At 71.6% G+C, this 57,671-nt stretch carries 49 protein-coding genes and 3 pseudogenes (2 of these 52 cut by a window edge); 34 read left to right on the forward strand and 18 right to left on the reverse strand.

The window, feature by feature from the left end:
* The 7 genes from asnB to IF37_RS40675 all read left to right on the forward strand — a co-directional run.
* Positions 1-677, forward strand: the end of a protein-coding gene (gene asnB, locus IF37_RS0102290) for an asparagine synthase (glutamine-hydrolyzing) (RefSeq protein WP_030735225.1). The gene continues 1,099 nt to the left of window position 1, outside the view; the window shows 677 of its 1,776 coding nt (coding positions 1,100-1,776); the start codon falls outside the window, past its left edge; the stop codon is at positions 675-677.
* Positions 674-2,095 carry an AMP-binding protein gene (locus tag IF37_RS0102295; RefSeq protein ID WP_030735228.1) on the forward strand — a complete coding sequence of 474 codons (1,422 nt, stop codon included), beginning with the start codon at positions 674-676 and terminating at the stop codon, positions 2,093-2,095. Before asnB ends, IF37_RS0102295 begins: the two co-directional genes overlap by 4 nt.
* The gene (locus tag IF37_RS0102300; protein ID WP_079165510.1) at positions 2,092-2,325 is read left to right on the forward strand and encodes an acyl carrier protein; all 234 of its coding nucleotides are present in this window, start codon (positions 2,092-2,094) and stop codon (positions 2,323-2,325) included. Before IF37_RS0102295 ends, IF37_RS0102300 begins: the two co-directional genes overlap by 4 nt.
* Positions 2,312-3,544: a cytochrome P450 gene (locus IF37_RS0102305; protein WP_052844929.1), complete on the forward strand. Its 1,233-nt coding sequence runs from the start codon at positions 2,312-2,314 to the stop codon at positions 3,542-3,544. The genes IF37_RS0102300 and IF37_RS0102305 overlap by 14 nt, the downstream gene beginning before the upstream one ends.
* Positions 3,541-4,272 (forward strand): thioesterase II family protein, encoded by a 732-nt coding sequence (locus tag IF37_RS40670; RefSeq protein ID WP_030735237.1) that lies wholly within the window; start codon positions 3,541-3,543, stop codon positions 4,270-4,272. The genes IF37_RS0102305 and IF37_RS40670 overlap by 4 nt, the downstream gene beginning before the upstream one ends.
* On the forward strand, positions 4,269-5,546 hold the full coding sequence (locus IF37_RS0102315) for an APC family permease (RefSeq protein ID WP_030735240.1): 1,278 nt from the start codon (positions 4,269-4,271) through the stop codon (positions 5,544-5,546). The genes IF37_RS40670 and IF37_RS0102315 overlap by 4 nt, the downstream gene beginning before the upstream one ends.
* 229 nt (positions 5,547-5,775) lie before the next feature.
* Positions 5,776-6,477, forward strand: coding sequence for a thioesterase II family protein (locus IF37_RS40675; protein WP_052844930.1), 702 nt, complete (start codon positions 5,776-5,778; stop codon positions 6,475-6,477).
* A gap of 85 nt (positions 6,478-6,562) precedes the next feature.
* Here IF37_RS40675 and lpdA read toward each other — a convergent pair whose 3' ends face one another.
* The 5 genes from lpdA to IF37_RS0102345 all read right to left on the reverse strand — a co-directional run bounded on the left by lpdA (position 6,563) and on the right by IF37_RS0102345 (position 14,988).
* Positions 6,563-7,963 (reverse strand): dihydrolipoyl dehydrogenase, encoded by a 1,401-nt coding sequence (gene lpdA, locus IF37_RS0102325; protein WP_030735246.1) that lies wholly within the window; start codon positions 7,961-7,963, stop codon positions 6,563-6,565.
* A 119-nt stretch (positions 7,964-8,082) separates the two neighbouring features.
* A complete protein-coding gene (meaB, locus tag IF37_RS0102330; RefSeq protein ID WP_030735249.1) occupies positions 8,083-9,078 on the reverse strand; it encodes a methylmalonyl Co-A mutase-associated GTPase MeaB in 996 nt (331 codons plus the stop codon).
* A gap of 5 nt (positions 9,079-9,083) precedes the next feature.
* The gene (gene scpA, locus IF37_RS0102335; protein ID WP_030735252.1) at positions 9,084-11,258 is read right to left on the reverse strand and encodes a methylmalonyl-CoA mutase; all 2,175 of its coding nucleotides are present in this window, start codon (positions 11,256-11,258) and stop codon (positions 9,084-9,086) included.
* Positions 11,258-13,066, reverse strand: coding sequence for a methylmalonyl-CoA mutase family protein (locus tag IF37_RS0102340; protein ID WP_030735255.1), 1,809 nt, complete (start codon positions 13,064-13,066; stop codon positions 11,258-11,260). The genes scpA and IF37_RS0102340 overlap by 1 nt, the downstream gene beginning before the upstream one ends.
* Before the next feature lie 203 nt (positions 13,067-13,269).
* A complete protein-coding gene (locus tag IF37_RS0102345) occupies positions 13,270-14,988 on the reverse strand; it encodes a hypothetical protein (protein ID WP_030735258.1) in 1,719 nt (572 codons plus the stop codon).
* Between the two features lie 288 nt (positions 14,989-15,276).
* Here IF37_RS0102345 and IF37_RS0102350 point away from each other — a divergent pair, with 288 nt between their 5' ends.
* The 5 genes from IF37_RS0102350 (at position 15,277) to IF37_RS0102370 (ending at position 19,334) form a co-directional block, all read left to right on the forward strand.
* The gene (locus tag IF37_RS0102350) at positions 15,277-15,669 is read left to right on the forward strand and encodes a cell division protein SepF (protein ID WP_030735261.1); all 393 of its coding nucleotides are present in this window, start codon (positions 15,277-15,279) and stop codon (positions 15,667-15,669) included.
* Between the two features lie 352 nt (positions 15,670-16,021).
* On the forward strand, positions 16,022-17,257 hold the full coding sequence (locus tag IF37_RS0102355; RefSeq protein ID WP_030735264.1) for an AAA family ATPase: 1,236 nt from the start codon (positions 16,022-16,024) through the stop codon (positions 17,255-17,257).
* A complete protein-coding gene (locus tag IF37_RS0102360) occupies positions 17,254-17,631 on the forward strand; it encodes a nucleotide pyrophosphohydrolase (protein ID WP_037855422.1) in 378 nt (125 codons plus the stop codon). The genes IF37_RS0102355 and IF37_RS0102360 overlap by 4 nt, the downstream gene beginning before the upstream one ends.
* A gap of 167 nt (positions 17,632-17,798) precedes the next feature.
* Entirely contained in the window at positions 17,799-18,284 is a 486-nt protein-coding gene (locus IF37_RS0102365; RefSeq protein WP_030735270.1) for a DUF6099 family protein, read from the forward strand.
* A gap of 126 nt (positions 18,285-18,410) precedes the next feature.
* Positions 18,411-19,334, forward strand: a complete 924-nt coding sequence (locus IF37_RS0102370; protein ID WP_030735273.1) for an LLM class F420-dependent oxidoreductase — start codon at positions 18,411-18,413, stop codon at positions 19,332-19,334.
* Positions 19,335-19,570: 236 nt separating this feature from the next.
* Here the strand turns inward: IF37_RS0102370 and IF37_RS0102375 are convergent, their stop codons facing one another.
* The 3 genes and pseudogenes from IF37_RS0102375 to IF37_RS43335 all read right to left on the reverse strand — a co-directional run.
* Positions 19,571-20,119, reverse strand: a complete 549-nt coding sequence (locus tag IF37_RS0102375) for a hypothetical protein (protein ID WP_030735276.1) — start codon at positions 20,117-20,119, stop codon at positions 19,571-19,573.
* Between the two features lie 82 nt (positions 20,120-20,201).
* A pseudogene (locus IF37_RS43330) lies at positions 20,202-20,420 on the reverse strand (IS630 family transposase); the annotation flags it as partial.
* A 41-nt stretch (positions 20,421-20,461) separates the two neighbouring features.
* Positions 20,462-20,566, reverse strand: a pseudogene (locus IF37_RS43335) (winged helix-turn-helix domain-containing protein); the annotation flags it as partial.
* A gap of 38 nt (positions 20,567-20,604) precedes the next feature.
* Between IF37_RS43335 and IF37_RS41425 the strand changes: the two are divergent.
* Positions 20,605-21,277: pseudogene (locus tag IF37_RS41425) on the forward strand (IS3 family transposase); the annotation flags it as partial.
* On the opposite strand, the gene IF37_RS46540 reads toward IF37_RS41425, so the two are convergent.
* The 5 genes from IF37_RS46540 to IF37_RS0102405 are packed head-to-tail and all read right to left on the reverse strand — an operon-like array spanning position 21,195 to position 25,473.
* Complete coding sequence (locus IF37_RS46540) at positions 21,195-21,932, reverse strand: IS5 family transposase (RefSeq protein WP_079165512.1); 738 nt, start codon at positions 21,930-21,932, stop codon at positions 21,195-21,197. The pseudogene IF37_RS41425 and the gene IF37_RS46540 overlap by 83 nt on opposite strands.
* Positions 21,929-23,197, reverse strand: a complete 1,269-nt coding sequence (locus IF37_RS0102390; protein ID WP_158727272.1) for an MFS transporter — start codon at positions 23,195-23,197, stop codon at positions 21,929-21,931. Before IF37_RS0102390 ends, IF37_RS46540 begins: the two co-directional genes overlap by 4 nt.
* A complete protein-coding gene (locus tag IF37_RS0102395; RefSeq protein WP_030735285.1) occupies positions 23,194-24,081 on the reverse strand; it encodes a hypothetical protein in 888 nt (295 codons plus the stop codon). The genes IF37_RS0102390 and IF37_RS0102395 overlap by 4 nt, the downstream gene beginning before the upstream one ends.
* Positions 24,068-24,400, reverse strand: coding sequence for a hypothetical protein (locus IF37_RS44265; RefSeq protein WP_158727273.1), 333 nt, complete (start codon positions 24,398-24,400; stop codon positions 24,068-24,070). Before IF37_RS44265 ends, IF37_RS0102395 begins: the two co-directional genes overlap by 14 nt.
* Before the next feature lie 38 nt (positions 24,401-24,438).
* Positions 24,439-25,473 (reverse strand): tetratricopeptide repeat protein, encoded by a 1,035-nt coding sequence (locus IF37_RS0102405; protein ID WP_030735288.1) that lies wholly within the window; start codon positions 25,471-25,473, stop codon positions 24,439-24,441.
* A 564-nt stretch (positions 25,474-26,037) separates the two neighbouring features.
* Between IF37_RS0102405 and IF37_RS0102415 the strand changes: the two genes are divergently transcribed.
* Positions 26,038-26,895 carry a GNAT family N-acetyltransferase gene (locus IF37_RS0102415; protein WP_030735291.1) on the forward strand — a complete coding sequence of 286 codons (858 nt, stop codon included), beginning with the start codon at positions 26,038-26,040 and terminating at the stop codon, positions 26,893-26,895.
* Between the two features lie 56 nt (positions 26,896-26,951).
* Complete coding sequence (locus tag IF37_RS0102420; RefSeq protein ID WP_037855465.1) at positions 26,952-27,935, forward strand: IS630 family transposase; 984 nt, start codon at positions 26,952-26,954, stop codon at positions 27,933-27,935.
* A 214-nt stretch (positions 27,936-28,149) separates the two neighbouring features.
* On the opposite strand, the gene IF37_RS0102425 is transcribed toward IF37_RS0102420, so the two are convergent.
* Complete coding sequence (locus tag IF37_RS0102425; protein ID WP_253915610.1) at positions 28,150-28,923, reverse strand: hypothetical protein; 774 nt, start codon at positions 28,921-28,923, stop codon at positions 28,150-28,152.
* A 31-nt stretch (positions 28,924-28,954) separates the two neighbouring features.
* On the opposite strand from IF37_RS0102425, the gene IF37_RS0102430 reads away from it, so the two are divergent.
* The 6 genes from IF37_RS0102430 to IF37_RS0102455 all read left to right on the forward strand — a co-directional run bounded on the left by IF37_RS0102430 (position 28,955) and on the right by IF37_RS0102455 (position 38,647).
* A complete protein-coding gene (locus IF37_RS0102430; protein WP_253915611.1) occupies positions 28,955-29,953 on the forward strand; it encodes a hypothetical protein in 999 nt (332 codons plus the stop codon).
* Between the two features lie 95 nt (positions 29,954-30,048).
* Entirely contained in the window at positions 30,049-31,698 is a 1,650-nt protein-coding gene (locus IF37_RS0102435; RefSeq protein WP_030735303.1) for a 3' terminal RNA ribose 2'-O-methyltransferase Hen1, read from the forward strand.
* Positions 31,695-34,241, forward strand: a complete 2,547-nt coding sequence (locus IF37_RS0102440; RefSeq protein ID WP_030735306.1) for a polynucleotide kinase-phosphatase — start codon at positions 31,695-31,697, stop codon at positions 34,239-34,241. Before IF37_RS0102435 ends, IF37_RS0102440 begins: the two co-directional genes overlap by 4 nt.
* Before the next feature lie 539 nt (positions 34,242-34,780).
* Positions 34,781-36,004, forward strand: coding sequence for an arginine deiminase (locus IF37_RS0102445; RefSeq protein WP_030735309.1), 1,224 nt, complete (start codon positions 34,781-34,783; stop codon positions 36,002-36,004).
* A gap of 61 nt (positions 36,005-36,065) precedes the next feature.
* Complete coding sequence (gene argF / locus IF37_RS0102450) at positions 36,066-37,076, forward strand: ornithine carbamoyltransferase (protein ID WP_030735311.1); 1,011 nt, start codon at positions 36,066-36,068, stop codon at positions 37,074-37,076.
* A 122-nt stretch (positions 37,077-37,198) separates the two neighbouring features.
* On the forward strand, positions 37,199-38,647 hold the full coding sequence (locus tag IF37_RS0102455; protein ID WP_030735312.1) for an amino acid permease: 1,449 nt from the start codon (positions 37,199-37,201) through the stop codon (positions 38,645-38,647).
* On the opposite strand, the gene IF37_RS0102460 is transcribed toward IF37_RS0102455, so the two are convergent.
* Positions 38,607-39,044 (reverse strand): ATP-binding protein, encoded by a 438-nt coding sequence (locus IF37_RS0102460; RefSeq protein ID WP_030735315.1) that lies wholly within the window; start codon positions 39,042-39,044, stop codon positions 38,607-38,609. The two genes, IF37_RS0102455 and IF37_RS0102460, sit on opposite strands and share 41 nt — an antisense overlap.
* Positions 39,045-39,228: 184 nt before the next feature.
* Here IF37_RS0102460 and IF37_RS0102465 point away from each other — a divergent pair, with 184 nt between their 5' ends.
* Together IF37_RS0102465 and IF37_RS0102470 are read left to right on the forward strand one after the other, a co-directional pair.
* Positions 39,229-40,056, forward strand: coding sequence for an enoyl-CoA hydratase family protein (locus tag IF37_RS0102465; protein ID WP_030735317.1), 828 nt, complete (start codon positions 39,229-39,231; stop codon positions 40,054-40,056).
* A 6-nt stretch (positions 40,057-40,062) separates the two neighbouring features.
* Positions 40,063-42,330, forward strand: coding sequence for a bifunctional salicylyl-CoA 5-hydroxylase/oxidoreductase (locus IF37_RS0102470; RefSeq protein WP_030735323.1), 2,268 nt, complete (start codon positions 40,063-40,065; stop codon positions 42,328-42,330).
* 15 nt (positions 42,331-42,345) lie between these two features.
* Here IF37_RS0102470 and IF37_RS0102475 read toward each other — a convergent pair whose 3' ends face one another.
* On the reverse strand, positions 42,346-43,158 hold the full coding sequence (locus IF37_RS0102475; RefSeq protein WP_030735326.1) for a PaaX family transcriptional regulator C-terminal domain-containing protein: 813 nt from the start codon (positions 43,156-43,158) through the stop codon (positions 42,346-42,348).
* Between the two features lie 15 nt (positions 43,159-43,173).
* Entirely contained in the window at positions 43,174-44,766 is a 1,593-nt protein-coding gene (locus tag IF37_RS0102480) for an AMP-binding protein (protein ID WP_030735328.1), read from the reverse strand.
* A gap of 283 nt (positions 44,767-45,049) precedes the next feature.
* On the opposite strand from IF37_RS0102480, the gene IF37_RS0102485 reads away from it, so the two are divergent.
* On the forward strand, positions 45,050-46,183 hold the full coding sequence (locus tag IF37_RS0102485) for an acyl-CoA dehydrogenase family protein (protein WP_030735330.1): 1,134 nt from the start codon (positions 45,050-45,052) through the stop codon (positions 46,181-46,183).
* Positions 46,180-46,578, forward strand: a complete 399-nt coding sequence (locus IF37_RS0102490; protein ID WP_030735333.1) for a RidA family protein — start codon at positions 46,180-46,182, stop codon at positions 46,576-46,578. The genes IF37_RS0102485 and IF37_RS0102490 overlap by 4 nt, the downstream gene beginning before the upstream one ends.
* A gap of 18 nt (positions 46,579-46,596) precedes the next feature.
* Here IF37_RS0102490 and IF37_RS0102495 read toward each other — a convergent pair whose 3' ends face one another.
* On the reverse strand, positions 46,597-47,412 hold the full coding sequence (locus tag IF37_RS0102495; protein WP_030735337.1) for a GntR family transcriptional regulator: 816 nt from the start codon (positions 47,410-47,412) through the stop codon (positions 46,597-46,599).
* A gap of 303 nt (positions 47,413-47,715) precedes the next feature.
* On the opposite strand from IF37_RS0102495, the gene IF37_RS0102500 reads away from it, so the two are divergent.
* From IF37_RS0102500 to IF37_RS0102540, 9 genes are all read left to right on the forward strand, one after another.
* On the forward strand, positions 47,716-48,993 hold the full coding sequence (locus tag IF37_RS0102500; RefSeq protein WP_030735339.1) for an extracellular solute-binding protein: 1,278 nt from the start codon (positions 47,716-47,718) through the stop codon (positions 48,991-48,993).
* Positions 48,994-49,093: 100 nt separating this feature from the next.
* Positions 49,094-50,092: a carbohydrate ABC transporter permease gene (locus IF37_RS0102505; RefSeq protein WP_030735342.1), complete on the forward strand. Its 999-nt coding sequence runs from the start codon at positions 49,094-49,096 to the stop codon at positions 50,090-50,092.
* The gene (locus IF37_RS0102510) at positions 50,089-50,919 is read left to right on the forward strand and encodes a carbohydrate ABC transporter permease (RefSeq protein ID WP_030735345.1); all 831 of its coding nucleotides are present in this window, start codon (positions 50,089-50,091) and stop codon (positions 50,917-50,919) included. The genes IF37_RS0102505 and IF37_RS0102510 overlap by 4 nt, the downstream gene beginning before the upstream one ends.
* Positions 50,920-50,927: 8 nt before the next feature.
* Complete coding sequence (locus tag IF37_RS0102515; RefSeq protein WP_030735348.1) at positions 50,928-52,439, forward strand: glycoside hydrolase family 3 protein; 1,512 nt, start codon at positions 50,928-50,930, stop codon at positions 52,437-52,439.
* Positions 52,440-52,625: 186 nt separating this feature from the next.
* Complete coding sequence (locus IF37_RS0102520) at positions 52,626-53,645, forward strand: phytanoyl-CoA dioxygenase family protein (protein ID WP_030735351.1); 1,020 nt, start codon at positions 52,626-52,628, stop codon at positions 53,643-53,645.
* Positions 53,630-54,949, forward strand: a complete 1,320-nt coding sequence (locus tag IF37_RS0102525) for a DUF6271 family protein (protein WP_253915612.1) — start codon at positions 53,630-53,632, stop codon at positions 54,947-54,949. The genes IF37_RS0102520 and IF37_RS0102525 overlap by 16 nt, the downstream gene beginning before the upstream one ends.
* Entirely contained in the window at positions 54,946-56,139 is a 1,194-nt protein-coding gene (locus IF37_RS0102530) for a type III PLP-dependent enzyme (RefSeq protein ID WP_030735357.1), read from the forward strand. Before IF37_RS0102525 ends, IF37_RS0102530 begins: the two co-directional genes overlap by 4 nt.
* 1 nt (position 56,140) lies before the next feature.
* The gene (locus IF37_RS0102535) at positions 56,141-56,665 is read left to right on the forward strand and encodes a GNAT family N-acetyltransferase (RefSeq protein WP_030735361.1); all 525 of its coding nucleotides are present in this window, start codon (positions 56,141-56,143) and stop codon (positions 56,663-56,665) included.
* On the forward strand, positions 56,665-57,671 hold the 5' portion of the coding sequence (locus IF37_RS0102540; protein WP_030735364.1) for an MFS transporter. It continues 181 nt past the right edge of the window; 1,007 of the gene's 1,188 nt are visible here — the first part of the coding sequence; the start codon lies at positions 56,665-56,667; its stop codon lies off the right edge, out of view. Before IF37_RS0102535 ends, IF37_RS0102540 begins: the two co-directional genes overlap by 1 nt.

Consider the following 57,671-nt stretch of genomic DNA (forward strand, 5'->3'; position numbering starts at 1 on the left):
ACGACTCCTACGCGTTCGACGGCGCCCGCAGAAAACCGCCCGAGCGGCACGCCGAGAACGAACAGGCGTGGGGTCGCGCCGACTTCGCCTGGGAGACCGACCGCGCCCGCACCGCGCGCCGACGGGAGCTGTGCCTCGCCCCGCGGGCACTCCAGGCGCTGCCCGGCCAGGAGTACTGGCGGGACCGGCTGATCCCGTTCGACGACCGGGAGACCGCCTCGCTGACCCGCATGCAACTGCGGTCGATCGCCGACGTGTACGTGCAGCTGAGCGGACATCTGCTCGGCGACCACGGCGACATGATGCTCATGGCGAACTCCGTCGAAGGACGCTACCCGTTCCTCGGCAACCCCGTCGTCGCGCTGGCGCTCGGCGTCCCCGACGAGCGGAAGGTGGCCCACTTCGAGGGCAAGGCGTGTCTGAAGGAGGCGTACGCCGGGATCGTGCCCGAACGGATCCTGCACCGCGCCAAGCAGGGCTTCACGGCGTACGGACTGGCCGACACGGCCGACGAACGGACCCTCGCGCGCTGGCGGGACCTGGTCGCGGCCACCGGCGTCTTCCGCCCCGACGCGCTGACCGCACTGGGCGCCGACCCCACCCCCGACAAGTGGGACGTCCGGCTGAGCCTGGTCAGCATCAGCGCGATCATCGACGAGTTGGGACTGCGCTCATGACGGACACCTGGCACGAGCTGCTGCACGGCCGGCAGTGGTCCGCCCCGGACACCGTGTGGGTCGAGGACGGCACCGAGTACAGCCGGGCGGACGTCGGCCGGCTCGCCACGGCGGTCGAGGCGGTGATCCGCGCGGGCGGCCCGGCCCGGGTGGTCGTCATCCGCTCCCGGCACAAGCTCGGCTGCTTCGCCGGACAGCTCGGCGCCTGGCGGGCCGGCTCCGTGGCCGTCGCCGACGACCACACCCTCACCGAGCACGACTTCGACCGCATCCGCCCCGACCTCACCCTCACCGTGTCGGCCGGCCCGCACCCGTCCGTCGAGCCCGCCGGACAACCGGCCGGCCGACTGCCCCCGGAGCGGCTCCCCGAGGAGATCGTCGCGGTCAACTACACCTCCGGCAGCACCGGCAGCCGCAAGGCCGTCGCGGTCACCCGCGGCAACCTGCTGGCCCTCTTCGGCTGCCGCGACCTGGACGTACCCGTCCCCGGCCGGCTCACCGCCGGCAGCTTCGCCACCCCCACCTACGACGGCTGGTGGTTCGACACCTGGCGCACCGTTGCGGCGGGCGGACGCGTGGTGTGCCTGCCCCACGTCAACGACGACGTCTTCGCCTGGCCCGGCCTCGCGCGGACGTACGGCATCGGACGCCTGCTGCTGCCGGCCGCGGTCCTCGCCACGGTCGTCGAGGTGCTGCCCGAGGCCGTCGCGGACATCCCCTGGCTGTTCAGCGGCGGGGAGCAGTTCCGGACGTCGACGTACCGGCAGGCCCGGCAGGCGGGCCTGCGCCGGCACTTCGTCAACCTGTACGGGCCGACCGAGGCCACCTTCGCCACCCACCACTACCGGCTGCCCGAGGACCTCGACGCACCCACCGTGCCCATCGGCCGGCCGCTGGACGGCTGCCGGCAACTCCTGCGCCCACCCCAGGACGGACCGCCCGACGCCCGCGAACTGGTCGTGTACGGCCCGTTCGTCTGCCTGGGCTACATCGACCGGGGCGTCCTGGCGCACCGGTTCCGCGACGCGGCGGGCGAGGCGTCGTACGACACCGGGGACCTGGTGCGCGCCGACGGCGACGGCGACCTCGTGTTCGCCGGGCGGCTGGACGGCGGAGTCAAGGTCAACGGGATGCGGGTCGACACCGCCGCCCTGGAACAGCGGGTCACCGCCCTGCCCCGGGTGCGGGACTGCCGGGTCGTCCAGCACGAACGGCACACCGTGGCCTTCGTCCGCACCGACCCGGCCACGCTCGGGGACCCGGCCACCCGGTCGCGGATCGAGACCGTCGTCCAGGGCTTCTCGCCCGCGATCGGGGTCCGCCTCGTGGACCGCTACCCGGTCCGGGCCGGCGGCAAGGTCGACGTCCCCACCTTGATGGACCACTACCGAACGACAGACAGGGCCGAGGAGACATGACGGACATCTCACCAGCTGCCATCACCGACTGCGTCCGCACGGTAATGGGCCGCGAACTCGCCGACGACACGGACATCTTCACCGCCGGCGTCGACTCGCTGGCCGTGCTGCGCTGCCGTGCCCTGCTGAAGGAGCGGACCGGGGTCAAGGTCCCCGGCCACGTCTTCTTCGAGGGCCGCACCCCGGCACGCATCGCCGATCTGATCGGAGGCCGGCATGCTGGTCGTTGAGGACAGCCCGCTGTACTCGCCGGAGTTCTTCGCCGACGACGACCCGTGGGCGTACCTGGCCGGCCTGCGCGCACACCACCCGGTGTCCGTGCACCGCCGGGACGACGGCTACGAGTTCTACGCACTGACCCGCTACGCCGACATCTACGCGGCCTACGTCGACCACCAGCGGCTCAGCTCGTCGTACGGGACCATGGTCGACGGCTCCTACCTGCCGCGGAAGGACTCGGCCTCCGGCCGCATGCTCATCGTCACCGACCAGCCGGCGCACACCGGCATCCGCAAGCCGATCAAGACGAGCGGGTTCAGCCGGGAGATGCTCGCCCGGGTCGGCCGCACGGTGCGCCGGAACATCCGCGACGCCCTCGGCAAGCTGTCGGTGGGCGACCGGCTCGACTTCGGCAGCGTCGTCGCACCTGAGCTGCCCAAGGGCGTCCTGGAGGTGCTGTTCGGCATCGGCCCCGGCGACGCCCACAAGCTGCTCGAAGACACCCGCACCATGATCGGCTACCGGGACGAGGTGTATGCCGGCACCTCCCCGCTGGACGCGCTCGTCGACGCCCAGCTGGACGTGCTGGAGTTCATCGACGAGCTGATCGGGCACCGGCTCGACTCCGGACAGGCCGACGACATGATCGGCTTCCTCGCCCGGTGCGTGGCCGACGGCACCATGCCCCGCGACGTCGCGGTGCTCAACGGCCTGAACGTCGCCGTCGGCGGCAACGAGACGACCCCGCACACCGCCAGCCTGACCGTCCACACCATCGACGGACACCGCGACCAGTGGCGCAAAGTCGCCGACGGCGACACAGGCTGCGACGTAGCCACCCAGGAGTTCCTGCGGTGGACCTCCACCAACAGCTACGTGCAGCGGCTGGCCGTGGAGGACTTCCCCGTCGGCGGGCACGTCATCCCCGCCGGCAGCTTCGTCACCCTGTGGAACATGTCGGCCAACCGGGACGCCGACGTCTTCGACCGCCCCGACGACTTCCTGATCGACCGCGCCGACAACAAGCAGCTCGCCTTCGGAGCCGGTGTCCACCGCTGCGTCGGAGCCCCCGCGGCCACCCTGGAGATCCAGACCTTCGTCGAGGAACTGGCCGCCTGGGACAAGGCGTTCGCGGTCCTGGAACCGCCCCGCAAGCTGCGTTCCAACTTCATGCTCGGACTGACCGAGCTCCAGGTGGAGGTGGTCGACGCCAAGGAGTTCGCCAGGTGAGCCGGACCTGGGCCGGCCGGGACCTGTGTGTCTGCTTCCCGGCCGCAGGGGGCGGCGGCGCCCCCCTCGACCTGGTGCGGGACGCCGCCGCCCGGCTCGGCCTGGCCACGCTGGCCCTGCCGAACGCCGAGTCCGTGGCCGACCTCGACTCGGGCCGGTGGGGGCGACGGACCGTCGAGGCGATCCGGCGCGCCGCCGACCGCGGTGCCGCCCGCCGCATCGTCCTCGCCGGGCACTCCATGGGCGGACTTTCCGCCATCCGTCTGCTCCCGGCCCTCGGCGTGCGGGGCGCGCGGCCGATCGGGGTACTGGTCATCAACACGCCCTGCCCCGACTCCTCAGGACGCATACCGACGATGTCACGACTGCCCGACCCCGAGATCGCCCGGATCCTCGCCCATGACGGCTTTCCCCAGGAGGTGCTCGACGACGAGGACATGCTCGCCGAGGTCGCGCACGGCCTGCGGAGCGACACCGTGGTGGCCGACCGCCTCGCCGAGCGCTTCGGCCCCGCCGGCCGCCTCACCGACCTGCACGTGCTGTGCGGACGCGACGACCGGTTCATCCCGCCCGAACGCTGCGCCGCCTGGGCCCGCCGGGTGTCCGGGGAGTTCCACCTGACGGTCGTCCCCGGCGGGCACAGCCCGGACACGACCTGGACCACCGCCCTCGACCGTGCCCTCGCCGGCGTGCTCGCCGCGACCCCGGCCGAGGAGGCGGCGGCGTGAGCGGACTGAAGAAGTCGCTGGGCGGTGCCGTCGGCACCTTCCTCGCGCTCTCCACCATCCTGGGCAGCGGGATGATGATCCTGCCCGGCACCAGCTACCAGGAACTGGGCCGCTCCGCCTGGCAGCCCTGGGCCGTCGCCGCCGTGTCCGTCGTCCCGCTGCTGTACTGCTACGCCTGGCTGGGCCGCCGCCACCCGTCGGCGTCCGGGGTCGCCCACTACTCCGAGGTCGCCTTCGGGCGGCCCGTCGGGCGCTCCGCCGGGCTGCTGGCCACCCTCGCGCTGGTCGCCGGCATCCCGGCGACCGCCATCACCGGCGGACGCTACGTCGCCCAGTTCTCCGGCCTGCCGAGCCTGGCCTGGCTCTTCCCGGTCGCCGTCCTGGCCGCCGCCACGCTGATCGGCTGCCTGGGCGCGAACGTCTCCGGGAAGGTCCAAGTCGCCCTGGTCCTCGGCCTGTTCGTGCTGGTCGCGTGCACCGCCCTGGTCGCGATCGGGGCGCACGGGGTACGCGCGCCGAGCACCGCGGTACCGCCCCTCGGGGAGCTGGGCGGCGTCCTCACCGCCGTCTACGTCGCCTTCACCGGCTGGGAGACCGTGGCCTTCACCTTCGAGGAGCACAAGCGCCCGGACGCCATCCCGCGCATCTTCGCCGCCTCCTACGTCATCGTGGTCGCCCTGTACGGGCTGGTGCTGCTGGGCCTGTTCAGCGCGGTGGACCCCGGCGACAAGGCCCTGGACGAGGCCCCGCTGCTGCGGCTGGCGGAGCGCTCGCTCGGGGAGCTGGGCCGGCCGGTGACGCTGGCGCTGGTCGTCGCCGCCATCACCGCGAACGTGTGCGCCTCCGTGCTGGCCCTGTCCCGGCTGGTGTACGGCATGGCCCGCAGCGGCTATCTGCCCGGCCCGCTGGCCCGGGTGCGGCCCCGGGACGGCAACCCGGTGACCTCCGTCCTGGCGGTCGGCGCCGTCCTGACCCTGATCGCGCTCCTGGGCTCGACGGGCGCCATGTCGTTCCAGTTGCTCTTCGTGCTGTCCGGCGGGATCTACTTCGTGCTCTACGGGCTGGGCGCGGCCTCGTACACCAAGCTGGCCGGGCCCGGTGCGCCCCGGGCGGTCGCCGTGCTCTGCGCGGTCACGGTGGTCGCGGTGACCGTGCTCGCCGGCCCGCCGATGTGGGCGTGCTGGGCGCTGTTCGCCGTCGTCTGGCTGGCGACCGCCGTCCTCGCCCGGCGCCCGTCGACGGCCGAACCCGAGTACGAGAGCGCGGACCGGTGAGCGCGGCGGGCCGTGGCCCCGACACACACAACCGACCCAGGCGAAGTCGACGCACACACAGCCGGCGCACACAGAGCCGACCCACACATAGCCGACCCACACATAGCCGACGCGCACACAGTCCGCGTACACACAGCTGACACCCACCTAGCTGACATTCACACAGCTGGCACCCACATAGCTGGCACCCACATAGCTGGCGGGCACACAGCTACGGAGGCCAACCACCATGGACGACGCGAGTACCGTGTTCTTTCCCGGTGCCGGCTCCTTCGGCGCCGAGTTCCGTCCGCTGACGCGGGCGCTGGGCCGGACGTCATGGCCGGTGCGCTATCCGGGCCGGCCCGGCCGGGACTTCGGGGTACCGGCCGGCTCCTTCGACGCGGTGGCGCGGGCCTGCGCCGAACAGATCCTCCGCCGTCCGGCGGCCCGCGTCCTGCTGTTCGGACACAGCTACGGGGCGTACGTCGCCTACGCCACCGCGGCCCGTCTGCGCGAGGCCGGTGCCGAGGTGGCCGCGCTGCTGGCGGTGGGCGCCGCCGGGCCCGGCCGGCTGCGGGTGCCGGAGCAGGCCGCGGCCGGTCCGGCGGGGGCGGCGGCCTTCCTGGACCGGGCGGACCCCGGCGCCCTGGCCGGGGCCCCCTCGGACGACTGGCGGACCGTGGTCGCCGAGACGGCGGCCCAGGACCTGGCCCTGCTGCGGGGCTTCGACCCCGCGACGGTTCCCGGCCTGGCCTGCCCGGTGCTGGCCGCCCGGGGCGCCGAGGACCCGCTGACCACGGACGACACGATCGCCGCGTGGCAGCACACCACGACCGGCCCGTTCAGCCGGCGCACCTTCCCGGGCGGTCACTCCGACCTGCTGTCCGCGCCCGAGTGCGCCTCCTGGCTCCTCGGCGTCCGGGAGACGGCGGGCGTCGGGCCGGGCTGAGCCGCCCGGTCCGCCCGCCGTCACACGGGTCCGTCCGCGCCGGACCCGCCGCATGCTCCGGACCCCCCTGCACGCTCCGGACCCGCTACATGTTGATCATGTGCCCGGCCAGCCCGTGGACGGCCTCCTTCACCGCCTCGCCGAGCGTGGGGTGCGCGTGGACGTTGCGGGCGACCTCGTGGACCGTCAGGTCCCACTGCTGGGCCAGCGTCAGCTCCGGGAGCAGCTCGGTGACCTCGGGACCGATGAGGTGGGCGCCGAGCAGTTCGCCGTGCGTGCCATCGCTGATGACCTTGACGAAGCCGACGGGGTGCCCGAGACCGTGCGCCTTGCCGTTGGCGGTGAACGGGAACTTCGCCACCCGGACGTCGAACCCGCGCTCGCGGGCCTGGGCCTCCGTCCAGCCGAAGCTGGCCACCTGGGGCTGGCAGTAGGTGGCCCGCGGAATCATGGTGTAGTCCAGCTCCATGGTTTCCGCGTCGCCAATGGTTTCGGCGGCCACGATGCCCATCGACTCGGCGGCGTGCGCCAGCATCAGCTTGGCGGTGACGTCACCGATCGCGAAGATGTGCGGCACGTTGGTGCGGCACCGTCCGTCGACGTCGATGGCGCCGCGTTCGGTGAGTCGGACACCGGTGTTCTCCAGGCCGTAGCCCTGGACGTTCGGGGCGAAGCCGATGGCCTGGAGCACCTTGTCGGTCTCCAGGGTCCGGCGCTCGCCGTTCTTGTCGACGGTGACGCGGACGCGCGGGCCCGAGTCGTCGATGGCCTGGACCGCGGTGCCCGTGAGGACCTCGATACCGAGCTTGCGGTAGTGCTTCGCCAGCTCCTTGGAGATCTCCTCGTCCTCCAGCGGGACCATGCGGTCGAGGAACTCGACGATGGTGACGTCCACGCCATAGCTGCGCAGCACATAGGCGAATTCCACACCGATGGCGCCGGCGCCGGCGATGACGATGCTGTCCGGCAGCGTCTCGCTGAGGATCTGGCTCTCGTAGGTGACCACGCGGTCCGACAGCGCCGTGCCGGGCAGCAGCCGGGGAGTGGCACCGGCCGCGATGATGCAGTGGCCGAAAGTCAGCGTCTCCGTACGGCCGTCCGGGGAGGTCACCGTCAGGGTGTGGTCGTCGGTGAAGAAGCCCCGCCCGTCGAACTGGGTGATGGCGTTCTTCTTCATCAGGTAGTGGACGCCCTTGACCCGGCCGTCGGCCACCTTGCGGCTGCGCTGGTAGGCGACCCCGTAGTCCGCGGCGACGTCATCACCCACGGAGATCCCGTACGCCTTGGCTTCGTTCGTGACGAACTGGACCATCTCGGCGTTGCGCAGCAGTGCCTTGGAGGGAATGCAGCCGACGTTGAGGCAGACACCTCCCCAGTACCGCTCCTCCACCACCGCGGTGGAGAGGCCGAGTTGCGCGCTGCGAACCGCCGCGGTGTAGCCGCCCGGGCCCGCTCCTAGAACAAGGACATCGAAATGTTGGCTCACAAGGAAATGATCCTTGTCCGGTCGCGGCCCTTCGCGCAACCCACTCGGACGAGCCTCGGACAGCGCGCGGCCCCCGGGGCGGCGCCCCCGGGACCGCGCGAGGGCGCGGAGCGGCGGCCTCAGGAGCGGGACGTGCCGCCCTCGAAGGCGGCCAGGATGCGCTCCGCCGCCAGGGTCGCCGTCAGCCGGCCCTCCCGGACCTGCCGTTCCAGGTCCGGGGCGGCCTCGCGCACCGCCGGATCGGCGTGCAGCCGGCCGAGCAGCTCGTCGCGCACCATCGCCCAGGTCCAGCCGACCTGCTGGTCCCGGCGCTTGGCGGCCAGTCTGCCGGTGGAGTTCAGCAGCGCGCGGTGCCGCTCCAGCCGCTCCCAGACGGTGTCCAGGCCCGCCGGCTCCCGGGCGGAGCAGTGCAGCACCGGCGGGGTCCAGAAAGCGTCCGCGCCGTGCATCAGCCGCAGCGCGCCCGCCAGTTCACGGGCCGCGGCTCGGGCGTCCCGCTCGTGCGGGCCGTCCGCCTTGTTGACGGCGATCACGTCCGCCAGCTCCAGGACGCCCTTCTTGATGCCCTGCAACTGGTCGCCGGTGCGGGCCAGGGTGAGCAGCAGGAAGGAGTCGACCATGTCGGCGACCGCCGTCTCCGACTGGCCGACGCCGACGGTCTCCACCAGGATCACGTCGTAGCCGGCCGCCTCCATCACCACCATCGACTCCCGGGTGGCCTTGGCGACCCCGCCCAGCGTGCCCGCGCTGGGGGAGGGGCGCACGAAGGCGTCCGGGTCCACCGCCAGCCGCTCCATCCGGGTCTTGTCGCCCAGGATGGAACCGCCCGTGCGGGTCGAGGAAGGGTCGACGGCGAGCACCGCCACCCGGTGGCCCAGCGAGGTCAGCATCGTGCCGAACGCGTCGATGAACGTCGACTTGCCGACACCCGGCACCCCGCTCACCCCGATCCGCCGCGCCCGACCGCTGTGCGGCAGCAGCTCGGTGAGCAACCGCTGGGCCAGCGCCCGGTGTTGTGGCCGGGTGGACTCGACGAGCGTGATGGCGCGGGCCACCAGGGCCCGCCGCCCGTCAAGCACACCCTTCACATACGTGTCCAGATCGATCGCTGCCATCGGCGCTACAGCTCGTGGCCGAGGTCGGCCGACAGCCGCTTGACCAGGTCGTGGGCCGCGTCCGGGATCACCGTCCCGGGCAGGAACACCTCCGCCGCGCCCATCTCCCGCAGCGTCGGCACGTCCTGCGGCGGGATCACCCCGCCGACCACGATCACGATGTCCTCGCGGCCCTCCTCGGCGAGCTTCTCGCGCAACGCCGGGACCAGCGTGAGGTGTCCGGCCGCCAGCGACGACACCCCGACCACGTGCACGTCCGCCTCGACCGCCTGCCGGGCGACCTCCTCCGGCGTCTGGAACAGCGGGCCGACGTCGACGTCGAAGCCGAGGTCGGCGAAGGCCGTCGCGATCACCTTCTGGCCGCGGTCATGGCCGTCCTGGCCCATCTTGGCGACCAGGATGCGCGGCCGGCGCCCCTCGGCCTCCTCGAACGCGTCCACCAGGGCCCGGGTGCGGTCCACGGACGGGGACTGCCCTGCTTCGTTGCGGTACACACCGGAGATCGTACGGATCTGGCTCGCGTGCCGCCCGTACACCTTCTCCAGGGCGTCGGAGATCTCACCGACCGTCGCCTTGGCGCGGGCCGCGCGCACCGCCAGCTCCAGCAGGTTGCCACCGCCGTCGGCCGCCCGGGTCAGCGCGTCCAGCGCGTCCCGGCAGGCGGTCTCGTCCCGCTCCGCGCGCAGCCGCCGCAGCTTCTCGATCTGCTGGGCGCGCACCGAGGAGTTGTCGACCTTGAGGACCTCGATCTGCTCGTCGCTGTCCACCCGGTACTTGTTCACACCGATCACCGGCTGCCGCCCGGAGTCGATGCGGGCCTGGGTGCGCGCCGCCGCCTCCTCCACCCGCAGCTTCGGGATGCCGGCGTCGATGGCCTGCGCCATCCCGCCCGCCTGCTCCACCTCCTGGATGTGCGCCCACGCCTTGCGCGCCAGGTCGTACGTCAGCCGCTCCACGTAGGCGCTGCCGCCCCACGGGTCGATGACCCGGGTGGTGCCCGACTCCTGCTGGATGAGCAGCTGGGTGTTGCGGGCGATGCGCGCCGAGAAGTCGGTCGGCAGCGCGAGCGCCTCGTCGAGCGCGTTGGTGTGCAGCGACTGGGTGTGGCCCTGGGTCGCCGCCATCGCCTCGACACAGGTGCGCGTGACGTTGTTGAACACGTCCTGCGCGGTCAGCGACCAGCCCGAGGTCTGCGAATGGGTGCGCAGCGACAGGGACTTGCTGTTCGCCGGCTCGAACCGGGAGACCAGCTTGGCCCACAGCAGCCGGGCCGCGCGCAGCTTGGCGACCTCCATGAAGAAGTTCATGCCGATCGCCCAGAAGAACGACAGCCGCGGCGCGAACGCGTCCACGTCGAGCCCCGCCTCGCGGCCCGCGCGGATGTACTCCACACCGTCCGCGAGCGTGTACGCCAGCTCCAGGTCGGCCGTCGCGCCCGCCTCCTGGATGTGGTAGCCGGAGATGGAGATCGAGTTGTAGCGGGGCATCCGCTGCGAGGTGTACGCGAAGATGTCGGAGATGATCCGCATCGACGGCTTCGGCGGATAGATGTAGGTGTTGCGGACCATGAACTCCTTCAGAATGTCGTTCTGAATGGTCCCGGCCAGCTTCTCCGGCGGTACTCCCTGCTCCTCCGCCGCCACGATGTACAGCGCCAGCACCGGCAGCACGGCGCCGTTCATCGTCATCGACACGGTCATCCGGTCCAGCGGGATGCCGTCGAACAGCTGGCGCATGTCGTAGATGGAGTCGATCGCCACACCCGCCATGCCGACGTCACCCGTCACCCGCGGGTGGTCGCTGTCGTAGCCGCGGTGCGTGGGCAGGTCGAAGGCGACCGACAGGCCCTTCTGGCCGGCCGCGAGGTTGCGCCGGTAGAAGGCGTTGGACTCCTCGGCGGTGGAGAAGCCCGCGTACTGGCGGATCGTCCAGGGCTGGTTGACGTACATCGTCGGGTACGGGCCGCGCAGGTACGGCGCGATGCCCGGGTAGGTGCCCAGGAAGTCCAGGCCCTCCAGGTCCCGGCCGGTGTACAGCGGCTTGACCCCGATGCCCTCCGGGGTCTCCCACAGCGGCTGCGCGCCGCCGGCGGCCCGCTCGACGGCGGCCCGCCACTCGCCGTCGGTGCCGTCGGCGACCGGGGTCCCCAGCTCGATGCCGGAGAAGTCGGGGATTCCCATCAGGACACTCCCATGCGGTCGAGGGTCGCGGACAGCACATCCACGGCGTCGCAGCCCGCGAAGACGTACGAGTCGACGCCGGGGTACTCGCCCCGGCCCGCCAGGAACACGTGCCGGGCACCGGCCGCGCGCAGCGACTCGGCGGTCCGCCCGGCCTGTTCGGCGTAGAGCGCGTCGCTGGAACACAGCACGGCCTCGGTGGCGCCGCTGTCCGCGAAGCCGCCCTCGGTGACCGGTTCGACGCCGCCGGCCTGGAAGAGGTTGGCGGCGAAGGCCGCGCGGGCGGTGTACTCGGCCGGCGAGCCGATCGTGGCGAGGAAGACCCGGGGCCGCGCGCCGGTCTTCGCCAGGTGGGCGTCGGAGCGGGCGCGCAGCTCCTCGAACGCCTCGTCGCGGCGCACCCGCGGCAGCCCCCCGGAGGGCGGCTCGGGCGCGGGCTCCCGCCGCACCGGCTTCTCGGCCAGCAGCGGGAACTCGCTGACCCCGGTGACGGGTTCGCGCCGCTTGGCGAGCTTCTTCGAGCGCGCCGCCCAGGTCGTGGCCAGGTCGGTGCGCAGCCGGCCGGAGCGCAGCACCGCCGCCTGGCCGCCGTCACGCTCGATCGACCGGAAGAACTGCCAAGCGGCCTCGGCGAGTTCGTCCGTCAGCCGCTCCACGTACCAGGAGCCGCCCGCCGGGTCGATGACCCGGGCCAGGTGGGACTCCTCGATCAGGATGGAGGAGGTGTTGCGGGCGATCCGCCGGGAGAACGCGTCGGGCAGCCCCAGCTCGTGGTCGAACGGCAGCACGGTCACCGCGTCGGCGCCGCCCACCCCCGCGGCGAGCGTCGCGACCGTCGTGCGGAGCATGTTCACCCACGGGTCACGGCGGGTCATCATCACCGGCGAGGTCACCACGTGCTGCGTCTGGGCGCCGGGAGCCCCGCAGACCTCGGCGACCCGCGCCCACAGTCGGCGTGCCGCGCGCAGCTTGGCGATGGTCAGGAACTGGTCGGCGGTGGCCGCGTAGCGGAACTCCAGTTGCCCGGCGGCCTGTTCGACGCCCAGCCCGGCCTCGGTCAACTCCCGCAGGTAGGCCACGCCGGTGGCCAGCGAGGCGCCCAGCTCCTGCGCGGCCGACCCGCCCGCCTCGTGGTACGGCAGCACGTCCACGGTCAGCGCGCGCAGACCCGGGTACTCCGCGGCGCAGCGCGCGGCCAGCGCGGCGTACGGCGCGAAGCCCAGCGCGGTGCCGGTCCGCGCCTCGTACCCGAGCGGGTCGCCGCCCAGGTTGCCGCGTACGGCCCCGGCGTCGACGCCCTTGTCGGCGTACAGCCGCAGCAGCGCCTCGGCGGCCTGTCCGGTGTCACGGCCGGCGTCCAGGACGACCGGCGCCAGGTCGAGGTAGACACCGTCGAGGGCGCGGCCCAGCTCGGAGACCGGGATGCCGCCCTCGCCCAGCACCAGCCAGAGGGAGGTGCCGCCGTTCTCCAGATCGGTGAGCACGGCGTCCGCCGCGCCGCCGGCGAGGGAGGTGTGCCGCTGCCGCACGTCCCAGCCGCTCGGGCCGGTGCCTTCCGGACGGCTGCCCCGCACGAAGGGGGCGAAGCCGGGCAGGCCGGGGTCGGGCGCGCTGTCGCGCGCGGTGTACAGGGGCCGGGTGCGCAGCCCGTCCTCCAGCGTCGTGGACAGGGCGTCCTCAGCTGCCTCGCCGGAGAATTCCCTGCCTGACTTGCGCAGTACGCCCTCGACCAGGCGTTGCCACTGCTCGTGCGTCGCGTCAGGGAACTCGGCGGCCAGTGAGAGCCCGTCGTCAGGCAGGACCGTCATGGTGCGGATGCTAGGGCAGGCCGTCCAGCCGGGGGCGGAGCACGGGCTGTGAGGTTTCTCTTCTTGCGGTGGTGACCGGTGCCCCTCCGGGACCTCGGCCCGGATCCGGGACGCGTGCGGGCCGCTGCCCCGTTCCCCGCCCGGGCGGTGTCACGCCGGTGCCCCGCTCCTCCGCCCCGGCGGCGTCACGGCCGGGCTCCGCTTCACCCGGACGGCGGCCGGAGCGCCGGGTCGGTCCCCCGCAGGTCCCGCGTGGACAGCGTCTGCGGGTCCCCGGTGAAGGCGCGCAGCCGCAGCCGGGCGCCCGGCCGCGCCGGCAGCGGGAAACGGCCGTTCGGCGCCCGCAGTTCCACGGTGGCCGTGGAGTGCGCGGGAATCGTGGTGGCGCCCCGCGCCGGGGACCAGTACCGGCCCATGCCGTACCCGCTGGTCAGCATGTAGTGCGGGGTGAGCGCGGTGTCGCCGGTGTTGGCGACCCGCAGGGTCACCCCGGACAGGGCCCGCGCCGAGAGGTACCGCGCCGCCGTGACGTCCATCCGCAGCGGTGGGCGACCCGACGCCGCCACCACCGCGCACACCGGCGCGGGCGCCAGCAGTGCCGCGACGGTTCCCGCCAGGACGGCCCGGCGGCGCGGACCGGTCAGCGGACGGGGCCGCGGCTGCCAGGCGTGGGCGAACTCCGGCAGCGGCGCGGTGACCGCCGATGCCAGCCACAGCGGGGTCATCATCAGGTAGTAGCCGTCCTGCGACCGTGTCGCCAGGTAGAAGGCGCACCAGGGCAGCACGGTCGCGGCCGGGCCGAGCCGGCGGACGAACAGTGTGAACACCGCGAGCAGCCCGGCGGCGAGCAGCGCGCTCGCCCGGCCGTACCAGTCGAGCCGGTCGCCGCCGTGCGTGAAGTACAGCGAGACGCCCACCAGCCCCTGGCCGTGCGGCACCGCGCCCTGGGTCAGCGGCAGGACGATCCCGCGCAGCCAGGGGCCCGGTTCCCGCACGAGGAAGTACGCGCTGATCAGCAGCCAGGTCAGCGCGGCGGTCCCCACGATCCGCAGGACCACGCCGGCCGCCGCCCGGCCGCCCAGCTCGCCGCGCCGCACGGCGTGGATGCCGACCAGCAGGAACGGGGCGACGAACCAGGGGAGTTGCTGGGCGGCGCACGCGGCACCCAGGCAGGCGGCCCGTGCGATCCCGGCCGCGCCCAGCCGGCCGCGGGCACCGAGTCGGGGCCAGCGCACCACCACCGGCATCAGCAGGGCCAGCGCGATGATCGCCGGGTAGCCCTGCCGGGCGTACCCCGGGAGGAAGCCGAAGCCCAGGCAGACCATGGTCGCGGCCGAGCGCCAGGGCGGAGGCAGCAGCCGCCACAGCGCGACCGTGCCGAGGACCAGTGCCGCCGTCGCCGCCGCGGTCGCCGGGGCCCCGCCGCCGCCCAGCCACAGCAGGGGGGCGGTGAGCAGGGGGGCCAGCGGGGGATAGCCGTAGGTGAGGTCGTACCCGCCGTCCATGGTCGCGGTCAGCGCCACGCCCTTGGCGTGGAACAGCCAGGGCCACGGCCGTTCGTACACCGGGTGCCCGGCGCCGAGTTCCCGCGCGGCCTGGGCGGTGAGGACGGCCTCGTCGCCGCCGGTGTGGTTCAGCGCCCAGGCGCATCCGGCCAGGACGACAGCGGTCAGCAGTACGACCAGGTCCAGGCGGGCCAGGGAGCGGGTGCGGCGGACCGTGAGCGCGAGCACGCCCGTCACCAGGATCGAGGCGTAGCAGACCGAGATGACGCCCGCGAGGACCAGATGGTGCGCGGCCGCCTGCGACCAGGCCGCGCGGGTGCCGATGAACAGGCTGATGTCGGCGAGGAGCGTCAGGACGCGGTGCCACTGAGCGGGACCGTCCGGGGCCCGGGTACGGGCCCCCGGGACGGCGGACACCGCCGGCGATGTCCGCCGATCGGGTGTCACCTGCTGTGTTTCTGCCAAGTGCACGGCACCGGACGCTAGCGGTGACGGGTGAGCGGTGCACGGAGCGCGATGAAGAGTCGGGTATGAGCCCGGTAAGAAACGGACTGTTCGGGTTATTCGCCTCAAACTCCCGCTCGAGTATCGGACGGAGAGTGGACGCAACCGTCGCGGATCGTGTCGTTGTTGGGCCGGACGGGTGACTTGGCGTAAGAATTGGCTGGTGCAGGCATTGAAAGCGAGTCAGGTCGGGGGGAGCCGGTGAGCCGCCGCTACGACGTCACCGATGAACAGTGGGAAGGGCTCGCCCAGGTCGTGCCGCTGCGAGGCCGGGATTCCTGGCCGTCCGCGGTGAACCACCGCTCGCTGCCCGACGCCGCGACCGAGTCCCGGCGCCGGTTCGTGGTCCTGCGCGTCAACGTCTTCGCGGACGCCCGGGAGGTCGCCGAGACGCTGATGGCCGGGGTGCCGGTCCTGCTCGACCTGTCCGGCGCGGAGGGCGATGTCGCCAAACGCGTCCTGGACTTCAGTACGGGCGTCGTCTTCGGCCTCGGCAGCGGCATGCACCGCGTCGACCGCAACGTCTTCCTCCTCACGCCGCCGGGCACGCAGGTCAGCGGCCTGATGGAGGGCGCGGGTCTCTCCGGTGGCTGACCTGACCTGACCTGGTCTGGCCTGGGCCGGCCTGGTCTGGGCTGGCTTGGGCTGGCTCGGCCTGGGCTGGTCTCGCCCGGCCTGGGCCGGCTCGGCTCGTCCTCACCTGTCCGCTCCGTTCTGTCTCGGTCGCGCGGTCCGTGGGCCGGTGATCCGTGGCTTGGTCGGCGTCCGGCGGTCCGGCGGTCCGTGGCCCGGTGGCCGGGGTCCGGGGTCCGGTGGCTGAGGGTCCGGTGGTCGTCCCGCAGGGCCGGATCGGTGCGAGCGAGCCGGGTCGGGGTCGTCCCCCGATCGTAGGAACGCCCCGGCGGTGAAACGGTTCACCGTCCGGGCGGAGTCCTACCGTCCGCATATGGCCGTGCCCTCCCCGCCCTCCGTGCTCGCCCGCACGCCCGCCCCGCCCTCCGCGTGCGCCGGCCCGCCGACGGCCGACCCGTCCGCCGGGGCCGCTCCCACAGGGCCCCGCCCGGCCCTGGACGTCCGCTCCCGGATCACCGAGCTGCGGCTGTCGGCCTTCGCCGGGCACCGGGGCGCCGCCTTCCCGCTCGCGCCGGTCACGTTGTTCGCGGGGCCCAGCGGGGCGGGCAAGACGACCGCGCTCGCCGCGTACGAGGCGCTGGCCCGGCTCGGCGGCGGAGCCCCGCTCGCGGAGGCGTTCCCGGACCCGGCCGCCTGTGTGCCCGAGCGGGCGCGACCCGACGCCGGGGGACGCCGGGGTTTCCGGATCGGGTGCACGGCCGACGGCGCGGCCGGACCCGTCCGGCTCGACGTCGCCGTACAGGCCGAACCGGAACTGCGCGTCGTGGGGGAGCGGCTGACCGCGTGCGGGGTCGTACTGCTGGAGACGGCCCTGCGCGACCCCGGGCGCCGTACCGTACAGGCCGCCTGGCACACCGCGGGCTCCGCGCCGGTGACCCGCGCCCCGCTCCCCGACGACCTCCTGGGCACCGCCCTGCTGCCGCTGCGGGTGGCCGGCAAGACCGACGGGCAGCGCCATGTGCTCGCCGCCGCCGAGCAGATGGTCGTCGCCCTGCGCTCCGTCTTCCCCTGCGACCCCCGGCCCGAGCGCATGCGCGTCCCCGTCCCCGCCGGCTCCGGCCGGCTGCTGCCCGGCTGCGACAACCTCGCCGACGTGCTGTGGCGCACCCGCGCGGAGTGCGGTCGCCGGCACGGCCGGCTGGTCGAGGCGCTGCACGCCGGGTGCGCCGGCCGGGTGGCCGACCTGGTTGCCGAGCCGCTGGCGGACGGCACGGTGCGGGCGGTGCTCGACCGCGGCGACGGCCACCGCACCGACCTGGCCCGGCTCGGCGACGGCGAACTGCGCTACCTGGCGCTGACCCTGGTGCTGCTGACCGGGCCGGGCGTGCTGGACATGGACCCCCCGGGCGAGGTGCCGGACGCCCTGCGGACGCTCACCGTCCTCGCCGACGGCTTCGAGCGCGGCCTGGACCCCGTCCAGCGCCTGGAACTGCTGCGGACGGCGGCCGGGATGGGAGAGCGCGGGCACATCCGCTGCGTGGCCGCGGTGAGCGACGCCTCCTGGGCCGCCGGAACGCCGGGCGTCACGGTGGTACACCTGGGTCCGTGACGGAACACCCCGACCTGGCCCGGCTCCAGCGCAGACTGGCCGAGTTCGCCGCCGCGCGCAACTGGCAGCCCTACCACACGCCCAAGAACCTCGTCGCCGCCCTGTCGGTGGAGGCGTCCGAACTCGTCGAGATCTTCCAGTGGCTGACACCGGAGGAGTCCGCCCGGGTGATGGACGACCCCGGCTCGGCACACCGGGTCACGGACGAGGTCGCCGACGTGCTGGCCTACCTGCTCCAGCTCTGCGAAGTCCTCGGCATCGACCCGTTGGCCGCCCTGGCCGCCAAGATCGACCGCAACGAACACCGCTTCCCGGTCCCGGGCACCGAGGGGGGACGGTCGGCCGAAACCGGGTACCAACAACCGGAAGAGTAGATTCCATTATTACTCTCCGCAGTCAACTCCTGTGTCGAATCCGAATTGTTGTCCGTTAATTTCCGTCTTCCTCTGGCTTTTCGCCTCGACCTCCCTCACTCTGGGTAGTGGACAAGCGAGTTCGGGCGGCCGTGCGGCACGGTACGGCGGAGGAACGGGGGCACCACATGGATGCGGTACGGCTCATCCTCGCGAGCAGGCGGGCCCTGGCGGGCGGCGCCGACACGGCGGAGATGATGGCGGAGGTCTGGCAGGCGCAGGCCCTGGCGCAGGCGATAGGCAGCCGCCTCGCGGTCTCCGGCCCGCCGGAGCTGCGCGGCGAGGCGCTCGGACTGACGGAGCTGGCGGGCCGGGGCTGCGGAGTCCTGGACCCGCCCGAACTCGACCCCGGCGATCTGCGCGCCGCGCAGCTCACCGAGCTGGACGACCCCCGCGAGACCCTGCTCTGCCTCGGCGGCCTGCTCGGCGAGGTCGGCATGTCCCTGGTCGGCATGGCCAGCGCGGGCGCCGACGAGACGGCGTACTGGCAGTGCATGGAGGCGATCGACGCGGCCGACGAGTCCCGCGACCGGGTCCGGGAGATGCTGCGCAAGCTGGCGGCCCGCGAGGAGGTGCTGCGCCAGGACACCCACGACAGCCCGTCGGGAGTCTGACCGGCGGAGGACCACGGGACCGTCGGCCGCGAGGGTGCGCGGGGTGGACGTTTTTCACCCGACCGGGGACGGCCGCGCGACGGTACCGGCGCGGTGGGCGACACGGTCGCCGTGCAGGATAGGTGTATGGACCTTCGAATCTTCACCGAGCCCCAGCAAGGGGCCACGTACGACACCCTGCTCACCGTGGCCAAGGCCACCGAGGACCTCGGTTTCGACGCCTTCTTCCGCTCGGACCACTATCTGCGCATGGGCAGCGTGGACGGCATGCCCGGCCCCACGGACGCCTGGATCACCCTGGCCGGTCTCGCCCGCGAGACCAAGCGCATCCGGCTCGGCACGCTGATGACGGCCGGCACCTTCCGCCTGCCCGGCGTGCTCGCCATCCAGGTCGCCCAGGTCGACCAGATGTCCGGCGGCCGGGTGGAGCTCGGACTCGGCGCGGGCTGGTTCGAGGAGGAGCACAAGGCGTACGGCATCCCCTTCCCGAAGGAGAAGTTCGCACGGCTGGAGGAGCAGCTCGCGATCGTCACCGGGCTGTGGGCCACCGAGGTCGGCAAGACCTTCGACTTCCACGGCACGTACTACGACCTCACCGAGTCCCCGGCGCTGCCCAAGCCCGCCCAGCGGAAGGTGCCCGTGCTCATCGGCGGTCACGGCGCGACCCGCACGCCGCGGCTCGCCGCCCGGTACGCCGACGAGTTCAACATCCCGTTCGCCTCGGTCGAGGACAGCGAGCGGCAGTTCGGCCGGGTCCGGGCCGCCGCGGCGGAGGCGGGCCGCGACGCGGACGACCTCACCTACTCCAACGCGCTCGTCGTCTGTGTCGGCCGGGACGACCAGGAGGTGGCCCGGCGTGCCGCCGCGATCGGCCGTGAGGTGGACGAGCTGAAGGCCAACGGGCTGGCCGGCTCCCCGGCCGAGGTCGTCGACAAGATCGGCCGCTACGCCGAGATCGGCTCCCGGCGGATCTACCTCCAGCTGCTGGACCTCGGCGACCTGGACCACCTGGAGCTGATCTCCGCCCAGGTCCAGTCTCAGCTGTCGTAGCCCCCGAGACCGCCGGCCCACGAGCCCCGTGCCGGGCCCCACACACCCGGGCTCCGGCTCGTGGGCCGGGGTGTGCGCTTGAGCCCGCGGGATCGTCCGATCCGGGAGCAACGGCTCGCTCCGGGCCCACCGCGCACCAGCCAACGCCCCACCCGGCCCGACGACCGACCGGCCCGAACAAGACCGCCTGGTACTCCAGCCGTAGATCGTGGCTGGGGTGACTGGCTGGAGTCGGCTCATGCTCTCCGGGGCTTGCGGGGCTTGGTCCAGTTGCCGTGTGGGCGGTTTCGTTCCTTGGCCGGCTTTGCCGCGTCGAACTCGACCTTGGTGGTGACGGTTCGTCGTTTGGGTTCGAGCACGGCCGCGGTTGATCGCCACGGGACGGCCGAGGCCCAGCCGACGAGAGGCATGGTCTCGTTGTAGTGGGGGGCGAACCGCGCGCTGATGAGGGCCGGCATCTGGTAATTCAGGCGGCGCGCGTGCTCGATGAATGCCTCAGGAAGCAAGACGTGGTGCGACTCCACGTAGTGCGGGAAGTCCTGGCGCCAGAGCCAGGTGCCGTCGGTGATCAGCGATGAGCAGCCCAGGGAGTGGCGGTGCGCGCTTCCGGTGATAACGTCACGGCCCCCTTCCATGACGTCGATGACGGTGTGGCCGGCATCAAGGTAGGCCACCAGGTCCGCCTCGTCAGGTTCTCCGACGGGCTGGATGGCATCGCGTAGGGATCCGTTCGGCCGACCGGGGCAGTTGTCGATCTCGTCGTAGAAGCCCAGCAATCCCAGCACCGCATCTCCCTCCACGGCGAGCCTTCCACGCCGCTGGCACTCATGCGCGCGGCCCCCGGCTGATCATCAGTGTGTCAGCCAACGACGAATCCAGCAGGTCCCGGTAATCGCGCCAGGAGAAGCTCTTGCGTCCGTCCCGTCTGCCGTCGTCCCGGCGTGGCCGGTAGATCAGCCTTGAGCGGTGGCCAGGTTTGTAGCAGGTCAGCGCCGCGATGGAGATCCGTCTGCAGGAAAGGCCGCGGACCCGCACGACGGGGGTCCGGCCGCGCGGTGACCAGGTCTTCGCCTGCGGCGGCGTCATGGAGAATCCGGCCTCGTCCTCGAAGACGAGCCAGGCTCCACTCACCGCCGCGAGTCTTCCGCGTACGGTCATACCTCCTTGACCCACCCGGCCACCGCCTCGTCGTCCCGCTCGAGCGCACGTGGGGCTGGTACCTGGCACGACCAGGCCATTACGTACCAGGAGCTGGCGGGCCGGCCGGGAGGCCCGCGCCGGGCGTGAGCGAGTCGACGCCGCTCTCGCCGAGCGGATCAGGTCCGTGCACGCCGAGTGGGACGGCACCTACGGCCGCCCCCCGGATCACCGCCGAGCTGCGCGAGGACGGCGAGCACGTGAACCGCAAGCACGTCGGACGGGTCATGCGCAAGTACGGGCTCGCCGGGCTGCGGCTGCGCAAGCGCCAGGTCACCACCGTGCCCGAACCGTTCGCCACCCCCGTGCCGGACCTGCTGCGCCGCGACTTCACCGCGAGCGAGCCGAACACCAAGTACGTCGGCGACATCACATACTTGCCGGTGGGCGACGGCGAGTTTCTGTATCCGGCGACGGTGATCGACTGTTTCTCGCGCCGCCTGGTGGGCTGGTCGATCGCCGACCACACGCGCACCTCGCTGGTCACCGACGCCCTCAGAGCAGCCGGCGCGACCCGCGGCAGCCTGGCCGGAGCCGTATTCCACAGCGATCACGGAGCCCAGTACACCTCCCACCAGTTCGCCCAAATCTGCGCGGAGTCGGGGGTGCGGCAGTCCATGGGCGCGGTCGGCACGAGCGCGGACAACGCGCTCGCCGAGAGCTTCAACGCGGCACCCAAACGCGAGACGCTCCGCAACGCCCGCCGCTTCGACGGGGCTCGCGCCTGCCGCTTGGCCGTCTTCCGACACGAACAGGTGTCCACCCTTCGGGGACAAGGCCCGAGTACGCCTTGTCGGCCAGTACCGCGTCGGGTCTGGTGCGGGGCCGCCCCCGGCCTCGGGGAAAAGACAGACGGCCTATGACGTCCGTGAAGGCGGGCGCGTCGCCGGCCTGGCCGGCGGTGAGATGGAATGCCAGTGGCCGGCGCCGGCCGTCGGTCGCGAGGTGGATCTTCGTGGTGAGTCCGCCGCGCGGGGCCGGCCGATGGCGTGATCGTCCGGCGCTCCGGCCGGGCACCTTTTTGCGGGCCCCGGCCGCGTGGTGATGAGCGCGCACGTTGGCGGAGTTCACGGACACGGCCCAGCTGACGTCTTCGTCCGCGTCGGCATAGGCCACCAGGACGGTGAACACCCGCTCCCACGTGCCGTCCACCGCCCACATCCGCAACCGGTTGCAGACGCCCCGCCAGTTGCCGTACCTCTCCGGCAGATGCATCCACCGGGTCCCGGTCTGGAACTTGGGCCGGCGGCTGCGGTGTCGCGCGGGGCGGGGTCGTGGCATCCCCGTCGACTGCGCAGAAGGCCCGCGATGCCTCCATCCGGACCGGCTCCTGCCAGCACCCCGCGAACACCACCACTCCCCGTGTGTCGCAGGCGCCCGCAATGAATCACCGGAGGTCATACTGACGTTTCGATTTGGCCGCGATCGACGAACTTGAACGCCGGAACCGCTGCGGCACAGAGGATGAACAGCATCGCTGCAGCAGCCCAGCCGATTCCTCCGAATTGGATGACGACGAAAGAGGCAATGAGCGGTCCCACAGCACGTTCCGCCGTGGCACTGAGGCTGTAGACGGCGAGGAAGCGCGTCCTCTTGTCTTCCGGTGCCAATTCCACGGAGAGCCACCAACTGGCGGCAATGAATCGAGCCTCTCCGAGCGCCAAGATCGCGACACCGACTATCAAGCCTCCGCCCAGTGGCCAACCCGAGGACAGCCAAAAGATTCCGATGACTGCGGCCCCCGCAGCTAGCAGGAACCCGGCCTGCACCAGGGCGCGGGACGCGGCCTCTGTGGTCGTGATGTCGCGAGACAACCTCGGCTGGGCGAAAACCGTTATCGCCGTATTGACGAAAAGCACCACTCCGACGAGACCTGCGATGGCATCGTCCCGATCTGAAATTTGCAACGGTATGGCAACCGTCACCAGAGCGTCCGACAGCAGGAAGAAAACGGATAGGGCGACAAAAGAAAGATATCGGGGATTGGGCCACTCCCCGGCAAAAACGTTGCGCCGCTTCATTACTGCCGAGGTGCCAGCAGTTTCCACCGGCTTCATGAGGATTGCCGCGATGAAGAAGGAAAGTCCGTTCAGCAGCATGATCAGCGGATAGCCGAAACCTGGGTTGATGAAGATGGATACTGCGACGATGAGAGCGCCCAGAGCGACACCGGCGTTCTGGAGAGAATATCGCCAGGCCATAATCTCGACGCGTTTATCAGAAGGGAGGACTGCGGCCAGGAGAGCTTGGGAGGCGGGATTGGACAGGCGGTCCGCAATGGTGACGACGAGCGTCACCGCTATGAACAGGGGAACGGAGTCGGCCAAGAGGTACGAAGAGTAGAGCAGTCCGCGAAATATATGGAGGGTGATAATGATCCGCTTGAGGTCGAAGCGCTCCAGGAAGGCGCTGAGGGGCACCGTGGTCACCAGCGTGACAAGTGCACAGACTGACAGTGTGAAGGCGACGGTGTCACCTGGTATATGTAGGTGAGAACTGAAATAGAGAACCGAGCCGGACATGAAGGCTCCAGTTCCCGTTGCGTTCACAAGCGCCGTTACCAACAGCGACTTGACTGTTGTCGAGGCGGTAAGGATGGGATGATTTCGAAACATGGTGGCCTTCGTTCCCGGCGATGCAAGTGGAAAGCGAGTCGACAGCCTCACGGCATAAAACAGAAGTAAGTAGAAACTGTGGCTATAGAGAACGCCGTCAGCGTGCCGGGGAACAGAAAGGTGAATGCGGCATGCATGATCAGTCCCACTGCCAGGGCGTACGGCCAGAGAGCGGGAGTCAGGACCGCGACAGGCAGGACAGCTTCCAGAGCGAGGACCGAGGTCATCAACACCCGAAGTATCCTGTCACCAGGCTCGACTTTCGACACCCAGGAGCGAAATGGTGCCGGATACCAACCGTCAAAGTGATGACGTCGTGACTCCTCGGCAAGGGTGTACCTCAACACTGACACGACGACCGTCCCGGAAGAGAAGGACGAGTTGGCTTTTCGGTATACCCCGCCGATGTAGAGTGCACTGATAGTCAGAGCCACTGCACTTCGACAGAAGTGCGATCCGTGCGCGGAGGCGATCACCTGCCATGCAGATTGCGGACCCCCTTCCACCAGGTGGGTGAAGGGTTCCCACAGCGGGGGCAGCGACGGAGCGAATATGAAACAGCACGCCAGCAGAGTGAAAAAGTTCACGTGGAACTTGAAGTGGATGAAACCCTCGAAGGCGAAACAGAGAGCCAAACCTGCGGCCGAGATCCTGGGGATAACCCCTAGGAGCAGCATCAGGGAGAAGGCCAGTCGCGCAATGATGAAGATGCGGTAATGGATCGCCGTTGGCATTCTCTGTCGGTGCTTCAGGTGGCGCGCGCGCAACCTGAAATATAGGTAAGTTGTCGGCTCGTAATATCCGACGTATTCGCGCTTGAACTCAATCGCGATCTTAATGAGGCAGGCGAGTGCGAACCCTGTCCTGGACAACCATAGGCCCCCGGCCGGGCCGTCACCCACCAGAATCTTGGTAAATTCCTCAGTCGACCACACGAGAGTCCTCAACGATCAGCTGAAAGGTTTTCATATCCTCGCGTACGTCGACCGTTCCCTGCAGATCGTTCATACCGTGTACGCGGGCCAGGTAATAGAGGAAGAGTCTTACTTCCTGGCTGCCCATGTTCAATTGGGTGTGCGGTACGAAATCCCAGATGTTCAGTTCCTCACCACTGCTGCGGCTATGCAGCGAGAAGCTGGATGTTTTGACTCCGGCAAACATGTGCCACGTGGCAAAACCCGGCTTACTACGGGCAGAACGCCAAACGAGCAGGCCAAGGTAAGCTGCTAAGGTCAGAACAGCAAAGAATTCCATGGTCGCGTCGGCTCCGAATGGCTATGTCTCGGGCGAAGTTAGTTAGCCTCAATGGCTGCAATGCGTTGAGCAGGTGCCAAGCCGGTAGGCCACAGTTCGAGAGACTTTTTGTAACAATGGACAGCCTCTTGTGCCTCGCCCAACCGCTCCCAGCAGCGGCCGGCGTTGAACCAAGCTATACGTCCGAGCGGGACCTGGAATCGCGCAGACGTCAAGTATGCTTGCAAAGCTCCGTGTTCATCGCCGTCCCTTCTCCGCAACTCGCCGACTTGAAGCCAGGCCTTGCTGTCGATGGGGTCGATCTTGGCGACCATCTCCTCCATCAGGTCCCTGCTTCTGGTCTTATTGCCGAGTGCAGCTTCGGTTCGGGAGGCTGATTCCACGGCAGGGTACATATTCTCGGTTGCCAAGATGCGAGTGCGGTCATCGTGACCGACCAGTTCCCGGGCAATACCGAGCCATCTGTCCAGATCGGCACGGAGGTCTTCGTGACGGCCGTTGAGGAAGGGTTGGAAGGCGGCGGCTCGATAGAACCGGCTCGTCGTCAGCGCCTTCTCGAAGTCGTCCACCTGAGGCAGGGCAACATACCGCTTCAGTGCTTCAGAACCTCGTCCATGCCATTTGTCCAGCTCCGGAAGCTGCTTTGACTGAGCGCTGGCAACGATAGCCAATATGCACAGAGAGAGCCGAGTCCTTGCGTATGTCTCGTCCGAGCCAAGTTCGAGGTACAACCCCTCGAACTCTCGTTGATAGTCGCGCCGACCGAGGTGAATTATGTGGTCGATGAATATGCCGGTGTAGCGGGCGTAGGAGTATCCCGGCCCTGTACGGTCCGGGACGGTCCTCAGGAGGTCCCGGGCTTTCTCATGGAAGCCCAAGTATGAAATGGTTCTGGCCAATAGGGCCAAATCCAGCGGATCGTCCGGCAGGTCTACTACGTCATCGGCCAAGCGTTGTTTTGCGAGGCTGCCCGGAACCTTTATCCACTCCTCGAAGTCCGCTTGAGTGCCAGCGTGGGGCAGGCCGGCCAGATCGGCCGCTTTGGACAGCTCGGAGCGGAACGTGTTGATCATGGACCGCTGCAGGTAGGGGCTTGCGAACCAGGGCGTGGTCTTGTGTGTGTATGCATCCCAGGCCAAGCAGGGCGCATGCGTAAAAATTGGTGCGTCTGCCGGCCTTTCTCCCATATTCAGGTACGGAGCAAGATGATGCTCCAAGGAGAAGGCCGAGGTGTTATCTGCGAGCGTCACTACTATTCTCCCAACAGATCGCCCCCTTGCCCGTGTAGGCGAGGGGGCGATCTCTTATGTTTTCAGTTGTCAGTCAAGGTGAACGGGGGTACCCGCGATAACCGTTCCCTCGAGGTCCGTGTAGACGTCTTCGTTCGACTGCTCAGCCATGCCGGGCCTCCGTAATATTCTGGCAAAGAATTCCCCCGATTGGAGGAACGAAATGATCGTAGGCAGGCTTCGCTGGCCCGGTCAAGGATCTATTTTCGGTCTGGTCACGGCCTGGTCGGCGCATTCTTTTACCACGGAAGCGCCTTCTGTCCAATTTCTACCGTATGACTTAGCGTGACAGTGCGGGCCTATGTATGCCCTGCGAAGGCGTCCCGATGCGGCGCGACATAATGGTCTATGACGACTTTCGAAACCTGGCACTTCAGTCGAGACTTGGGCGCCTTCCTGGCCCGCGCAGAGGCATTCCTCCACTCGTGCCCGACGCTGCACACTGTGCTACTGACAGTGACCAACAGACTTCGTCAAGCAGGGCCGGTGATGCCCGGACCCGGAGCACCGCTCTTCGGCACACTGACTCAAGACGGTCGGACGCTGGCTGCGTCTATACATACGCAGCAGCACGGGTTGGTCGTCTCGCCGATGTCCGAGTCCGCGGCCGAAGCTCTGGCGGCTCGCCTTGTGGATGAAGGGGAAAGCCCACACGGCTTCTCTGGGGACCGTGAGAGCGTCGAGGCGATCGTGAAGGCGTGGCGACATCACACGGGGGACGTCGTCCTGCAACACCGGCGCGAACGTCTCTACAGCCTCGGCACTCTGACTACCCCTGCTTCGATGCCCGCAGGCCGGGCGCGGCTCGCTGATCGGACGGACCGTTCCCTGCTCATGCGCTGGGCCCAGGAGTATGCCACTGCCATCGGCGAACCCGACGGGCGCGACTTCGGCGTCTGGGTGGACGCGCGTCTCGCCTACGGCGGAGTCACCCTTTGGCAGAATGGCGAAGGTGAGCCCGCCGCCATGGCTGGCTCCTCGCCCCTCATCGCCGGCCAGGTCCGTATCGCACCCGTCTACACGCCGATCCACCTTCGTGGGCACGGATACGGCAGCGCGATCACCACAGCAGTGGCGCAAGCCGCCCTAGTTGGTGGCGCGGACAATGTGCTCCTCTTCACGGACCTCGCCAACGCCACCAGCAACGCGCTCTACCAGCGCCTTGGGTTTCGCCCGGTAGCCGACTTCGTCAGCTACCGCCGCTAGTGACCTGAGTCGGAGGTTTGTCGTTGGTTGGGTGTGAGTCGTCCGGGTTTCCGAAGATTCCGCCGTTGTCAGTGACCGATGCCCAGCGAGCCGCGCTGGAGGGCTGGGTGCGGCGCCGCACGACGGCACAGGCTCTGGCCTTGCGGTCGCGGATCGTGCTGGAGTGCGCCGAGGGGCACTCGATCATGGAAGTGTCCCGTCGGCTGCGGGTCACTGCGGACACGGTCCGTACCTGGCGGCGCCGCTTCCTCGAACGCGGTCTGGACGGCCTGTGTGACGACCCGCGCCCCGGCGTCCCGCGCACAATCACCGACGCGGACGTCGAGCGGGTCATCGTCAAGACGCTCGAGGAAACCCCGAAGAACGCCACCCACTGGTCGACCAGGTCGATGGCGGCCGCCACCCCGCTGTTCATCGACAAGGTCCGTGATGTCGTCGGTCTCTACCTCGACCCGCCGGAGAAGGCCCTGGTCCTCTGCGTGGACGAGAAGTCGCAGATCCAGGCTCTCGACCGCTCCCAGCCGGTGCTGCCGATGATGCCCGGCGTTCCCGAACGCCGCAGCCACGACTACGTCCGCGCCGGCACCACCACCCTGTTCGCCGCCCTGGAAGTGGCGACCGGCAAGGTCATCGGCTCGCTCCATCGCCGCCACCGGGCCGCCGAGTTCAAGAAGTTCCTCGCCAAACTCGACAAGGAGGTACCGGCCGGCCTCCAGGTCCACCTGATCCTCGACAACTACGCGACCCACACGACACCCGACATCAAGAAGTGGCTGCTGGCTCACCCGCGGTTCCACCTGCACTTCACGCCGACCAGCGCGTCCTGGCTGAACCTGGTGGAGCGATGGTTCGCCGAACTCGCGCAGAAGAAACTCAAGCGCGGCGTCCACCGCTCCGTCCAAGCCCTCGAACGCGACATCCGGTCCTGGCTCGCCGACTGGAACGAAAACCCCAGACCCTTCGTCTGGACGAAGACCGCCGACGAGATCCTCGACAAAGTCACCGCCTACTGCCGACGAATCTCTGACTCGGGTCACTAGCTAGTGGCCAACGCCGCCCGGCACGCCCACGGAGAGGTCGTACGGATCACCGTCACCCGCACGGCACGGCTCCGGGTGCGGGTGGTGGTTTTCCGGCAGCGAGCGCATGCCCCTGCTCCAGGTGGGCGGCCTGTGGGCGACTCTATGGGCAGAGGCGGGCCGGGTCTTGCTCCCGGTGGATGGCATCACTGCCGGCCCGCGCCGCAGGCGCCGGTCACAGGTTCCGGACCAGGAGGCGTTCCCCGTCCCGGGTGAGTACGAGCAGGTTCCAGGCGACGCCCGCGTCCCCGTCGTCGCCGTCCCACCACCGGACGAACGTGTCGGCCAGGTCCGCCGCGCCCGTGCGCGTGTCACCGGTGCCGTAGGAGCTGGTGAGTTCGACGTCATAGGCGTCGTCACCGAGGTGGACCAGGACGACCCGGGTGGCCATGGCCGCGGACTCCCGCGCGCCGCCGCGCGCGGCCCAGGACCGGAAGGCGGTCAGCAGCTCCGGGTCCGGCTCGCGGCGGGTCACCGGGCGGGTGGGCGGACGCCGGTGCGGCTGTCCGCCGACGCCCTGCCGGCAGCCGAGCACCCACGCCCCGCGGTCCCGGTCCACGACCGCGCGCGGCCGGGCCGTGAGCGAGCGGCGCACACAGCCGCCCCAGACCACCTCGCGCACCGCCGTGCCCTTGCCGCCCTCGTCGTACAGCCCTCTGCCGACGCGCCAGCCGGCGTCGAAGGCCGCGACGTGCGCGGACGGGCGGTCGGTGGACCGCGGTGCGGTGGACGGCGGTGCGACGGCCGGTGCCTGCCGGGCACCGGTGCCACAGGACACCGCGAGCGCGGCGAGCACCCCGAGCGCACCGAGCACCCCCAGCGTGGCCACTGCCCGGAGCCGTGCCCTCCGGCCGGTCCGATCGGTCTCGCGCACGATGAGGCCCCCCAGGTTCTTGCCCGCCGTTCCGTCCGGTGAGAGGGGGAGCGCGCGGCGCGGGTTGCCCCTCATGACCCCGATGCGCACGTCATGTGGCGGAACTGTGGGCTCCATCACGGCGCACGTGATCGCGGACTGGTCGTATGACCCGGTGCGTAAACTCCTCCCCCTCGCTCTCACCGGCCTGCTCGCCGTGTCGGCATGTCAGTTCGTCGGTGCCGGCGGCGACGACGGTGCCGCCGCCGAGGCCCACCGCCTCAACGACATGAAGTCGCTCCCGCTGCACGCCTACCTGCCCGACGCGGGGTCCGAGGAGGCGAAGACCACCGGCACGGCGCAGTGGATCCTCGCCAGGCAGTGCATGGTCCGGCTCGGGTTCACCGGTTTCAGGACACTGGACCTCCGGACGGTCGACGCCACCTACCCGGTGCGGCAGGGCACCCTCACGGGCGAGAGCAAGGTCGGAGACGACAGCCCGTACGGCCTCGACGATCCCGACCTGGCGGCCGAGCACGGCTACCACAACCGGGGGCGGGAGGAGACCGGCAGCCAGCCCATGGAGTGGCCCGCCGACCAGTACACCGCCCTGACCGGCACCTTCGAGTCCGGCGAGAGCCACCGGGCGCACGGCAACCCCATCCCCGAGCAGGGCTGCATGGGCGAGGCGATGCGGAAGATCTACGGCCCCGCGCCCGAGCCGGCCAAGATCGGCGGTATCCGGCTCACCGGCTACTACTCGCTCGCCGCCAACCTCTGGTACCAGGCGCGCAAGGAAGCGGTGGAGGACCCCGCCTGGAAGAAGGCCGACCGCGCCTGGTCGGAGTGCATGAAGAAGAAGGGCCTCCACTACCCCGACCCGGACGAGGCGTCCACCGACCGCGACTGGTTCGGCACCGACCAGCCCTCGGACAAGGAGAAGAAGACCGCCACCGCGGACGTCCGGTGCAAGCTCGACACGGGCTGGGTCCAGGCCGTGCAGGCGGCCGAGAGCCGCGCGCAGAAGTCCGTCATCGCCCGGCACACCAAGGCGCTGGAGGAGCGGCGGGCCGCCGACCGGCGGGCCGTGACCGCCGCCCGGAAGATCGTCGACGCGGCGTCCTGAGCCGGAGCCGGGGTCGGTCCTGAACCGGGACGGGGCAGCCGGGGCCGTAGGAAAACCGGTGGTCGGCGAGGGGCCGGCCGGGGAGACTCGTCGGCATGTTCCTGACGATCTCCACCACCGGTACGGCCGCGAACCCGGCCACCGACCTGGGGTACCTGCTGCACAAGCACCCGGACAAGGCACAGGCGTTCTCCACCGCGTACGGCACGGCGCACGTGTTCTACCCGGAGGCGGACGCCGAGCGGTGCACGGCCGCCCTGCTGCTGGAGATCGATCCCGTCGCGCTGGTCCGGCGGGGGAAGGGCAAGGGCCGCGGCGGCGCCCCCGACGCGGCCCTCGCGCAATACGTCAACGACCGCCCCTACGCGGCCTCCTCCCTGCTCGCGGTCGCGCTGAGCAGCGTGTTCTCCAGCGCCCTGCGCGGGGTGTGCACTGCCCGCCCGGAGCGGGCCGCCGCCGCGCTGCCGCTGCGCGTCGAGGTCCCCGCGCTGCCCGCCCGCGGCGGACCGGCCCTGGTGGAGCGGCTGTTCGCACCGCTCGGCTGGACCGTGACCGCCGAACCCGTCCCGCTCGACACCGCGTTCCCGGAGTGGGGCGACTCGCGCTACGTCCGGCTGCTGCTGGAGTCGGACCGGCTGACCCTCGCCGAGGCGCTGCGCCACCTGTACGTCCTGCTGCCGGTGCTCGACGACGCCAAGCACTACTGGGTCTCCGCCGACGAGGTCGACAAGCTGCTGCGGGTCGGCGAGGGCTGGCTGGCCGAGCACCCGGAACAGAAGCTGATCACCAGCCGCTACCTCTCGCGCCGCTGGTCGCTGACCCGTCAGGCGATGGAGCGGCTGGAGTTGGTGCGGCTCGCGGAGGCCGACGACAGCGAGGTCGAGGACATCGACAACGCCGTCCGTGACGGTACAGAGGGCTTCGACGACGCCGTCGCGGACGGAAACGAGGGCGTCGACGACGCCGTCGGAAGCGGTGCCGAGGACACCGATGCCGCCGTCGGCCAGGGGACCGTACAGAAGTCCGGGCAGGAAACCGTACAGGGGTCCGTGCAGGAGTCCGGGCAGGAGCCCGGGCCGGGTTCCGTGGGCGAGGAACAGCCGGCCCCCCTCGCCCTCCTGCGCCGCACGGCGATCCTCGCCGCGCTGCACGCCCGCGGTGCCGCCCGCGTCCTCGACCTCGGCTGCGGCCAGGGCCAGCTGGTGCAGGTGCTGCTCAAGGACGCCCGGTTCACCGAGATCGCCGGGGTCGACGTGTCGTTGCGCGCCCTCGCCATCGCCGCCCGGCGGCTGAAGCCGGACCGCATGGGGGAGCGGCAGGCCGCCCGTGTCCAGCTCGTCCAGGGCTCCCTCGCCTACACCGACGAGCGGCTCAAGGGCTACGACGCCGCCGTGCTCAGCGAGGTGATCGAACACCTCGACCTGCCCCGGCTGCCCGCCCTGGAGTACGCCGTGTTCGGGCACGCGCGTCCGCGCACGGTCGTCGTGACCACCCCGAACGTCGAGTACAACGTCCGCTGGGAGAGCCTGCCCGCCGGGCACGTCCGGCACGGCGACCACCGCTTCGAGTGGACCCGCGCGGAGTTCCGCGCCTGGGCGGCGGACGTCGCCGGACGGCACGGCTACGACGTCGCGTTCACCCCGGTCGGCCCCGACGACCCCGAGGTCGGACCGCCCACCCAGATGGCCGTCTTCGCACGGGACACCGCTACCCCGCACACCCCCGAGGAGGTACGAGCGGCGTGACCGAGACCCTGACCGCAGGACGGGTCCTGCCCGTCACCGACCTCTCCCTCGTCGTCCTCGTCGGCGCGTCCGGCTCCGGCAAGTCCACGTTCGCCCGGCGGCACTTCAAGCCGACCGAGGTGATCTCCTCCGACTTCTGCCGCGGCCTGGTCGCGGACGACGAGAACGACCAGAGCGCCTCCCGGGACGCCTTCGACGTCCTGCACTACATCGCCGGCAAGCGGCTGGCCGCCGGCCGCCGCACCGTCGTGGACGCCACCAGCGTGCAGCCGGACGCCCGGCGGCAACTGGTCGAGCTGGCGAGGAAGTACGACGTGCTGCCCATCGCGATCGTGCTGGACGTGCCGGAGGAGGTGTGCGCCGAGCGGAACGCGGCCCGTACCGACCGGGCCGACATGCCCCGCCGGGTCATCCAGCGGCACATCCGCGAACTGCGCCGTTCGCTGCGGCACCTGGAGCGGGAGGGCTTCCGCAAGGTGCACGTCCTGCGCGGGGTCGAGGAGGCCGAACGCGCCACCGTCGTCACCGAGAAGCGCTTCAACGACCTGACCCACCTCACCGGCCCCTTCGACATCATCGGCGACGTCCACGGCTGCTCGGCCGAACTCGAGGCGCTCCTCACCGAGCTGGGGTACGCCGACGGTGTCCACCCCGAGGGCCGTACCGCCGTGTTCGTCGGCGACCTCGTCGACCGCGGCCCGGACACCCCGGGTGTGCTGCGCCGGGTGATGCGGATGGTCGCGTCGGGCGACGCGCTGTGTGTGCCGGGCAACCACGAGAACAAGTACGGCCGCCACCTGAAGGGCCGCAAGGTCCAGCACACCCACGGGCTCGCCGAGACGATCGCGCAGATGGAGGGCGAGAGCGAGGAGTTCCGGGCCGAGGTCCGGCGGTTCCTGGACGGGCTGGTCAGCCACTACGTGCTGGACGGCGGCAGGCTCGTCGTCTGCCATGCCGGTCTGCCGGAGAAGTACCACGGCCGCACCTCCGGCCGGGTCCGCTCGCACGCCCTGTACGGCGACACCACCGGCGAGACCGACGAGTTCGGGCTGCCGGTGCGCTACCCCTGGGCGGAGGACTACCGGGGCCGGGCCGCGGTGGTCTACGGCCACACCCCGGTACCGGAAGCCACATGGCTGAACAACACCATCTGCCTCGACACCGGTGCCGTCTTCGGCGGCAAGCTGACCGCGCTGCGCTGGCCGGAGCGCGAGCTGGTCGACGTACCGGCCCAGCGGGTCTGGTACGAGCCGGCGCGTCCGCTGCGCACCGAGGCGCCCGGCGGGCGCGACGGCCGGCCGCTGGACCTGGCGGACGTGCGCGGCCGACGGGCCGTGGAGACCCGGTACGCGGGCAGGGTGGCGGTCCGCGAGGAGAACGCGGCGGCGGCACTGGAGGTCATGAGCCGCTTCGCGGTCGACCCGCGTCTGCTGCCGTACCTGCCGCCGACCATGGCGCCGACGGCCACCTCGAGGGTGGACGGCTATCTGGAGCACCCCGAGGAGGCGTTCGCGCAGTACGCGCGGGACGGCGTCGCGCGGGTGGTGTGCGAGGAGAAGCACATGGGCTCGCGGGCCGTGGCCCTGGTCTGCCGGGACGCGGAGGCGGCGCGGCAGCGGTTCGGGGCCGGCCCGGGCACCACGGGGTCGCTGTACACCCGCACCGGCCGGCCGTTCTTCGACGACGGGGAGATGACCGAGGCGGTCCTCGGCCGCCTGCGGGCGGCGGTCACGGACGCCGGGCTCTGGGACGAACTGGACACCGACTGGCTGCTGCTGGACGCCGAGCTGATGCCGTGGTCGCTGAAGGCGGCGGGGCTGCTGCGCGGCCAGTACGCGGCGGTGGGCGCCGCCTCCGGCGCGGTGTTCCCGGGCGCGCTCGACGCGCTGGAGGCGGCGGCCGCGCGGGGTGCCGAGGTGGGCGGGCTGCTCACCCGGCAGCGGGAACGCGCCGCCGACGCCGCCGCGTTCACCGCCGCCTACCGCCGTTACTGCTGGACCACCGACGGCCTCGACGGGGTCCGGCTGGCCCCCTTCCAGCTGCTCGCGGTGCGGGGCCGCAGTCTCGCCGCGCTGCCGCACGACGGACAACTGGCGCTGATCGACCGGCTGGTGGAGCACGACGGCAGCGGACTGCTGCGGACCACCCGGCGGCTGTACGTCGACACGGGCGACCCGGAGTCGGTCCGCGCGGGCGTCGACTGGTGGCTGGAGATGACCGGCCGGGGCGGCGAGGGCATGGTCGTCAAGCCGGTCGAGGCGCTGGTCCGCGACGCGGCGGGACGGCTGGTGCAGCCCGGCGTCAAGTGCCGGGGCCGTGAGTACCTGCGGATCGTCTACGGCCCTGAGTACACCCGGCCGGACAACCTCGCCCGGCTGCGGCAGCGGTTCCTGAACCACAAGCGGTCCCTCGCCCTGCGCGAGTACGCCCTCGGTCTGGAGGCCCTGGACCGGCTCGCCGGCGGGGAGCCGCTGTGGCGGGTGCACGAGGCGGTGTTCGGGGTGCTGGCACTGGAGTCGGAACCGGTGGACCCGCGCCTGTAGGGCCGTCCCGTCATGCCACACCCTTGTGTCGCACGCGTCACCGTTCAGTGGGTGACAGCCGTGCGGCACAAGGGTGTTCGCACGTCACCCGGGCACCGCCGTCCGGCTCGCCCTGGGCCATTCCGCGCCGCACGGAACGTTCCTGCGGCTCCTGCAGCCGACGCCCGTCGACGCCCTGGACACCGCCGGGCGGGAGGCGCTCGGGCCGCTCGGCGGCGAGCGGCTGGTGCCGACCGCCGGGGGCGGGGCGGTCACCCTCGCGCCCGCGCCTCGCGCCCGCGCCTCGCGCCCGCGCCTCGCGCCCCGCGCCGCCCCGTGCCCTGCGCGGCGATCTGAGGCGGCCACCGGGCCGGGGCAGGCGGCGCGGAAAGGGACGGCGCGATGAGCCGATGCGGGTGCCGGGCCGGCCCGGGGCAGGCGGCGCCGGAAACGGACGGCACTGCGATCCGAGGCTGGCTGCCGGGCCGGGCCGGGAGCCGGCGGCGCCGGAAACGGACGAGCGGAGGATGAAGGGCGGCCCCGGCGGTCAGGATGGAGACATGGGATTCCACGTCGACTCCGAGGCCGGGCGGCTGCGCCGCGTCATACTGCACCGGCCGGATCTTGAGCTCAAAAGGCTCACCCCCAGCAACAAGGACGCCCTGCTCTTCGACGACGTGCTCTGGGTGCGCCGGGCGCGTGCCGAGCACGACGGGTTCGCCGACGTCCTGCGCGACCGCGGGGTCGCCGTCCACCTCTTCGGGGACCTGCTCGCCGAGACCCTGGCGCTCCCCGAGGCCCGGGCGCTGGTCCTGGACCGGGTCTTCGACGAGAAGGAGTACGGTCCCCTCGCCACCGACCACCTGCGCGCCGCCTTCGACCGGATGACCCCGGACGAGCTGGCCGAGGCGCTGGTCGGCGGCATGACCAAGCGGGAGTTCCTTGACGCCCACGCCGAACCGGCCTCGGTCCGCTTCCACGTCATGGACCTGGACGACTTCCTGCTGCCCCCGCTGCCCAACCACCTCTTCACCCGGGACACCTCGGCGTGGATCTACGACGGCGTCTCGATCAACGCCATGCGCTGGCCCGCCCGCCAGCGCGAGACCGTGCACTTCGAGGCGATCTACCGCCACCACCCGCTGTTCCGGGACGAGGCGTTCCGCGTCTGGTCCCGGGGCCAGGCGGACTACCCCTCCACCATCGAGGGCGGTGACGTCCTGGTGCTCGGCCATGGCGCCGTGCTGATCGGCATGAGCGAGCGCACCACCCCGCAGGCCGTGGAGATGCTGGCGCAACGGCTCTTCGAGGCCGGTTCCGCGCACACCATCGTCGCGCTCGACATGCCCAAGCGACGTGCCTTCATGCACCTCGACACGGTCATGACCATGGTCGACGGCGACACCTTCACCCAGTACGCGGGCCTCGGGATGCTCCGCTCGTACACCATCGAGCCGGGCGACGGCGAGCGCGAGCTGAAGGTCACCGACCACCCCCCGGAGCACATGCACCGGGCGATCGCCGCCGCGCTCGGTCTCGGCGAGATCCGGGTGCTGACCGCCACCCAGGACGTGCACGCGGCCGAACGCGAGCAGTGGGACGACGGCTGCAACGTCCTCGCCGTGGAACCGGGCGTCGTCGTAGCCTACGAGCGGAACTCCACCACCAACACCCACCTGCGCAAACAGGGCATCGAAGTGATCGAGATCCCGGGCAGCGAGCTGGGCCGGGGGCGGGGCGGTCCCCGGTGCATGAGCTGTCCCGTACAGCGGGACGCTGTATAGAAATGTGAAGGATCGTATAGACTTACATAGTCCCCTGTAGTCGTACCCCTGGAGCGCCCCCATGGCGACAGTCCCGACCGCCCTCGCCGGCCGCCACTTCCTCAAGGAGCTGGACTTCACCGAAGAGGAGTTCCGCGGCCTGGTCGAGCTGGCCGCCGAGCTGAAGGCCGCCAAGAAGGCCGGGACCGAGACCCAGTACCTGCGCGGGCGCAACATCGCGCTGATCTTCGAGAAGACCTCGACACGCACCCGCTGCGCGTTCGAGGTCGCCGCCGCCGACCAGGGCGCCCACACCACCTACCTCGACCCGTCCGCGTCGCAGATGGGGCACAAGGAGTCGGTGCGGGACACCGCCCGGGTGCTGGGCCGGATGTTCGACGCCATCGAGTACCGGGGCGACGGCCAGGTGAAGGTCGAGGAGCTGGCGGCGTACGCCGGCGTGCCCGTCTACAACGGCCTCACCGACGAGTGGCACCCCACCCAGATGCTCGCCGACGTGCTCACCATGACCGAGCACAGCGCCAAGCCGCTGCGGGAGATCGCCTTCGCCTACCTCGGTGACGCCCGCTTCAACATGGGCAACTCCTACCTGGTCACCGGCGCGCTGCTCGGCATGGACGTGCGGATCGTCGCCCCGAAGACCTACTGGCCCGCCCCGGAGATCGTGGACGACGCCCGGCGGATCGCCGCCGCCTCCGGCGGCCGCGTCACCCTCACCGAGGACGTCGCCGAGGGCGTCGCGGGCGCCGACTTCGTCGCCACCGACGTCTGGGTCTCCATGGGCGAACCCGCGCAGGTGTGGCAGGAGCGGATCACCGCCCTCAGCCCCTACGCGGTGACCATGGACGTGCTGCGCGCGACGGGCAACCCGGACGTGAAGTTCCTGCACTGCCTGCCCGCCTTCCACGACCTCGGCACCAAGGTGGGCCGGGAGATCCACGAGACCTACGGCCTGCGGTCGCTGGAGGTCACGGACGAGGTCTTCGAGTCCGCCCACTCGATCGTCTTCGACGAGGCCGAGAACCGGCTGCACACCATCAAGGCGGTGCTCGTGGCCACACTCGCCCGGTAAACCCTTGCCTGACCCGCCCGACCAGGCCTTATCCTGGCCGGCGGCCCGGAACCACCCCTTCCGGAGCCGTCGCCGCGGCCCTACGACGGCCGCCCGCACCACCAGAAACGAGCACCACCCGCATGCCCGCCTCCCGTATCAAGTCCCCGCGCCTGCTCGTCGCCGAGTCCGGCGCCGACCGCGAGGGACACGGCCTGAAGCGCACCATGGGCCTCTTCCAGCTCATCTGCTTCGGCGTCGGAGCCATCGTCGGCACCGGCATCTTCGTCGGCCTCTCCGACTCCGTCGCCCAGGCCGGCCCGGCCGTCGTCGTCTCCTTCGTGCTCGCCGCCCTCACCTGCGTCTTCACCGCTTTCTCCTTCGCGGAGCTGGGCGGCGCGATCCCGGTCTCCGGCTCCTCGTACTCCTTCGCGTACGCCGGGCTCGGCGAGTCCACGGCCTTCCTCGTCGGCTGGTGCCTGCTGCTGGAGTACGGCATCTCCATCTCCGCCGTCGCGGTCGGCTGGAGCCAGTACGTCAACGAGCTGCTGCACAGCCTCACCGGCCGGCAGTTCCCGGCGGCCCTGTCGGCCGGGCCCGGCGACGGCGGTGTCGTCAACCTGCCCGCGGTGATCGTCATCGCCCTGGCCTCCCTGCTGCTGGTGCGCGGGGTGCGCGAGAGCGCCCGGGCGACGGCCGCCATGGCCGCGGTGAAGCTCGCCGTCCTGCTCGCCTTCTGCGCCATCGGCTACAGCGCCTTCAAGCACGGCAACCTCACCCCGTTCTCCCCGGCCGGCCTCGGCGGCATCGGCGCCGGCACCACGGCCGCCTTCTTCTCGTACATCGGCTTCGACGCGATCACCACGGCCGGCGAGGAGGCGAAGAACCCGCGCCGGGACGTCCCGGTCGCGATCATGGTCTGCATGGGGCTGGTCACGCTGCTGTACTGCGCGGTCGCGCTCGCCGCGATCGGCGCCATCGGCGGCGACCAGGTCGCCGGCCGCCCGGCCGCCCTGTCCTACGTCGTGGGCGAGGTCACGGGCTCCGCCGTAGGCGGCGGTGTCATCGCCTTCGGCGCGGTCGTCGCCATCGCCTCCGTGGTCCTCGCCGTGATGTACGGCCAGACCCGCATCCTGATGTCGATGTCCCGGGACGGGCTGATCCCGCGCGTCTTCGAGAAGGTCTCCCCGAAGACGGCCACGCCGGTCGCCGGCACGCTGATCGTCGCCGTCGTCTTCGCGCTCCCGGCCGCCTTCGCCTCCCTCGACGCCGTGATGAACCTGTGCACCATCGGCACCCTCGCCATCATGGCCGTCGTCAACGTAGTGGTGATCGCCCTGCGCCGCCGCGAGCCCGGTCTCACCCGCAGCTTCCGCGTCCCGCTCTACCCGGCGGCCCCGCTGCTCGGCATCGCCTTCTGTCTGTACCTGATGTACGAGACCGGCTGGCGGACCTGGCTCCAGTTCGCCGTGTTCCTCGCGGTGGGCCTGCTGGTCTACGCCGTCTACGGCCGCCGGCACTCCACGCTCGCCGGTGTCGCGCCGGAGCGGATCACACCGGCCGCCGCTGAGCGGGAATCACAGGCAGTCTGAACCACACCGCCTTGCCCGACGGGGTGGGGCGGTGACCGCAGGACGAGCTGAGCGCGCGGATCAGCAGCAGCCCGCGCCCGCCCTCCTGCCAGACGTCGGGCTCCTCCAGCACCGGCCGGGTCAGCTGGCCGGGCGGCGCCGGGTCCGGATCGTGCACCTCGACCTGGCAGCCGGTCGGCAGCAGCTCCACCACCAGCTCTATCGGGCCGCGCCCGGCGGTGTGCTCGACCGCGTTGGCCACCAGCTCGGCCGTCAGCAGCTCCGCCGTGTCGCAGTCGGCCACGTGCTCCACCTCGGTGAGGGCCGAGCGCACCAGGGCACGCGCCACGGGCACGGCCGCCGTGGTGTGCGGCAGCGCGATGCGCCAGGAGGCCGGTGCGGCGGGGCTTTCGTGCAAGGCGAGTCCGTTTCGTGGAGCAGGCTGTCCTGCTTTCGACTGAGGGAAATGGTACGGGTCCGCCCGCTTCGGGCCGTCGGCGGGCATACGGCTGTCGCGTCACCGTGACGACGGTCACAAAGAAGTGTTAACTTCGTGGAACAGCGCAACGTACGGCACCGCCCGCCCGAGGAGGCCGCACGTCATGAGTCCCTTCACCGGCTCCGCCGCCCGCACCGCCGACTGGGAGCACCTGCGGGTGCGGCACACCGACGGCATCGCCACCGTCACCCTCACCCGCCCCGACAAGCTCAACGCCCTCACCTTCGGGGCCTACGCCGACCTGCGCGACCTGCTCGCCGAGCTGTCCCGGGAGCGAGCGGTACGGGCCCTGGTGCTGGCCGGCGAGGGACGCGGCTTCTGCTCCGGCGGCGACGTCGAGGAGATCATCGGCGCCACGCTGGCCCTGGACACCGCCCAGCTCCTCGACTTCAACCGGATGACCGGACAGGTCGTCCGCGCGATCCGCGAATGCCCGTTCCCGGTGATCGCCGCGGTGCACGGCGTGGCGGCCGGCGCCGGCGCGGTCCTGGCCCTCGCCGCCGACTTCCGCGTCGCGGACCCCTCGGCCCGCTTCGCCTTCCTCTTCACCCGGGTCGGCCTCTCCGGCGGCGACATGGGCGCGGCCTATCTGCTGCCCCGGGTCGTCGGCCTCGGCCACGCCACCCGCCTGCTCATGCTGGGCGATCCGGTCCGGGCGCCCGAGGCCGAGCGCATCGGCCTGATCAGCGTCCTGACCGAGGAGGGCCGGGCGGACGAGGCGGCCGGCGAGCTGGCCCGCCGCCTGGCCGACGGCCCGGCACTGGCCCACGCCCAGACCAAGGCCCTGCTCACGGCGGAGCTGGACATGCCCCTGGCGGCCGCGGTGGAGCTGGACGCCGCCACCCAGGCGCTGCTGATGAACGGCGAGGACTACGCCGAGTTCCACGCGGCCTTCGTCCAGAAGCGGCCGCCGAAGTGGCGGGGGAGGTGAGCCGGGATGCGCGTGGCGGTCATCGGCGGCGGCCCCGGCGGCCTGTACGCCGCCGCCCTGCTGAAACGGCTGGACCCGGCGAGGCGAGTCACCCTCTGGGAACGCAACGCGCCCGACGAGACCTTCGGCTTCGGCGTGGTCCTGTCCGACGAGACGCTCGGTGGCATCGAACACGCCGACCCCGCCGTCCACGCGGCCCTGCGGCGCGACTTCGTCCGCTGGGACGACATCGACATCGTGCACCGGGGCGTGCGGCACCGCTCCGGCGGCCACGGTTTCGCAGCGCTCGGCCGGCACCGGCTGCTGGAGATACTGCACGACCGCTGCCGCTCCCTCGGCGTGGAGCTGCGGTTCTCCACCGAGGCCCCGGACGCCGGCCGGCTCGCGGCGGACCACGACCTCGTCATCGCCGCCGACGGTGTGCACAGCACCACCCGAGACACCTACGCGCATGTGTTCCGCCCCCAGGTGACCACCCACCGCTGCCGCTACATCTGGCTCGCCGCCGACTTCGCCTTCGACGCCTTCCGCTTCGAGACGGCGGAGACCGAACACGGCGTGCTGCAACTGCACGGCTACCCCTACGCGGCCGACGCCTCCACCGTGATCGTCGAGATGCGCGAGGAGGTCTGGCGGGCGGCCGGATTCGACGGACTCCCGCCGCGGGAGTCCGTCGAACGCTGCGCCAAGCTCTTCGCCGACGCGCTCCGCGGGCGCCCCCTGCGCTCCGGCACCTCCACGTGGACGGCCTTCCGCACGGTCGTCAACGAGCACTGGTCGCACGGCAACGTCGTCCTCCTCGGCGACGCCGCCCACACCGCCCACTTCTCCATCGGCTCCGGCACCAAGCTCGCCGTCGAGGACGCGCTGGCCCTGGCGGCCTGCCTGCGGGAACAGCCCGACACACCGAGCGCGCTCGCCGCCTACGAGGAGGAGCGGCGGCCCGTCGTCGCCTCCACCCAGCGGGCCGCCCGGGCCAGCCTGGAGTGGTTCGAGAACCTGCGGCTGTACCTGGACCAGCCGCCCCGCCGGTTCGCCTTCAACCTGCTCACCCGCAGCCGCCGCGTCACCCACGGCAACCTCCGGCTGCGCGACGCCCGCTTCACCGGCGCGGTGGAGCGCGAGTTCGGCTGCCCGCCGGGCACACCCCCGATGTTCTCCCCGTTCCGGCTGCGCGGCCTCACCCTGCGCAACCGGGTCGTCGTGTCACCGATGGACATGTACTCCGCCACCGACGGCGTCCCCGGCGACTTCCACCTGGTCCATCTGGGCGCCCGCGCCCTCGGCGGGGCCGGCCTGGTGATGACCGAGATGGTGTGCGTCAGCCCGGAGGGCCGCATCACCCCCGGCTGCGCCGGTCTCTACACCGGCCGGCAGGCCGACGCGTGGCGCCGGATCACCGACTTCGTGCACCGCCGGGCACCGGGCGCCGCGATCGGCGTACAGCTCGGGCACTCCGGCCGCAAGGGGTCCACGAAGCTCATGTGGGAGGGCATGGACGAGCCGCTGCCCACCGGCAACTGGCCCGTCGTCGCCGCCTCCCCGCTGCCGTACCGGCCGGGCGGCCAGATCCCGCGGGAGCTGTCCCGCGCCCAGCTCACCGACATCCGCGAGCAGTTCACGGTCGCCGCCTGGCGGGCCGCCCGGGCCGGCTTCGACCTGCTCGAACTGCACTGCGCCCACGGCTACCTGCTCTCCGGCTTCCTCTCCCCGCTCACCAACCGGCGCACCGACGCCTACGGCGGCCCGCTGGAGCGGCGGCTGCGGTTCCCGCTGGAGGTCTTCGACGCCGTCCGCGCGGTGTGGCCGGCGGAGCGGCCGATGACCGTGCGCATCTCCGCCACCGACTGGGCCGACGGCGGCACCACCGTCGAGGACGCCGTCGGGATCGCCCGCGCCTTCGCCGCGCACGGCGCCGACGCCATCGACGTGTCCACCGGACAGGTGGTGGCCGAGGAGCGGCCGGAGTTCGGGCGGTCGTACCAGACGCCCTACGCCGACCGGATACGGCAGGAGGTCCGCGTCCCGGTGATCGCGGTCGGCGCCATCTCCTCCTGGGACGACGTCAACTCCCTGCTCCTGGCCGGCCGCGCGGACCTGTGCGCGCTGGCCCGCCCGCACCTGTACGACCCGCACTGGACCCTGCACGCGGCGGCCGAACAGGGCTACACGGGCCCCGGCGCGACCTGGCCCGCCCCCTACCGGGCCGGCGACCGCCCTCCGCCCACCGGCCGCACCGACACCCCGAAACCCCGGCTCGGCCTGGAGAGTTGAGGCCGCCGTCCCGGCTCAGAGACCGGCGAACCGCGCGCCCGCGTCCCGCAGGCGGACGTGCAGGGCGTGGAAGACCTCCGCCGCGCGGACGCCCGGCCAGTCGGCCGGCAGCAGCCCGGTGGGCAGACCGGGGTCGCTGTAGGGGAGGTGGCGCCAGGAGTCGAGCGCGAGGAGGTAGTCGCGGTAGGCATCCTCGGGCGGGGTGTCGGCGCGCTCCTCCCAGGCATGCAGGACCGGCGCGTGCAGGTCCAGGAAACGCTCGTGCTCCTTGGCGATCGCGGCCAGGTCCCACCAGCGGGCCACCGCCTCGGCCGTGGGCGCGAAACCCAGGTGCTCGCCGCGGAAGAGGTCCACGTACGGATCGAGCCGCAGCCGGCGCAGGGTGTGCTCCGTCTCCTCGTACAGCCGGGCCGGGGCGATCCACACCCCGGGCGCCGCGGTGCCGAAGCCGAGCCCGGCCAGTCGGGAGCGCAGTACGTGCCGCTTCTGCCGCTCCGACTCGGGCACCGAGAACACCGCGAGCACCCAGCCCTCGTCCGCCACGGCCGTCCCGGCGTAGATGCGCCGGTCGCCGTCCGCCATCAACTGCCGTGCCTCGGCGGACATCTCGTACCCGGCCGCGCCGGACTCCGTACGGGCCGGCAGCAGCAGACCGCGCCGCTTGAGCCGGGACACCGAGGAGCGTACGGACGGCGCGTCCACGCCGACCGCGGCCAGGAGCCGGATCAGCTCGGCGACGGGCACCGGGCCGGGCACGAAGCGGCCGTACGCGCCGTAGAGCGTGACGATGAGGGACCTGGGGGCGTGCTGCTCGGACACGTTGATCATTTTAGGTCGTCGGCATCACTGCTGGTCACCCTGGGTGCGCAGCAGGAAGCGTTGCAACTTGCCGGTCGCCGTGCGGGGCAGCGCGTCGAGGAAGACGAACTCCCGCGGACACTTGTAGGGCGCGAGTTCCCCGAGGAGGAACGCCCGCAGCGCCTCCGGGTCGGGCGCGACGCCGGGCCGCAGCACGGTGTACGCCACGACCACCTGGCCGCGCAGCTCGTCGGGGCGGCCGACGACCGCCGTCTCCGCCACGTCGGGGTGGCGCAGCAGCGTGTCCTCCACCTCCGGGCCGGCGATGTTGTACCCGGCGGAGATGATCATGTCGTCGGCGCGGGCGACGTAGCGGAACCAGCCGTCGGCCTCGCGGACGTAGGTGTCGCCGGTGATGTTCCAGCCGCCCCGGACGTACTCCCGCTGCCGCGGATCGGCGAGATAGCGGCAGCCGACCGGGCCGCGCACGGCGAGCAGCCCGGGCTCGCCGTCGGGCACCGGCCTGCCGTCGGCGTCCTGGACGCGCGCCTGCCAGCCCGGTACCGGTACGCCCGTGCGGCCGGGCCGGATCCGCTCGTCGGCGGCGGAGAGGAAGATGTGCAGCAGTTCGGTCGCGCCGATGCCGTTGATGATGCCGAGGCCCGTGCGGTCGTGCCAGGTCCGCCAGGTGGCCACGGGCAGGTTCTCGCCGGCCGACACACAGCGCCTGAGGGACGAGACGTCGTGCCCCTCCAGGTGCGCCAGCATGGCGCGGTAGGCGGTCGGCGCGGTGAAGAGGACCGAGACGCGGTGCTCGGCTATCGCGGGGAGCAGCTGCCGGGGGCCGGCCTGTTCGAGCAGGAGCGCACTGGCTCCGGCACGCAGCGGGAAGACCACCAGTCCGCCGAGGCCGAAGGTGAAGCCCAGCGGGGGGCTGCCGGTGAAGACATCGTCCTCGTGGGGGCGCAACACATGCTTCGAGAAGGTGTCGGCGATCGCCAGCACATCACGGTGGAAGTGCATACACCCTTTCGGGCGACCGGTGGTGCCGGAGGTGAACGCGATCAGGGCGACGTCGTCGGCGGCGGTGTCCACCGCCGGGTAGGGCGTGCTCGGAGCCGGGCGGCGCAGCAGGTCCTCCGGGGCGTCACCGCCGTACGTCGTCACGCGCAGCCCCGGTATCGCCGCCTTCGCCAGGTCGTCCACCGCCCGGACGTCGCACAGCGCGTGCCCGACCCGGGCGATCGCGCACAGGGCCGCCAGCTCGGGCGGGCGCTGCTGGGCCAGCACGGTGACCGCGATCGCGCCCGCCTTCAGAACCGCCAGCCAGCAGGCGGCGAGATGGGGCGTGGTGGGCCCGCGCAGCAGCACCCGGTTGCCCGGGACCACGCCGAGCGGGCCGGTGAGCAGATGCGCGATCCGGTCGACCCGGGCGCGCAGCTCGGCATAGCTCCAGGTGGGGCCGGCCGGAGTACGGAACGCAGGCCGGTCCGGTTCGGCGTGGTCCAGGAGTTCCACCGCGCAGTTCATCCGGTCGGGGTACCGCAACTCCGGCAGGTCGAACCGCAGCTCGGGCCACTCGTGCGGCGGCGGCAGGTGATCGCGCGCGAACGTGTCGACGTGGGCCGAGAGATGCATGCCGGTGCGCCCCCTTGCCGTGACAGATGTCCGAACGGGCTTCCTGGTGGGCTCGCGCTCCCCCGGAAGGGGGGACCTTCAGCGTATCGTGTTGATGACGGCGGTCAACTGTCCGCGATACCGTCGGAGCGGAACGGACGGAACGGAACGCAACGGATGGACCCCGGGAGCGGCCGGGACCGCCGCGACGGCCCCGGGAGCGGCCGGGGGCGGTCCGTGGCGGGCCGGCCCGGGAGGTGGGCGGGGCGGTCGTGGTGGCCGTCCCCCGGAGGGAGGACCGGCCGTGTCCGTATTCTCGCTCGGAGCGGAGCAGACCGCCTGGTGTGCCGAGCTGCGCACGCTCGCCGGCGAGCGGCTGCGCCCGCTCGCCGACCGGGGTGAACCCGGCCGCGTCAACCGGCCGCTCCTCGCCGAACTCGGCCGGCTGGGCCTGCTCCGGCGGCTGTTCGACTCCGGCGCGCTGGAGCTGTGCCTGATGCGCGAGTCCCTCGCCCAGCGCTGCACCGAGGCCGAGACCGCCCTGGCCCTCCAGGGCCTCGGCGCCCACCCGGTGCACGCGTACGGCACCCCCGCCCAGCGGGAGCGCTGGCTGCCCCGGGTCGCCGACGGCGGCGCGGTCGCCGCCTTCGCGCTGAGCGAGCCCGGAGCCGGTTCGGACGCGGCGGCGCTGTCCCTGGCCGCCGAGCCCGACGGCGACGGCTGGCGGCTCACCGGCGCCAAGTGCTGGATCTCCAACGCCCCCGAGGCCGACTTCTACACCGTCTTCGCCCGCACCGCACCCGGCGCCGGAGCCCGTGGGGTGACCGCCTTCCTCGTCCCCGCCGACCGCCCCGGACTCACCGGGGACGCGCTGGAGATGCTCTCGCCGCACCCCATCGGCGCGCTCGACTTCGACGCCGTGCCCGTGACCGCCGCCGACGTCCTCGGCGGGCCCGGCCGCGGATTCGCCGTCGCCATGGGCACCCTCGATCTCTTCCGCCCCAGCGTCGGCGCGTTCGCGGTCGGCATGGCCCAGGCCGCGCTGGACGCCACCGTCGCCCACACCGGTCGGCGCGAGGCGTTCGGCGGCCCGCTGAAGGACCTCCAGGCGGTCTCCCACCAGGTCGCCGAGATGGCGCTGCGCACCGAGGCGGCCCGGCTCATGGTCTACGCGGCGGCGGCCGCGTACGACGCGGGAGCCGCCGACGTGCCGCGCCGCGCCGCGATGGCCAAGCTGTTCGCCACCGAGGCCGCGCAGTTCGTCGTCGACACGGCCGTCCAGTTGCACGGCGCCCGCGCCCTGCGCCGCGGCCACCTCCTCGAACACCTCTACCGCGAGGTCCGCGCGCCCCGCATCTACGAGGGCGCGAGCGAGGTGCAGCGCGGCATCATCGCCAGGGAGCTGTACGCCACGGCGGGGCGGGAGGCCACCCGGTGACCGCCGAGCGCGTCAACCCGCCCGAGCTGTCCCCGCCCACCGGCTTCTCCCACGCCGTCGTCGCCACCGGCTCCCGCGTGGTGTTCCTGGCCGGGCAGACCGCCCTCGACGGCGACGGGGAGATCACCGGGGAGACGCTGCCCGACCAGTTCGAGCAGGCGCTCGGCAACCTCCTCGCCGCCCTGCGCGCGGCCGGCGGCACCCCCGCCGACCTCGCCCGGGTCACCGTCTACGCCACGGACGTCGCCGCGTACCGCGTCCACGCGCGCCGGCTGGGCGCGATCTGGCGGCGGGCGGCGGGCCGCGACTACCCGGCGATGGCCGTGGTGGAGGTCGTACGGCTGTGGGACGAGCGGGCGCTGGTGGAACTGGACGGGTTCGCCGTACTGCCGTAGCCCCCGCGGCCCGCGGTCTCAGACCCGGCCGAACCCCTCGTCCGGCGGGGCCGTCCTGGGCCGGACCACCGGGGGGCCCGGCCGGCGCAGGGCGGCGACGAACTTGTAGCGGGAGCCGCGGTAGACCGAGCGCACCCACTCCACCGGCGTGCCCTCGGCGTCCCGCGAGTGCCGGGACAGCAGCAGCATCGGCAGCCCCACGTCGGTGGCGAGGAGCTGTGCCTCGCGCGGGGTCGACAGCGAGGTCTCGATGGTCTCGTCGGCCTCGGCGAGATGGACGCCGTACACCTCGGCGAGCGCCGTGTACAGCGACGGGTAGGTGGCCAGGGAACGGCGCAGGTCCGGGAAGCGCCGCACGGACAGGTGGGTGGTCTCGATCGCCATCGGGTCGCCGCTGGCCAGCCGCAGCCGCTCGATGCGCAGCACCCGCTCGCCGATCCGGATGCCGAGCAGGCCCGCGAGTTTCTCGTCCGCCGGGATCTCCCCGAGGTCCAGCGTCTGGGAGGCGGGGGTGAGGCCCTGGGCGCGCATGTCCTCGGTGTGCGAGGTGAGCTGGAGCGTGCGGTACAGCTTGGGCTGGGCGACGAAGGTGCCCTTGCCCTGGATGCGGTTGAGCCGGCCCTCGCCCACCAGTTCCTGGAGCGCCTGCCGGACGGTGGTCCGGGAGGTGTCGAACCGGACGGCGAGCAGACGTTCCGCGGGCATGGCCGAACCGGGTTGCAGTGCCTCGGCCATGGACAGCAACTGCTGTTTGATCCGGTAGTACTTCGGTACGCGCGCGGTGCGGCCGGACGCCCCCGTGTGCGGCTGGGCGGTGCTGACGTCGGTGGTCATGCCTGCCTTCCCGGCTGTGTCGATGGGCTCCCGTTATAGCGACCAACTCACGTATGGTCTAGTCCAACTGAACGGTCCGGGCGAAAGGGACCGAAACGCGGACGGACGCGCTCCGGTGACTTTCTCGTAACGGCCGGGACCGGCCCCCCGAACCACCCTTGACACTCCAAAAGGTCTAGGCCAAGCTCCACCGTACTGGTCTACACCATTAGTGACCAGGTCCCGAGCCCTACGTGCAACAGCGTCGTACGCAGGTCACCGCCGAGGGCGTGGGGGGTTAGTGGCATCCCTGAGGAGGGTGGCGTGAAGCGCAAGCTTGCGGCCGCGATCGCAATCGCGGGCATGATGGTCTCCGTGTCGGCGTGCGGCGGGGGCGACGACGATGACACGAAGAACGCGGGTCCGGACAGCTTCAAGGGCCAGACGCTCACCGTCTGGGCGATGGACGGCTCCACGCCCGACCAGTGGGTCAAGGACGTGACGGCCGCCTTCGAGAAGAAGACCGGCGCCAAGCTCAAGTTCGAGACGCAGAAGTGGGACGGGATCCAGCAGAAGATCACCACCGCCCTCTCCGAGTCCAACCCGCCGGACGTGATCGAGGTCGGCAACACCCAGACCCCGGGCTACGCGGTCACCGGCGGCCTGGCCGACCTGAGCGACCTGAAGAAGGAGATCGGCGCCGACTGGACGCCGTCGGTCTCCCAGTCCTCCGTCTACGACGGCAAGCAGTACGCCGCTCCGTGGTACTTCGTCAGCCGCACGGTCATCTACAACAAGAAGATCTGGGCCGAGGCCGGCATCAAGGACACCCCGAAGACCCGGGACGAGTTCTTCAAGGACCTGGAGACCATCGGCAAGAAGACCGACGCCGAGCCGATCTACCTGCCCGGCCAGAACTGGTACTTCTTCGACGGCCTGACCATCGGCCAGGGCGCCGATCTGGTGAAGAAGAACGGCGACAAGTACGTCTCCAACCTCGACGACCCCAAGGTCGCCAAGGCGATGGAGATCTACAAGAAGTACGCCTCCTACTCCAAGGCGCCGAAGGACAAGGACGAGGCCACCCCGCAGCAGGCGGAGGTCTTCGCCAAGGGCAAGACCGGTGCCTTCATCGGCCTCGGCTGGGAGGCCGGCACGGCCGTCGCGGCCAACAAGGACATCGAGAAGGAGATCGGCTACTTCACGATCCCGGGCGAGACCGCGGACAAGCCCGAGAGCGTCTTCCTCGGCGGCTCCAACCTCGCCGTCGCCGAGGGCAGCAAGAAGAAGCCCCTGGCCGAGGAGTTCCTGAAGATCGCCCTGTCCGACCAGTACGAGGGCGAACTGGCCAAGCTCAACGGCGTCATCCCGAACAAGAAGTCCCTGGAGACCAACCTCAAGGGCAACGCCTTCGCCGAGGCGTCCGCCCCGGGTGCCGCGCAGGGCGGCACCACCCCCCTGATCCCCGAATGGGGCGCGGTGGAGAACAACCCGAACCCGATCAAGTCCTACATGACGGCCGTGCTGAACGGTAAGTCCCCGTCGGACGCCGCGGGGCAGGTCGAGGCCGAGATCAACAAGCGCCTGGCCCAGGAGAACTGATGACCCGCCGGGGGCGCCCTCACCAGGCGCCCCCGGCTCCATGCGCCGTACGCACACGCGGCGGATGGAGTTCGTACGGCCACGGAAGAGATGGCAACTGATGTCAGTGCAGACCGAAGGCACGGACACGGCCGGGGCGCCCGCTGTCCGCAAGGCCCGGGTACCGGCGCCGCCGCGGGGTGGGACCCCCGCCTCCGGCACCCCGTCCCGCCGCGGGGCCGCCGCCCCTTACCTGCTCCTGCTGCCCGCGCTGCTGGCCACCGTGGTGCTCCTCGGCTGGCCCCTGGTCAAGAACGGCATGCTGTCGTTCCAGAACCTCAACCCGCGGCAGCTCATCCAGCACCTCACCGAGTGGAACGGCGTCGACAACTACCGGGAGGTGTTGTCCGGGTCGGATTTCTGGCGCGTCGTCGAGCGCTCCGTCCTCTTCACCGCCGCCAACGTCGTGCTCATCATGGTGGCCGGCACCCTGACCGGGCTGCTGCTGGCCCGCCTCGGCAAACGGATGCGGCTGCTGCTCATGGTGGGCCTCGTCCTCGCCTGGGCGATGCCGGTCATCGCCGCCACCACCGTCTACCAGTGGCTGTTCGCCCAGCGCTTCGGCGTCGTCAACTGGGTCCTGGACAAGCTCGGCTGGCACTCCATGGCCGAACACAACTGGCTGGAGACCCAGTTCTCCACCTTCGCCGTGGTCACCCTGCTGATCGTGTGGCAGTCCATCCCCTTCGTGGCGATCAACCTCTACGCCGCCACCACCACGATCCCCAGGGAGCTGTACGAGGCCGCCTCCCTGGACGGCGCCAACGCCTGGAAGGGCTTCACCTCGGTGACCCTGCCCTTCCTGCGGCCCTTCCTCTACGCCACGACCTTCCTCCAGGTCATCTGGGTCTTCAAGTCCTTCGCCCAGATCTTCGCGATGAACGAGGGCGGCCCCGACCACCTCACCGAGACCCTGCCGATCTACGCCTTCGTCCAGGGCGTGGGCAACCAGCACTACGGAGTCGGCGCGGCGATCTCCTTCCTGACCATCCTGGTCCTGCTCGTCATCACCTCGTACTACCTGCGCATGGTGCTCAAGCAAGAGGAGGACGAGCTGTGAAGCGCTCGCTCTTCGGCCGCATCTGGCCCAACGCGACCGCCGTCGTCCTCTTCGTCGGCTTCGTGTTCCCCGTCTACTGGATGTTCGCCACGGCCTTCAAGCCCACCGGCGACATCATCACCGACGACCCGGTGTGGTTCCCGACCGACGCCACCCTGGAGCACTTCAAGAAGGCCGTCGACGCCGACCACTTCTGGACCCTGGTCCTCAACTCGGTCACCGTCACCGTCCTGTCGGTGGTGTTCTCGCTCGTCATCGCCCTGTTCGCGGCCTTCGCCCTCGCACGTATGCGGTTCAAGGGCCGCCGCGGGCTCATCGTGACGTTCATGCTGGCGCAGATGGCCCCCTGGGAAGTCATGATCATCGCCATCTACATGCTCGTCCGCGACAACGACATGCTGGACAGCCTGGTCCCGCTCACCGTCTTCTACACGATGATGGTGCTCCCGCTGACCATCCTGACACTGCGCGGCTACGTCGCCGCCGTGCCCAAGGAGCTGGAGGAGTCCGCGATGGTCGACGGCTGCACCCGCCTCCAGGCCTTCGTCAAGGTGATCTTCCCGCTGCTCGCGCCCGGCCTGATGGCGACCTCCCTGTTCGGCTTCATCACCGCCTGGAACGAGTTCCCGCTCGTCCTGATCCTCAACAAGTCCGCCGAGAAGCAGACCCTGCCGCTGTGGCTGTCGCAGTTCCAGACCGCCTTCGGCGACGACTGGGGCGCCACCATGGCCGCCTCGTCCCTGTTCGCGCTGCCCATCCTGATCCTCTTCATCTTCCTGCAACGCAAGGCTGTCAGCGGTCTGACCGACGGCGCCGTGAAGGGATGACGCGTCCGATGACCACCATCGCCACCACCGCGTCCAGCAGCGGCTCCGCCGCCGGCGACGACCTCACCCGTGACGCCCTCGCGGTGCTCCAGCCGGGGTTCGACGGCCACACGGCGCCCGACTGGGTCCGCCGCCGGCTCGGCGAGGGCCTGGCCTCCGTCGCCCTGTTCGGCCGCAACGTCGTCAGCGAGGAGCAGGTCACCGCGCTCACCGCGCAACTGCGCGCCGAGCGGGAGGACCTGCTGGTCGCCATCGACGAGGAGAGCGGCGACGTCACCCGCCTCGACGTGCGCACCGGCTCCTCCTTCCCCGGCAACCACGCCCTCGGCGCCGTCGACGACCCCGAGCTGACCCGGGCGGTCTCCCGCGAGCTGGGCCGGCGCCTGGCGGGCTGCGGCGTCAACTTCGACTGGGCGCCCTCCGCCGACGTCAACGCCAACCCCGACAACCCCGTCATCGGCGTCCGCTCCTTCGGCGCGAGCACCGACCTGGTCGCCCGGCACACCGCGGCCTGGGTCGAGGGCCTCCAGTCCACCGGCGTCGCCGCCTGCACCAAGCACTTCCCGGGCCACGGCGACACCAACGTCGACTCGCACCACGCCGTACCCCGCATCGACGTCGACGCCGATACCCTCTACGCCCGCGAACTCCCGCCGTTCCGCGCGGCCATCGCCGCCGGCACCCGGGCCGTCATGAGCGCGCACATCCTCGTGCCCGCCCTCGACCCGGACCGCCCCGGCACCCTCTCCCGCCGCATCCTCACCGAGCTGCTGCGCGGCGAACTCGGCTACCAGGGCCTGATCGTCACCGACGGCATCGAGATGCGCGCCATCTCCGGCACCTACGGCCTGGAACAGGGCGTGGTCCTCGCCATCGCGGCCGGCGCCGACGCCATCTGCGTCGGCGGCGGCCTGAACGATGAGGGCACCGTGCTGGTGCTCAGGGACGCGCTCGTGGCCGCCGTGCGCTCCGGTGAACTGCCCGAGGAACGGCTCGCCGACGCGGCGGCCCGGGTGCGCGACCTCGCCGCCTGGACCGCCGCGGCCCGCGGCAGGGCGGAGCAGACCGCGCCCGACCCGGAGATCGGCCTGGTCGCGGCCCGCCGCGCGCTGACCGTGACCCGCGCCGGCGCCCCCGCGCCGGTGACCGAGCCGGTCTACGTCGCCCGGTTCAACCCGGCCCCGAACATCGCCGTCGGCGACCAGACCCCGTGGGGCGTCGCCGCCGAACTGGAGCGCCGGCTGCCCGGGACCGACTCCGCCTCCTTCACCGGCGAGGGCGCCGGCGAAGCCGCGCTCGCCGCGGCCGGCGGACGCCGGATCGTCGCCGTGGTCCGCGACGAACACCGGCACCCCTGGATGCGCTCCGCGCTCGACACCCTGCTCGCCGCCCGGCCCGACACCGTCGTGGTCGAGATGGGCCTGCCGCAGGCGCCGCCGCGCGGCGCCCTGCACATCGCCACCTACGGCGCCGCCCGCGTGTGCGGCCTGGCGGCGGCCGAAGCCGTACTCGCCGGCTGACTCGCCGCCCACGGCCGCCCGCACCACCCGCGGGCGGCCGACACATCCCCACCTCCTTTTCCCTCCCGCCTTTCCTTCCTCCGCCAGGGAAGCCGGTGGCCTCCGCGCGCCCGCGTAACTGCCACCGGCACATGTCTCACGTCCGACCCCAAGGTGCCGTCGTCCCGATCACCCCGGAGTGAACGCATGCACGAGCCCGCCCCCTACCTCCACCGAGCGGCGACCGGCTGCCCCTACTTCAGCGCCGACGGCGAGACCTACCTCGCCCCGACGCCCCTGCGCGACCTGGAGAAGACCCAGCCGCTGCGCGTGCTGTCCGAGGAGGACTTCGCCTTCTGGCAGAGCCACGGCTACGTCGTCGTACGCGAGGCCATCACGCCCGGCGAGGCCAAGGCCCTGCTCGACTTCGCCTGGCGGTTCCAGGGGCTCGACCCCGACCGCCCCGACACCTGGTACCGGGAACCAGAGTTCCGCTCCGAACTCGACCGGCACCTCTACATCTACGGCTTCGTCGAGGCCTACCACCACCAGCTCATCTGGGACAGCCGGCAGAACCGGCGGGTGTACGACGCCTTCGTGGACGTGTGGGACAGCCCGGAGCTGTGGGTCACCCTGGACCGCCTCAACCTCAACCCGCCCAACACCGGCACCCGCTCCCGCTCCCTGATCGAGGCCACCGACGAGGGCTTCGACATCGAGCTGCACTGGGACGTCGACACCACCCTCGCCGTGCTGCCGCAGCGCGTCCAGGGCATCGTCGCGCTCACCGACACCCGGCCCGAACTCGGCGGCTTCCAGTGCGCGCCGGAGCTGTTCCGCCGCTTCGAGGAGTGGCGCGTCGCCCAGCCGCCCGGCCGCGACCCGGTCCGGCCCGCCGTCGACCGCGCCGAGTTCCCGGTGATCCGCCCCGACCTCCAGGCCGGCGACCTGCTGATCTTCAACGGGCTGCTCGCCCACGGGGTGGGCCCCAACCTCTCGGACAACGCCGTCCGCGCCGTCCAGTACCTGTCGATGATGCCCGCCCTGGAGGAGCACACCGCCCTGCGCGACTCCCGCGTGCACTCCTGGCGCACCCTCGCCACCCCCGACTGGAACGCCACCCTGCTCGGCGACGCCCGGCGGCCGGAAGCCCTGCGCTACGGCCCCGCCACGCTCGACCCGCTCGGCCGGAAACTGCTGGGACTCGACTCGTGGACCACGCAGTGAACCAGGCCCCCACCGCACCCCGGATCTGCCTCGCCCTGCCCACCAACCGGGCCTGCTCCGCCGCCATCACCGCCCTGCACGCCGAGGCCGCCCACGCCGTCCGCCGCTTCGGCGCCGACGTCCGGGTGCTGATCCTCGACTCCGCCGACGAGACCACCCGGGCCGCCCACACCCGTACCGTCGCCGCCCTGCCCGAGCTGCCGGGCGTGACCGTCCACCACCTCGACGAGGAACGGCAGCGCGCCTTCCTGCGCCGCGCCATCGAACGGGCCGGCCTGCCCGGCCCGGACCGGCTGCTGCGCCTGATGCTGCCGCCCGCCCTCTCCTACGGCGCCTGCACCAACCGCGCCTTCCTGCTGGCCGCCGCCCTCGGCTGCCACTCGGTGCACCGCCGGGACTCCGACAGCACCTATCAGGTCCTGGACGGCGAGGTGATCTACCCCGTCCACCACGAACTGCCGTGGCTGGGCCGCCCGGCCGCCGAGGCCACGGCGGCCGGCCTGCCGACCCGCCTCGACCCGGCCCTGGCCGACCGCCCGGTATCCCTGGCCGGAGCCTCCTTCATCGGCGAACTCTCCGTCGACATCGCGGAGATACGGCGGCTGGACGAGGGCGTCTACCACGACGTGGTCAGCCTCTGGGCACCCGGCGACTGGCCCGAGGACCGCAAACGCGCCCTGGTCGAGGAGTCCTTCACCGGCGCGGGCACCGCCCCCTTCACCGGCGACCGCTCGACCCTCACCCTGGTCGACCCCATGCGCGTCGACATGTGCAACGTCGCCTTCGACCGGGCGGTGTACGAACGCGTCCCGCTGCCGCCCGCCACCGACACCATCGGCAGCGACTACTTCCTCCTCCACCTGGTGCACGACGCGGGCCTGCCCGGCATCCAGCACAACCGGCACATCGAGAACTTCCACACCCCCGAACGCCGCACCGACACCGGCTTCCCCGCCTACCAGCGCCGGTTCGTGAAGTTCCTGCTGTCGATGCTCTACTTCCACCACGTCTACGACCGGATGGCCGCCGAGGGCGCCGCCCTGCTGGACGCCCGCGGGCGGGTCAGGCCCGAGCGGATCACGGGGTTACTGCGGGAGAGCACCGGCCTGGACCGCGCCGAGAACGTCTGGCGCCTGGACCGCGTCGAGGGGGCCTACCGCAAACTGGGCGGCAGGTACGAGGCGTTCGCCGGGCGACTGGCGGCGACCCGGGCCGAACTGCTGGACCGGGCCGAGCGGGACATCGAGGACTTCGCCGCCCTGACCGAGGCATGGCCCGCCCTGACCGAGGCGGCCCGCACATGAACACCCGCGTCCCCGCCCCCGCACTCACCGCCGCGCTGGCCGCCGCCGGGGACGACCGCGTCGTCTACGACCTCACCGGCATAGAGCGTCAGTACGACACCCTGCTCGGCGAACTGCCCGGCGCCCGGGTCCGCTTCGCCCTCAAGGCCTGCCCCGTCGACGAGGTCCTGCGCTGCCTGGCCGCCCGCGGCGCCGGGTTCGACGCGGCGAGCCCCGCCGAGATCACCCAGGCACTGCGAGCCGGCGCCCCGCCCGGCCGCGTCCACTACGGCAACACCGTCAAATCCGACCACGACATCGCCGAAGCCCACCGCCTGGGCGTCGGCACCTTCGCCACCGACAGCGTCGAGGACGTCACCGCCATCGCCGCGCACGCCCCCGGCGCCCGGGTGTTCTGCCGGCTGGCCACCAGCGGGGAGGGCGCCCTGTGGGGCCTGAACCGCAAGTTCGGCTGCGCTCCGGAGGACGCCGTACGGGTGCTGGCCACCGCCCGCGCGGCCGGTCTCGTCCCGGCCGGCCTCTCCGTGCACGTCGGCTCCCAGCAGATGACCGGCGAAGCCTGGCAGCAGGCACTGGACTCGCTCGCCGAGGTGCTCGTGGCGCTCGGCGCGCTGGGCATCGAGCCCGACCACGTCAACCTCGGCGGCGGCCTGCCCGCGCTCGGCTACCTCGACCGGTACGGCGATCCCCTCGACCCGCCGCTGGACAAGATCTTCACCGTGATCCGCGAGGGCATGGACCGCCTGACCGGCCTGGCCACCGCCCCGCTCCGCTTCGTGGTGGAGCCGGGACGCCATCTGGTCGCCGACCACGGCGCCGTCCGCGCCCGTGTGGTCCGGCTGACCGAACGCGTCCAGCCGGACGGCGAGCGCGCCCGCTGGCTGTACCTCAGCGCCGGGAAGTTCAACGGCCTGTACGAGATGGACCAGGTGACGCACCCGCTCCTCTTCCCGGGCCACGACGCGGCGGAGGACCGCGTCCCGGCGATCGTCGCGGGCCCCACCTGCGACAGCGACGACGCCTACGGCGGCGGCCGGCACCCGGTGCCCGTCCCCGGGTCCGTCACCTCCGGCGACCCGGTCTGGGTCCTGTCCGCCGGCGCCTACGCCACCAGCTACACGACCCAGGGCTTCAACGGCATCCGCCCGCTGCCCTGCGTGTGCGCCCGCGGCCCGGAAGGACACCACTGAGATGCCAGACCGCATACGGGGCATCACCGAGGCCGACTGGCCGCGGCTGGCCGCCCTGGAGAGCGAGGCGTACGCGGACCTCTCCCTCGCCGAGGGCGAGGAACTGCTGCGCTCCCGGGCCCGAGCCTCGGGCACCTGCTTCGTCCTCGACCTCGACGGCCGGCCCGCCGGCTACGTCCTCGCCCTGCCCTACCCCCGGTTCCGCTGCCCCGATCTGAGCCGCCCCGAGCGGACCGTCCACCACACCACCAACCTGCACCTGCACGACCTGGTCGTCAGCGCGCCGCTGCGCCGCCGGGGGCTCGGCACCCGGCTGGTGCGCCATCTGACCGGGGCCGCCCGCGACCGCGGCTTCGCCACCATCTCGCTGGTCGCCGTCGCCGACAAGGAGCCGTTCTGGCGGGCCAACGGCTACCGCGCCCACCACACGACCCCGGTCCCGCCGGACTACGGCCCGGCCGCGGTCTACATGTCGGCGCAGGTGGCCGCCGTACCCCGTCCGCACCCGGCCCGGGAGGCCGTCTGATGCCCGGACCCGCACCCTCCTTCGCGCGCGCCAAGTGGTCGATCGCGGCGCTGTTCTGCTTCCTCGGCTTCCAGTACGGCACCTGGATCGCCCGCCTGCCCGCGCTGAAGACCCGGCTGGACCTGGGCGCGGGCGAGGTTGGCCTGCTGCTGATGGCCTGCGGGGCCGGCGCGGCGGCCTCCTTCCCGCTGGTCGCCGTCCTGATGCGCCGGCTCGGCTCCCGGCGGCTGGCCCTCGCCTCCGCCGGCCTGCTCGTCGCGGTCCTGGCCGCCCTGTCCGTGGTGCCCGACTACCCGCTGGCGCTGCTCGCCGTGTGCGCCGACGGCGTCGCGGTCGGCTGCCTCAACGTCGCCATGAACGCGCAGGGCGCCGCGCTGGAGAAGGCGTACGACCGCACCGCCATGTCCCAGCTGCACGCCACCTTCAGCGCCGGACTGCTCGCCGCCGCGCTGCTGGCCTCCGGTGTCACCGCGCTGACCGGCTCCGTCCCGGCCCACTTCGCCGTCGCCGGCGCCCTGCTGCTGCTCCTGCTCGGCGGCGCCCGGCCGGGACTGCTGACGCACCGGGAGCCCGCCGCCGCGGCCCCGGACGGGCCGAAGCGGCGCCCGGGCCGCGCCCTGTTCTCCGGCACCACCCTCCTCATGGGGTGCGCCATGGTCTTCGGCACGATCACCGAGGGCGCGATGAACGACTGGTCGACGCTCTACATGAAGGACGTCGTGGAGGCGTCGGCGAGTGTCGCCCCGCTCGGCATCGCGGTGGTCTCCGTGATGATGCTGCTGGCCCGCGTCCGCGCGGACCGCTGGCGCACCCGCTGGGGCGACGGACGTGTGGTCCGCACCGGCAGTGCGGTCGCCGCCACCGGGCTGGCCCTCGCCCTGCTCGCCGGCGGGGTCGTCCCCACGCTGCTCGGGTTCGCCTGCGTCGGCCTCGGCGCCGCCGCCGTCACCCCGTGCGTGTACGTGGCGGCGGCCGAGCGGGGCTCGGACGCCCTCGCCCTGGTCGC

The sequence above is a fragment of the Streptomyces sp. NRRL S-31 genome, from assembly GCF_000718775.1.
In the GTDB taxonomy this organism is placed as follows: domain Bacteria; phylum Actinomycetota; class Actinomycetes; order Streptomycetales; family Streptomycetaceae; genus Streptomyces.

What these genes read in the sequence shown, in the direction of transcription:
- IF37_RS0102520 (WP_030735351.1), top strand. Translation starts at nt 52,626, where the DNA reads ATGCACGAGCCCGCCCCCTACCTCCACCGAGCGGCGACCGGCTGCCCC.
- IF37_RS0102475 (WP_030735326.1), bottom strand. Translation starts at nt 43,158, where the DNA reads ATGATCAACGTGTCCGAGCAGCACGCCCCCAGGTCCCTCATCGTCACG.
- IF37_RS0102455 (WP_030735312.1), top strand. Translation starts at nt 37,199, where the DNA reads ATGCCCGCCTCCCGTATCAAGTCCCCGCGCCTGCTCGTCGCCGAGTCC.
- IF37_RS0102535 (WP_030735361.1), top strand. Translation starts at nt 56,141, where the DNA reads ATGCCAGACCGCATACGGGGCATCACCGAGGCCGACTGGCCGCGGCTG.
- IF37_RS0102505 (WP_030735342.1), top strand. Translation starts at nt 49,094, where the DNA reads ATGTCAGTGCAGACCGAAGGCACGGACACGGCCGGGGCGCCCGCTGTC.
- IF37_RS0102355 (WP_030735264.1), top strand. Translation starts at nt 16,022, where the DNA reads ATGGCCGTGCCCTCCCCGCCCTCCGTGCTCGCCCGCACGCCCGCCCCG.
- IF37_RS0102370 (WP_030735273.1), top strand. Translation starts at nt 18,411, where the DNA reads ATGGACCTTCGAATCTTCACCGAGCCCCAGCAAGGGGCCACGTACGAC.
- IF37_RS0102365 (WP_030735270.1), top strand. Translation starts at nt 17,799, where the DNA reads ATGGATGCGGTACGGCTCATCCTCGCGAGCAGGCGGGCCCTGGCGGGC.
- IF37_RS0102480 (WP_030735328.1), bottom strand. Translation starts at nt 44,766, where the DNA reads ATGCATCTCTCGGCCCACGTCGACACGTTCGCGCGCGATCACCTGCCG.
- IF37_RS46540 (WP_079165512.1), bottom strand. Translation starts at nt 21,932, where the DNA reads ATGACCTCCGGTGATTCATTGCGGGCGCCTGCGACACACGGGGAGTGG.
- IF37_RS0102470 (WP_030735323.1), top strand. Translation starts at nt 40,063, where the DNA reads ATGCGCGTGGCGGTCATCGGCGGCGGCCCCGGCGGCCTGTACGCCGCC.
- IF37_RS0102515 (WP_030735348.1), top strand. Translation starts at nt 50,928, where the DNA reads ATGACCACCATCGCCACCACCGCGTCCAGCAGCGGCTCCGCCGCCGGC.
- IF37_RS0102340 (WP_030735255.1), bottom strand. Translation starts at nt 13,066, where the DNA reads ATGACGGTCCTGCCTGACGACGGGCTCTCACTGGCCGCCGAGTTCCCT.
- meaB (WP_030735249.1), bottom strand. Translation starts at nt 9,078, where the DNA reads ATGGCAGCGATCGATCTGGACACGTATGTGAAGGGTGTGCTTGACGGG.
- IF37_RS0102435 (WP_030735303.1), top strand. Translation starts at nt 30,049, where the DNA reads ATGTTCCTGACGATCTCCACCACCGGTACGGCCGCGAACCCGGCCACC.
- scpA (WP_030735252.1), bottom strand. Translation starts at nt 11,258, where the DNA reads ATGGGAATCCCCGACTTCTCCGGCATCGAGCTGGGGACCCCGGTCGCC.
- IF37_RS0102445 (WP_030735309.1), top strand. Translation starts at nt 34,781, where the DNA reads ATGGGATTCCACGTCGACTCCGAGGCCGGGCGGCTGCGCCGCGTCATA.
- IF37_RS0102405 (WP_030735288.1), bottom strand. Translation starts at nt 25,473, where the DNA reads ATGATCAACACGTTCCGCTCCGAGCTGTCCAAAGCGGCCGATCTGGCC.
- IF37_RS44265 (WP_158727273.1), bottom strand. Translation starts at nt 24,400, where the DNA reads ATGGAATTCTTTGCTGTTCTGACCTTAGCAGCTTACCTTGGCCTGCTC.
- IF37_RS0102305 (WP_052844929.1), top strand. Translation starts at nt 2,312, where the DNA reads ATGCTGGTCGTTGAGGACAGCCCGCTGTACTCGCCGGAGTTCTTCGCC.
- IF37_RS0102425 (WP_253915610.1), bottom strand. Translation starts at nt 28,923, where the DNA reads ATGAGGGGCAACCCGCGCCGCGCGCTCCCCCTCTCACCGGACGGAACG.
- IF37_RS0102465 (WP_030735317.1), top strand. Translation starts at nt 39,229, where the DNA reads ATGAGTCCCTTCACCGGCTCCGCCGCCCGCACCGCCGACTGGGAGCAC.
- IF37_RS0102415 (WP_030735291.1), top strand. Translation starts at nt 26,038, where the DNA reads ATGACGACTTTCGAAACCTGGCACTTCAGTCGAGACTTGGGCGCCTTC.
- IF37_RS0102530 (WP_030735357.1), top strand. Translation starts at nt 54,946, where the DNA reads ATGAACACCCGCGTCCCCGCCCCCGCACTCACCGCCGCGCTGGCCGCC.
- IF37_RS0102295 (WP_030735228.1), top strand. Translation starts at nt 674, where the DNA reads ATGACGGACACCTGGCACGAGCTGCTGCACGGCCGGCAGTGGTCCGCC.
- IF37_RS40675 (WP_052844930.1), top strand. Translation starts at nt 5,776, where the DNA reads ATGGACGACGCGAGTACCGTGTTCTTTCCCGGTGCCGGCTCCTTCGGC.
- IF37_RS0102300 (WP_079165510.1), top strand. Translation starts at nt 2,092, where the DNA reads ATGACGGACATCTCACCAGCTGCCATCACCGACTGCGTCCGCACGGTA.
- argF (WP_030735311.1), top strand. Translation starts at nt 36,066, where the DNA reads ATGGCGACAGTCCCGACCGCCCTCGCCGGCCGCCACTTCCTCAAGGAG.
- IF37_RS0102495 (WP_030735337.1), bottom strand. Translation starts at nt 47,412, where the DNA reads ATGACCACCGACGTCAGCACCGCCCAGCCGCACACGGGGGCGTCCGGC.